Here is a 53,844-nt window from a genome sequence, read left to right as displayed (position 1 = left end):
GTACTTCACCCCGCTCTCGACCTTGCCCTTGGTCTGCGCCCGGTACGCCCGGCACAGCCGCGGCTCGAAGCCCCAGTAGTCGGCGAAGGCCTTGAAGGTGCGGTTCCACACCACCCGGCCGTCCTCGCCGGGCTGACAGACGGTGCGCGGCCGGTCGTAGAGGTGCTCGCGGGTGTGGCCGCCGAAGTGCGCGAAGGCCCGCTCGTGGGCCTCCAGGAACTGGCTCAGCTGCTCGTTGGGGAAGCCCCCGTAGTAGGCCCGGCGCGAGAACCCGAGCGTCAGCACGAACAGGTGCATCTTCACCGGCCCCGAGCGAAAGCGCACCCAGCTCTCGCCCCAGTCGATCTGGCTCTGCACCCCGGGTGGGGTCTCGAAGCGCGTCACGGTCCCGGCGGCGGTCTGCTCGGCCACCCGCAGCGGGCGCACGAAGCGGCGCACGGTGGCGTAGCTGCCGCGGAAGCCATGGTGGCGGGTGAGCTCCCGGTAGAGGATCTCGGCCGAGTAGCGCACCTCGGGGGCACGCGTGGTGAGGAACGCCGCGTGCTCGGCGAGCAGCGTGTCCTCCCGGGGCGCCCGCTGGTACGGTTGCCACTCGGGCCCCTGCAGGCAGCGGCGGATGGTCTTGCGGTCGAGCTCGAAGCGCCGGGCCAGCGCGCTCACCGAGAGTCCTTCGGTCGCGGCGGTCACGCGGATCGCCTCCCACAGCTCACGGCGGATCATGGCGGTCTCCCCAGGCGGCTGCACCTGGGTGCCGATGGTCTCACTGCTCCGTCTTGCGTCTACGGTCATCGTCTACCCTCCTCGGAAAGGAGGGTGGGGAAAATTCAGTGACCACGGGTGGGGATTATTGGATGACCGCTGACACGCTGCCCGCGCTCGGTGCAGTAAAGAGAAACCCCGGCGCGGTCGGCAGCACCGCACGCAGCGTTGCAGTGAGCAGGGCTGCGAGCATCACCCCGCGATCGATCGGCCCGACGAACGGAAAGTCCTTGAACGGAAACCAGAGCGCGTCGATGGCCGCGCGCAGTTGCTCGACGCTCGGGTGCAAGGGGATCGCGGGCTGCTCGGGCTCGTTCAGGATCAGCAGCAACCCGGTTTGTGGGTCATGACCGTCGCGATCGAGCACGCGGGCATCGAGGGTCAGGACCGGCGCGGTCAGCACCGCCCGCAGCTTGGGGAGCCCGTAGCTGCCGCGCATCGCTAGTACGCGCTTGGCCAGATCGAGCGGGCAGTCGACGGCGTACCAGTTGCGGGCGCGCTGGCTCAGCCGCTCGAAGTTGATCAGTGCACTCAGATGCACGGTCAGCCATTCGGCGGTCACCGGATAGACCGTGCCGCGCGGACTCACATGCACGAGCTCACCACCGCGGTCGAACGCGGTGCCGTCGAGCCGCATCAGGTCGAGTACGCTGCGCACCAACCGGTGCAACTCGCCGCCGACCAGGCGCAGCGTGCGTGCAGGGCGATGTAGGGTGTAGCGCGTGCCGCCGTGTGCGTGACTATAGATATAGGGGCGACCGGCATTGCGCAGGTTGATCCACGCGATGCGCGCATCGTGCTGGTAGTCGGGCTCCAGCGGATCGGCGCAGCGGCGGTTGTGATAGCGCTCCGGATCGTCGAGCATCGCGCCGACACTGACGCGCTCGCCGTCATCGAGCACCAGATCGAAGTCCCCCATCAGGCGCTTGTCGCGCACCGCGCGCAGCAGGAGCTTGCGACCGCTCTCTGCATCCGCTTGCGGATGGCGGCGCTGCCAACTCGTCAGACGTTCCTCGACCCAGGCTGCATGGGCAAGGCTCACTTCATGCTGAAGATCGGGCTCCAGTTCCAGTGCGCGCTTGAGCGCCGCGAGTTGGGCTCGCTCGGCCGCGCTGAGTTCGGCCAGGGTGGCGACCGTATCGATCGGCGGTGCATCATCGTTGACGATCACCGGATCACACAGGCGCTGCACCAGGGGCGGTTCGCACTGCGCACCGCCGCAGAAGTCCAGCCGCTCGGGTTGCCACACGGCTGCATCGACGACGGTGCGTTCGAGCAAGGCGCCCGAGCGCGAGACATCGAAGCGGCCGTGACCCGCGAGCCACAGTCGATCAACCAGCACTTGGCCTGCCCGGGGGATGTCGGTCGCGTCGGCGACGACGATGTAGAGGCGTTGCCCCGTGATCCCGTGCAGGACTTCGCCCGTCTCAGTGTTCTCGATGCACGACGAGGCCGACGGACGCCACAGGTGCGGGGCGTGTTGCAGTTGCGGCCACACGGCGTACAGGAGCTCGCGCCACGCCTGCGGGGCGAGTGCTTCGCATCCCGGGGCAGGGTCGTAATCGAGCATCATCAGGCCCGGGCCAGCAGGCCAGTCAAAGTGTTCGCGGGTGCGAGAGACGATCGGCTGCTCGCAAGGGCGATGGAGGAGATTCGGGTGATGGGCCTCGCGCTTGGGGACGATGCGAACGGTTGCGAATCGGGTGATGCCGAAAGCGGCGGCGTTGGCAGGGGTGAGTGCGGTCAGGACCGAGGCGAACTCGGCCAGGCTCGTCACCGCCACTTGCCGCGCCCGTCCGCTGACCAACACGCCACCCGGCTCACGGGTCAGCGTGCCGTCGGCGGCGAGGCGAAAGGCCTTCGAGAGTCGCCGCGGTTGCTGCGCGTGAAACACGGTGAAGCGGATCGGCTGTGCGCTCGGGACGGTCATGAGCACTCCTCGTCGGAGAGCCGCGCCTTGAACCAGTCGCCGGTAATCTGGATGCAGTAGTACTCGCGCCCCGGCCCGGAAGCGTTGCGATCGGGCACGATCCAGAGTTTCTCGACGGGGTCGTAGGTCCAGGCGCCGACGCCAAAGAGCGCATCCAGGAACCGCGGCATACCCCCGTTGGCCAGCGCGCGTTGTACCTCGCGCTTGAAGTACCGTACGCGACGACGAGAGGGGGAAGCGGGGCCGCTCACGAACGGGCTTCCTGACACGGCCGCGCGACGAGCCCTTGGGCTTCACACGCCTGGACGGCTTCGAGCGGATACAGCACGCGGCCGACGACGCGCAGGAAGTGCGGTCCAGTCCCCCGGCGGCGCCAGCGCTCCAAGGTCTTCTCGCTGATCTGCCAGCGGGCCGCGAGCTGTTGCGGGGTGAGATGCATTGCTGTCCTCCTGAGGGTGGTGATCACTGACCGACCGGCCCCTCGATGGGGCTCGGCGATCCGTCGTGATGCTCATGGAGTGACAGTATGGGAGATTGAAAATCGAGGAAAAGGTCGCGTATTCAATGGATTGCCGCTGATGGCCGACCTTCTCCCCTGACCTCCGCTAAAACACGTTATTTCTCGATCGGGCCCGAACTCGGCGCTTGCATGCGGAGCGCAAGCCCCTTTCGTGCTCGCCTTCCCAGCCCGGCTCAAGGGTGGGTTTGTAGGATTAGGGGGGTGTTTCCATCCTTACGCGAGCGATTTGGCAGATGGCATTTATATAGAGCAGGGGGAAGTAAACCCACTAAAGTCACCAAACCCCCCTTCTGTGCCGGAGGCAAGGATCTTCAGGTGCCCGAGCGCGGCGCCCGCCACCGCAGCCCATGCAAAAGGGGTCCTTCCCGCCCGAATCGCCATGCGGGGGGCGCGAGCGCAGAATTTCGCCACCGTCCGACTATAAAACAAGGTTTGCAGGGTTTGCGGTTCGCACCTGGCAGTGTGTGGGCAAGGGGGGCGAAAGCCCGGTCAGCGCGGGCCTGCGCGGGATGGCCGCAACGCGGAAGGTGCGAACCTTGGTGCGTACCCGGTTCGCAGGTTTGCACCCCGGCCAAGCGAAAAACGGCCAGGAAAGAAAACTCAATGCTGGCGCGGGTTTGCAGCCGATTCGCTGGCTGGGTTGCAGAAATCGGCCCACGAGCCTTTGCGCACCGTCTGACGCATCGGACACAGGTTGTCGTAACTTTCCGTGAGGCGCGCACACGCGCACGCGTATAGAGAGTTACGTGGAGCTGTGTCCGATGCGTCAGACACGCCGGGGTATCCGCAGGGCCTCAAGAAACTGGACACCCTTGGCGGCAGATCAAACCACCCTGTACACCCGTTCGCCGGATTCATTGTGCGCCAAGACCACGTTCAGGCCCAGCTTCTTGCGCAGCATCCCGGAGATGGCTCCGCGCACGGTGTGTTGTTGCCAGCCGGTGGCCAGCATCAGTTGGAGACTGGTCGCGCCTTGCGGGCGGCGTAGCGCCATCACCAGTGCGGCCAGCTTGGTGCCAGGGCGGATTGGGATGCCCTCCAGAACTTGGAAGTCGTCGGTGGCGTCCATCGGCTGGACGTCATCCGGCGGCATGGGCCGTTGCTGGCCGATGGCCGCGTAGCCCGCGTCGGTCATGACGTGGCCGCTGTCGGCAGGCTCGATCCACCCGCGCTGCAGCAGTGAGGTCAGCACCTTGACCCGTGCGCCGCCGCGCAGCGTGTCGGGCGGGATCACTCGCCCATCAGGACGGCGGGCGGCAGTGCGGAGCAGCAGGCTTTGGGCCGGGGAGAGTTTGAGCAGGGTCTCCATCATGGCCTCCGTCACTTGGCCTGGCCGTCGAAGATCGCCAGAAGGTCATCCAGCGCCTGATCCACCCGCCCGAGGTCCCCGACGTGGCCCCAGTGGATGGCGTCAGGGTCATGGCCGAAGTGGTCGCCGGCCAGTTGCTGTAGCCGGGCGAACTTGATGTAGATGGCTGCGGCGCGGGCGAGATAGGCGTCGATGGCGGTGGTCTGGGTGGTCATGGTGGGCTCCGGGTTGATGGATGACGCCACCATTCACGCGCTGAACGATCAAGAAGCCAAGCTGCTGTTCAATCAATCCCGATCAAAGTACAATATTTCTTGTGATTGCATTGAAAATCTTCTAATCTATGGCAATTTTGCTGGCTTGGCTAGGCAATGCTGACCTGCGCGCTGGGGAGGCCGGAGGCTCCGATGAGCAAGGGCCCATCTTGGGCGCGCTCCAGGCGTTCCCCTTTGATGCATTGCACCTGCTGTCCGATCACAGCATCCAGAAGACCCGTGCGTACGCCCAGTGGGTTGGACGGCAGTCGTCAGTGCCGGTGACGTCACATCAAGCCAAGCTCACCAGTCCAACCAGTTTTGAAGAGATCTTCCGTGCTGCCGTCGGCGTGATCGAGGAAGTCAAGCGTGCTTCACCTTTTGGCGACCTAGTGTTTCATCTGAGCCCAGGCACTCCGGCCATGGCAGCCATCTGGCTGCTGCTTGCCAAGACTCGGTACGCTGCAAAACTGATCGAGTCTTCGCGGGAGCACGGTGTCAAAGAGGTCAGCATTCCCTTTGAGTTGTCGGCCGAGTTTGTGCCTGTTGCTGACAAGCAGGCAGATGAGGCTCTGACTCGCCTGATGATGGGCGTGCCGCCCGAAAGTCCAGCTTTCACTGCAATCGTCCACCGCTGCGCTGCAATGAAACGCACCGTGGCGATGGCGCATCGCTTGGCGGTTCGCGATGTGCCCGTGCTCATCCAGGGCGAATCCGGAACCGGAAAAGAGTTGTTCGCGCGCGCTATCCATCAGGCCAGTCCACGCAACGCAAAGCCGTTCGTCGCAGTCAACTGTGGCGCTATCCCTCAAGAACTGGTTGATGCAGAACTGTTCGGCCATGAGAAGGGCGCATTCACCGGCGCTACCGCAGCTCGGGCTGGTTACTTCGAGTCGGCCGATGGCGGCACCCTGTTCCTCGATGAGATCGGCGAACTGCCGCTGGCATCTCAAGTCAGGCTGCTGCGGGTCTTGCAGGAGCGTGAAGTTACCCGTGTCGGCGCCACACGGGCCAAGCCCATCGATATCCGCGTTATCGCCGCCACGAATCGAGTCCTGCCCGATGAGATCAGGGAGGGTCGATTCCGGGAAGACCTTTTCCACCGCTTAGCCGTAGGGGTGCTGCTCCTGCCCCCTCTGCGCCAGCGTGAGGGTGATCTCAACATGCTGATCGACTCGATGCTGGCCTCCATCAATGCCGAGGCTGCGTCGCAGCCGGGTTACAAGCACAAGAAATTAGATGTTTCCGCAAGAAACCTTCTGATTCAGCACTCTTGGCCTGGTAACGTTCGGGAACTCCACAACACACTGCTGCGTGCCAGCATTTGGGCCGTGGGCGACAAGATCACCACGCAGGACGTGGCCGAGTCTTTGGCTGTAACGGTCGCTCCAAAGGCTGACACCATCCTCGGCCGCCCTCTGGATCAGGCGATTTCACTGCCGGACATCATTGGAGACGTCGCGCGCCACTACCTTGAGCGCGCCATGGCTCAGACGCACGGCAATAAGTCCGAGGCCGCCCGAATCCTTGGGATTGGCAGCTATCAGACCCTTAGTAACTGGCTTCAGAAATACGGAGTTGGCTAGTTGGCACGGCATGTGCTTATAGCCTGTCACTAACAAAAAAATTTGTAATCATGGAGTACTGACTTGAACGCCCAGAACAAAGAAACCGACGCACGCATCCTGATCGACGATCAGCTGCGCGCTGCCGGCTGGAATCCGGCAGACAAGTCCCAGGTGCTCACCGAGGTCAAAGTCGCAGGCGGTCATTTCGTGGCCGAGCTGGGGGCGCAACCCACTGTTTTCAGCACGTCGGATGGCGACGCCATTCCTACAGGCCGTGCCGACTATGTCTTGCTGGACGAGCGTGGTCGCCCGTTGGCCATCATTGAGGCCAAAAAGCAGGCCATTCAGCCCTACACCGCCAAGCAGCAAGCGCTGCCCTACGCCAAGCAAATCGGTGCGCCGTTCATTTTCCTCACCAACGGCGAACTGATCTATTTCTGGGACTACCAGAACGACGATGCCCGCATCGTCAACTCCTTCTTCTCCCGGCGCGACCTGGAGCGTTTGGTTCACATGCGTGCCGAACGCAAGCCACTGGCCACGGTGCCGATCCCGGACACCTACATGCGCCAGGGTGAGACGCGCTCCCTGCGCCCCTACCAGAAGGAGGCCATGCAGGCGCTTGACCGCACGGTTGAACTGGGCAAGCGTCGCTTCCTGATCGAGTTGCCCACTGGTTGCGGCAAGACCGATCTGATCGCGCTTTACCTCAAGCGCCTCGTGCAGGCTGGGCAGGCCGAGCGCGTCCTGTTCCTGGTCGACCGCGATCAGCTTGCCAAGCAGGCCATCGAGGCCATTCAGGATTTGCTCCCCGGCTATTCCAGCTATTGGCTCAAGCCCGGAATGGTCCGGCAGGAAAAGCAGGTTACCGTGTGCCTGCTGCAAACCATGATTGGCCGCTATCACGAGTTCACCAGCGGCTACTTTGATGTGGTCGTGATGGACGAATGCCACCGTTCCATCTACGGCGCGTGGCAGGCTGCGCTTTCGCACTTCGATGCACTGCACATCGGCCTCACCGCCACCCCGGCCATTTACATCGAGCGCAACACGTTCCAGTTCTATCACTGCAAGGACGACACGCCAGACTACTCCTACCCGATCCAGGAGGCCTTCAAGGAAGGCTTTCTCGTGCCCTACAAATTCGCCACCGGCATCACCACCTTGGTGTCCGAAGGCGCCAAGGTCGATGAGGAGCACTACGATCCAGCCGAGTTCGAGCGCAAGTGGACCAACGAGGCCAGCAACAGGCTGATGATGGAGGAGTTCGACCGACTGGCCTGGCAGAGCTACAAGGAGTTGGCGCCGGGACAAAAGAACGGTCCTGGTAAGTCGGTAGTGTTTGCGATCACCAAGCACCACGCGGCACGGCTGGCGCAATACCTGAATGACCTGCATCCCGAGCACAAGGGTCGCTACGCCGAGGTCATCACTTCTGACGTGGCCAATGCAGACGACCTGATCCGCCGCTTCAAACAGGAAGATCTGCCCATGGTCGCAGTCAGCGTGGGCATGCTCGACACGGGCTTTGATTGCCGCGAGGTGCTGCATCTTGTGATGTGCCGCCGAGTGCGTAGCCCCATCCTCTATCAACAGATGCGTGGGCGTGGCACACGTACAGCACCGCACATCGGCAAAGAGAAGTTCGTCATTTACGACTTCTTCCGCAACCACGAGTATTTCAACGACTCGGACACCGACATCTTCTCCGGCAGCAGTGGCGGTGGTTACGCACCCAAGCCCAAACAACCGGGTGGCAAGACGCCGCGGGAGCTGATTGAGCTTGGCCTAGAAGACGAATGGCTGGACGCAGTCCACTACATCGAGGTGGGTCCGGACGGCGAGCGCGTCGACAAGCGCGATTACGTGACAGATTGGGAAACCACCGTCCAGCAGGAGGCGGAGGCCGATCCCATCATCGCCAAGGTCAAAGCGGGCGATGCGCTGTCGGAAGAAGAAGAGGCTCAACTCGCCCAGCGCCTGAACCAACCGCAGCGTTACTTCAATGAAGACAACCTGCGCCGGGCCTACCGCAACCCGGGTGGCAACTTGGTGGACTTCATCCGCGCCGCGCTGGGCATGCTCAAGATCAAGAGCCGCGAGGAGCGCGTGGAGGATAACTTCCGCGCTTGGCTCGTGGCCAAGAACCTTACCCCCGAGCAGGCGCAATATCTTGCGCTGCTCAAGAACCGTGGCTTGGTGAAAGGCAAGGTTTCGCTCGACGACCTGTTCGCCCCGCCGCTGTCCATTCTCAACGCCGCCAACATCGGCATCGAACTGTTTGGCGAGCAGGGTCTGCGCAACGTGATGGACGAGATCAACCAATCCGTCCTGGTGGCGTAGCGCCGATCGAAATTAGGAAAAAGACATGAATCACCAATTACGCCGCAAGCTCGATCACATCACCGACATCCTCTGGGCAGGCGGTGTGACGAACCCGGTCACCTACATCGAACAGATCTCCTACCTCATCTTCCTGAAGCTGCTAGACGAAGAGGAGTCCGACCGCGAGCTGCGCGCTCGCCTTGGTGCCACCGGCGGCAACGCCGCGCTACTTTATCCCGCACAGTCCGAGCGCTACCGTTGGAGTAACTGGCGCTTTAAGAGCGGTACCGACCTGCGCGACTTCATCCGCGACGAAGTCTTCCCTTACATGGCTTCGCTGGCTAAAGACGAGCCCGAGGTGGCGGAATACTTCCGCGACGCGGTCTTGGAAATCGTCGACCCCAACGTGCTGAAGCAGGTGATCGACGAGTTGGACGGATTCGAATTCCGCAAGCTTGGCCCGGATGTGAAGGGTGACATCTTCGAATACCTGTTGGTGCACTTGGGCTCCAGTTCGCTCAACGGACAGTTCCGCACGCCGCGTCAGATCCGTGCATTTATGGTCGAGATGGTTGACCCGGACATCGGCGATTCGATGTTCGACCCTGCGATGGGCACTGCCGGTTTCCTGATCGATGCTGTGGACTACCTGCTGGCCAAATATTCTGATCACATCAGCGAATACCCCATCTATGGCGAGGACTGGCTAGAGAAGAAGGGTAAGTCGCTGGCTGAGCTGAAGGCTGAAATCCCACGCCTGCAAACCTACCGCAAGGGCGCGGGCGAAAAAATTCCGGATTGGAGCCTGCTCGAAGCATCGGTGTACGGCACCGATGTGTCGCGCCAGATGTTGCGCATCAGCATGATGAACCTCGTGCTGCACGGCATCCGCCACGCCAAGCTCAAGCGCGCCAACTCGCTCTCCGACATGGGCGGCCTGACCGAGGACGATCTGCGGCGCCGCTACAAAGTCATCTTGGCCAACCCGCCCTTCGCAGGCCAATTGCCCAAGGACTCCATCCGCGCCGACTTGCCCACCAACAGCAAGAAAAGCGAACTGCTGTTCATGTCACTGATGATGCAGCACCTTGCGCCCGGTGGCCGCTGTGCGGTGGTAGTGCCCGAAGGGCTGTTATTCGGCTCCACCGGGGCGCACGTGGAACTGCGTAAAAAGCTGGTTCACGACTTCGACCTGCTGGCCGTCGTCAGCCTGCCAGCTGGCGTCTTCAAGCCTTACGCCGGAGTAAAGACCGCCGTGCTGGTGTTCCGCAAACCAGCCTCCGAAGCCGCCAAGCGCCTGGACAAGGTCTGGTTTTACGAGGTGCGCAATGACGGTTACGACCCGGACAAGATTTCCGGTGGCGGCCGCGTGGAAACGCCTGAAAAGAATGATATTCCCGACCTGCTCGCGCAGTGGAAGGCTTACAAGGCCAGTGGCTACACCATCCCGCCGGGGCTGGAGGCCAACACCCTGCTGGCACACGGCAGTAAGGAGCCCACCTGCTGGTGGACCACCCGCGAGAAGCTGGCCGAGGGCGACTACAACCTGGGTGCCGGTCAATGGAAACCACGCGTCGCGGAAAAGACCAGCGATTTAGATCCTAGTGAGCTGGTTGCCGAGGTGCTGGGTGACTACCGCAAGGTGGTAGCAGGGTTGGAGAAGTTGCTGGAGGAGTTGCCACGATGACATGGCTTACCGCACCACTGCGTAAGGTCGCTCCGCCCGTCACAGCGCAAATCGCCTTCGCGCCTGACGACCAAGTGTGGCAACTCTCACTGGATCAGATCGAAAGCGAATCCGGTGAAATTGTCGAAAAGCGCTATGCCGCAGCCTCAGATGCTGGGACATCGACGTTCAACTTCGACACGGGTAATGTGCTCTATTCGAAGTTGCGGCCCTATTTGAACAAAGTGGCGGTTCCTGACGAAGCAGGAATTGCCACCACTGAGTTGATTCCATTGCGCCCGGACCCGAAAACGCTAAATCCTCGTTTTCTGGCGTATTACCTGCGCTCCCCCGGATTCGTAAATCAGGCGTCACACCACGTTGCTGGAGCCAAGATGCCGCGCGTGGTCATGGATTGGTTCTGGGCGCATGAGGCACCGATTCCGTCGCCAAGAGAGCAATCTCGCATTGTCGAACTTCTCGACGAAGCCAACCGTCTGCGCCGCCTGCGTCGCGAAGCCGACGCCAAGGCCGCCCGCATCCTGCCTGCACTGTTCCTCAAGATGTTCGGCGACCCTGCGACGAATCCGATGGGATGGCCAATGAAGCCGCTTGGCGATCTAGCCGATCAGCGGCCTGAGTACGGCGCAAATGCCAGTGCTTGTCCAAGAAAAGGTGTCATGCCTCGCTATGTGCGAATCACCGATATTCGGGACAATGGAACTCTCTCTGAAAAAGAGAGCGTTTCCCTCGATTCCGATGATTGGCGGCGATACCTGCTGCACGACGGCGATGTACTCTTTGCAAGAAGTGGTAATACCGTGGGCAAGACGTACATATATCGTCCGGATGATGGTCCATGCGCATTTGCAGGGTACCTGATTCGGTTCCAATTCCGATCTGGAGCAGTTGACCCGTGGTTCGTCTTTGGGGTGACTCGAACGGCTTATTACCGAGGCTGGGTTGAATCGCATAAACGTGTTGCAGGGCAGCCCAACATCAATGGCCAAGAGTATTCCGGCCTTTTGACTCCTGAGCCCCCTCAACCGTTGCAACAGAAGTTTGGCAAGCTGGCTAAGGAAATTGAGCAGGTGCTCACAAAAGCTGATAGCGCAGCAGAGCAGTTGGAAGCCACGTTTTCCACTTTGCTACTACACGCCTTTTCCGGCCAACTCACCGCCCAATGGCGGGAGGGCCATTTGCGGGAACTGTTGGCAGAGATGGCCCAACAGGCCCGCGCGCTGAATCTGCCAATGCCAAAGGAACTGGAGGCACTGCCATGACTCGCCGCCTTCAAGCCCTGCGCGTGGGCAACTTCAAGGCCTTTGCTGATACCCAGCGCATCCCACTCAAGCCGATCACGCTGATCTTCGGCCCCAACAGCGCCGGCAAGTCCAGCTTCATTCACAGCCTTGCGCTGGCGCACGAAGCACAGTTCGGTCGAGAAAAGCGCAGTCTGGCCCGTCTGGACGTCCACCACACGGACGTGGGCGGCAGCGCCATTGACCTTGGCGGCTTTCGTCAGTACGTGCACCGTGGGCAACTGAACAAGCGCGTGGAATGGGGTGCTGAAATCAAGGTGTCATCACTGGCCCAAGGCAAGGATCAGCGACTGGCACAACTGCTGGCCCCGGTCAGCAGCGTGGCCCTGAACATCGCCCTCGGCATTGAGTTGGACGATCAGGACCGCCCAAAGCCGGGTGCGGAGCCCCGGGTGGACTCCATCGAGATCACCGCCGACGGCGCTGAGTTGCTGCGCATGAGCCGCCGCCCAGCGACCTTGCGATCAGATGTCCACGCTGGTCACCTTCGTCTGGACCGCCTCGCCAGCGACCATGCCGTATTTCGCCAAGTACTGAAAGCCATCGTTGAGGCGCAAACCACGTCCGAAGAAATGCGCCCTGAAGATTTTGAAGGCGCCAATGAGGCCATCTCCTCACTGCTGCCGGAACTCGTGGTGCGCGTCGATCAGTTCCTCCCATCTAGTGTGGAACTGCCCAAGACCGACGGCGGCGATATCTCGCCAGTTAGTATGTTGTTCCCCGTCAGCAAGGGCAACCGTAAGGAAGACATCGCGCAAGCTGTCCGATTCGTCCTGCCCCGCACATTGAACGACTTAATTAAGGGACTGGCCGATGCGCTGGCCGACGATCTCAAGCAGCTGCAGTACCTTGGTCCGCTGCGCTCTTTCCCCCCACGCCATCTAGCCTTTGCCGAACATGAAGACGCCAATTGGTATGCCGGCGGCGGTTATGCCTGGGACGTCGTGCGTCGCGACGATGCTGTGCGGGAGGCCGTAAATGGCTGGCTGAGTTCCGATAAATTGAAGACGCCTTATCGGCTCGAAGTTGTCAAGCATTTCGCGCAGCCTGACGTGACTCAGTGGCTTGTCGATGCTGTGACAGAGCGCTACGTTGCATTGCACAACGAATCCAAGCGCCGCGATCCGACATATGCGCAACCAGGGCGCGGAGGTGGTACTGAGATCGACGAATGGTTGATGGAGGCGTTTGAAATAGGTTCCCGTAGGGAACTGGAGCCGGATGGCTCTGGCAGCGTCAGTGAGGAAGCCCTCGCTCAGCTTGCACTCACCCTGAGCGATGCATCAATTCTGAATGCACCCGAGCAAGAAGCGGAGTTTCTCGCAAATTCTCTCGCCCAACTTGCTACGGCGGCGAAATCTGGTGGGGTACTTGAAGAGTTGGTGCTGCGCGACGTCCGAAAAAACACAATCGTCACCCACCGCGATGTCGGTATTGGTATCTCTCAGGTCTTGCCAGTATTGGTGCTGGCCTATGGTTCGCGCGGGAAGCTATTGGCGATGGAACAGCCAGAAATCCACTTGCATCCGGCGCTCCAGGCCGAGCTGGGCGACGTTTTCATCGAGGCTGCGTTGCGCGAACGCAAGAACACATTCATCTTGGAGACCCACAGTGAGCATTTGATTTTGCGCCTGATGCGTCGAATCCGTGAAGGAAAGATAAGCCCCAATGACGTCGGAGTCGTCTTTGTTGAACCCTTGGCGCGCGGCAGCCGTTTCATTGAGCTGCGCATCGATGAAGAAGGCGACTTCATTGATGAATGGCCGGGCGGATTCTTCGAAGAGTCTTTCCATGAAAAATTCGGGGGGCGCTGAGAATGCTGGTGCCCTTCGTGATCGACGCTGACAGCCTTGCACCAGACCAGGCATGGACGCCTACACAGAAGCGTGCCTGTTACAACGGGCTACTCGATGTGTGGCAACGGACCGGATTGCTTGCGCACGATGGTGATTCCCTGCCTGCATCACGTTTGCACGAAGCTGTTCAGGCCTTACCGCAAAACGTCCGCCCACGCTGGCAAGAAGTGTTGGAGCGAGCTCCTCTACTAACCACGCCGCAGTGGAGTGGCAGTGTGTCGGCAGCAACACTTGGCGATTTCGCTAGTGTGGCGCAGTTGGCGTTGGTCGACGACACCCGTGCCGAGGTCGAGTTTGGGTTCGATGATGAGTGTGATGAGGCGCTGCGGCCGGGCAATGGCATTGATGTTTCAGTCTGCCGTCTTCTTGCCGTGGGACAAGCCAAGGCTTTTCAGGCTGCGACTACCTTGGCGGGCAAGCACATCGAAGCAGGAGATACGTTTCTGGCCACCTGGGATACGCGCTTCAAGGCCTTGGCAATCGCACCAATCAAACTTATAAGCGTCGTTGATCGGTATGCCATTGGTCAACACATGGCCTGCCCGCAGACCAGACTTTCGGGGCTTGAACGGTTCCTGCGGCTACTGGATACCGATGCCACCGGCCACCGGCACGTCACGATTTATTCCGCCTGGACTGCTGATCTGTCAGGAGAGAACAGGAAAACTATCGACGACATTGAGGCGGAACTGCGCGTGGTATTTGGCAAGTTACCGCGCAAAAATATCAAGCGAATAAAAGTTTTTATGGTTCCGAATACGGGCTTCCGCGATGACGGCCACGACCGGTTTGTTCGGTTTGGCGATTACGTCTGGGATATCGGGCTTGGCCTCGAGGTATTTGATGGCGCCTACTCTGCAAAACGATCATCCGCCGGATTCAAATCCGGTACGGCGATAGGTGGCTACAAAAGTGTCGAACAAGATCTCGCTGGAAATGGTGATACGAAGTCCAGGGAGATCAGATAAATGGCTGCTGAAGCGCTGACTAAACAGTTTCGAGAGTTGATCAACGACTGCACCCAGTCGCCCGTCGACGAACTGCTCATCAACCCCGACTGGGGAAAGATCAACTTCGAGAGCTGCCGTCCGGAGTTGGAACGCACGTACTCGATGCTGAACCAGTTCAAACTGCTGCCCTTGGATCTGCTGCCTGACGGACCAACGCAGCAAATCGTCAGTACGTTGCCGCCGATCAAGCAGAGCCTTGAGCAAATTCGGGCTTTCTCTATTGAGTCAGGCAACCCGACAGGAGCGCGCGATCAACTGGTTAACCAGGTCAAGAGCCAGGCCGACCAGTTCTTTACGGCGGCGCATTTGTACATTCCGTACCTCGCCTATCAGAAGGGTGATGTGCAGCGGAACATCAATGAGCTGACCCGCTCCGTTGAGGAGGCTGGGCAGTTGGTGGAGGGCACCAAAAAGGATATCGAGCAGCGGCGAGGGGAAATTGGTGACATCATCGTGGCTGCTCGTGAGGCGGCAGCCAGCGTTGGCGTCGCACATTTCACAGCGGACTTCAATGCCGAGGCGGATGCGCAGGACCTGAGCGCCGAGAAATGGCTCAAGACGACTGCAGGGTTGGCGGCAGTGACGATCCTGGCATCTCTGCTCATGGTCTTCGTTCCGGTCAAGCCAGATGCCACCACACCGCAAGTCATCCAGCTCTTTACTTCGAAGGTCGTGATTCTGGGCTTGCTTTTCACCGCAACGATCTGGTGTGGCCGTCTCTACAAGGCGGCACGGCACCAAAGCGCGATTAACAAGCATAGGGCAAATGCGCTGCGAACATTCCAGGCCTTCACCAAGGCGGCCAGCGACGATGCCGCTCGTAATGCGGTACTGATGGAAACCACCAAGTCGATTTTTGCCATCACGCCGTCCGGTTACTTGGAAAACGAATCGGCCCCTGATGGCGGGCTGAAGATCGTTGAGGTCGTGAAGCACGCCACCCAAGCCGTGGCGTCGGTGAAATAGGCAGGCCGCCTGTAGTCGTCTGCCCTCAGCAACCCGCACCAATGCTCATAAGCTCGGGAGGTCAGTCGGCACATGGTCAACCATCCGCCACCATCTACAAGGGCTCGGATGATCTCCGGGCCCTTTTTTTCGCCTGCGATCCCCGCACCACGCGGGGTTCCGGCCGTCTGTGCTGCGGGTGCGGGCTCGCCACGAAGCCCGGAATCGGCCACTTCCCGGGGCAGAGCCGTCTCTTTTCTCTGTTCGGCCTGCGGGTGGGCGCAGCGCCTGGCCTCGCAAAATCAACGACTTTCGCGCGGCGGTTCACCGTCAACCGTGGAGACCGGCCAACCATCGAACGGTACCGGCGGCATCCTCGTGCTCGCACAATAGGCACATTTACGTTACCATTTGCCTTGTGACCTACCAGATCAAAGAACTGCTGCTGGCCGATGGCGACAGCCCTTTCGGTGAGTGGTTCGGCTCGCTGGAAGCCGTGGCCGCTGCCAAGGTGCGAGTAGCCGTGAGCCGAATGGAGCAGGGCAACCTGTCCAACGTCGAGTGGTTCCGTGGCATCGGCGAATACAAGATCGACTGGGGTCCGGGGCTGCGCATCTACCTGGCCAAGGACGGCCTGAAGATCGTCATCCTGATCGGCGGCGGGACCAAGAAGCGTCAGCAGCAGGACATCGACCAGGCGGTGGCGCTGTGGGAGGACTACAAGCACCGCAAGGCATCAACCCACAAAGGAGCGAAGTGACATGGCACTGACCCGTGACTTCAAAGAGACCGTGGCCGCGCGCGTGCAGAGCGATCCGGCCTTCGCCGAAGCCCTGCTGGACGAGGCCATCACCCTGTTCGTCAACGGCGAGCCGGAGTCCGCCAAGCTGATCCTGCGCGACCTCGTCAACGCCACCGTGGGCTTCGAGGCGCTGGCCGATGAGATCCACAAGCCGGCCAAGAGCCTGCACCGGATGCTGTCGAAGTCGGGGAACCCGACCATGACCAACGTGTCCGCGATCTTCGCCGCCATCAAGCGCGCCCTGAAGGTCGAGGTGCGCGCCCAGGTCGTGATGGCCTGAATTGGGCTCAGGGCTAAGGTGCCCCGATGGAGGAAAAGAACGAGACATCGCCTGACCGGGTGCGCATCACATTGCGGATGACGCCCCAGCAGCGGGACCGACTCCGCCGCGCGGCGGATGCGGCGGCGCTGGGCGTGGCCACCGAGACGGCCGTGTTCAAGCACCTGTTCGCCCGCTGGTGCGCGCAGAACGTGCGCTTCTCGTACTGGCACGGCAAGCGCGAACACAAGGTCGATCTCGTCGCCGAAGTCGGTGGCGAACTGATCCCCTTCGCGGTGAAGTACCGCGTCCAGCACACCGGCGCGCGCGAGCTCAAGGGCCTGATCGAGTTGTGCCAAGCCAAGCGAATCGCGCGCGGCTATGTCGTCACAAAGTCGCTGGACGACTTCGGGCCGATGCCGGGTTTGCCGGTGTCTACCGCCGAATCGGCACCGGGCGCAACGACGTCGGCCACGCAGATCATGCGCATTCCCGCGCCACTGCTCTGCTATTGGATAGGCGCGACCGAACTTCCCGGGGATGCGGAATGAAGCTGGCCGCGCGACAATTTGCTTGCTAGCGTTCTTTTTTGCGTACCCAGCCGGGGTGGGGGATTCACAGGTGGGGGAAGTCTGCGCTGGCCATCCGGGCTCTGGCGCGCCCGTACGGACACGGTCAACAAAAGGACAGAAACGATGCTGAGCTCCATTCTCGCCATCAGCCTGGGCGCTTCCATGGGTGCCGTTACGCGCTGGTTGCTCGGCACTTCGCTGAACGCTGTCTTTCCCACCATCCCGCCCGGAACCGTGGCCGCCAATCTCCTGGGCGGCTACCTGATCGGCGTGGCGCTTGCCATTTTCGCCAACCATCCGGGCATCGCGCCTGAATGGAGACTGCTAATCATCACCGGGTTCCTGGGCGGCATGACAACCTTCTCGACCTTCTCGGCGGAAGTCACCACGCTCATCCAACAGGGCCGACTGATCTGGGCAATGACCGCAATCGGTATCCACGTCGTTGGCTCGCTCGTGATGACTTTGCTCGGGCTCTGGACTGTGGCCCTGCTGAAGCGCATTTGAGGAGACGAACGTGCAAGGCTATCAATTGACATTCTTCACGCAGCAGGATCGTCGTCACGGCAATCTTCCTCTGGGCGAGTGGCTGATCCACGAGGCACGCAAGCTCGGGGTGGCTGGCGCCACATTGATCGCTGCCACGGAGGGTTTCGGTCATGACCGCAAGTTGCACTCGGCGCACTTTTTCGACCTGGCAGAGCAGCCCATCGAGATCGTGATGGCCATCAGCCAGGAGGATGCGAGTCGCCTGTTCGAGAAACTGCGCGAAGAGAGTATCAACATCTTCTACATCAAGACTCCGATCGAGTTCGGCATGACCGGGGAGGTTTGATTCCAGAGCCGCCCGCGGCATGGGCGTCGACCACGGCATGGGCGTCGGCCGCGGCATGGGCGTCGGCCGCGGAATCCCTGCGAGCGCCCAAGCGGTCTGAGGCTGGGTGGTCCATCAGTCTCTGGCAAGATACTAATTCACGTTAATCGCATTCTCCCCCAGGTGCTATTCTTCTGGGCGGAAGGCCCGGGCACGAGGGGAAGTCCCGTACCCCCCCTCCCCTGCGGCCGAGCCCCTCCAGAGGTCCACACCAGGCGGGAGGAAACGATGGCCATCGACGTCAACCGACGGCAGTTCCTGAAGCTGACCGGCGCCGGACTCGGGAGCTCCAGCGCCGCCATGCTGGGGTTCGCACCGGGGCCAGCGCTCGCGCAAGTTCGCGCTTACAAGCTCACGCGGGCCACCGAGGTGAGGAACACCTGCCCCTACTGCTCCGTGGGATGCGGGTTGCTCATGTACTCGCTCGGCGACAGGGCGAAGAACGCCAAGCCCGAGATCATCCACATCGAAGGCGACCCGGACCACCCGGTGAACCGCGGCACGCTCTGCCCGAAAGGCGCGGCGCTGCTCGACTTCGTGCACAGCCCCAACCGGCTCAGGTACCCCGAGTACCGCGCCCCCGGCTCCAACCAGTGGCAGCGGATCTCGTGGGGCGACGCGTTCGCCCGGATCGCGCGGCTGATGAAGGACGACCGGGACAAGAACTTCACGACCCGGACCGCGGAGGGCCTGACGGTGAACCGCTGGCTCACCACGGGCCTGCTGGCGGCCTCGGCCTCCAGCAACGAGTCGGGCTACATCACGGGCAAATTCGTCCGCTCCCTGGGGCTGCTGGCGGTCGACAATCAGGCGCGCATCTGACACGGCCCGACGGTGGCAAGTCTTGCCCCGACGTTCGGCCGCGGCGCGATGACGAATCACTGGGTCGACATCAAGAACGCCAACGTCATCCTGATCATGGGCGGCAACGCCGCCGAGGCCCACCCCTGCGGGTTCAAGTGGGTCACGGAGGCGAAGGCGCACAACCAGGCGAAGCTCATCGTGGTCGACCCGCGCTTCACGAGAAGCGCGGCGGTCGCCGATCTCTACGTACCGATCCGGGCGGGCACCGACATCGCCTTCCTGGGCGGGGTCATCCACTACCTGCTCGCGAACGACAAGATCCAGCACGAGTACGTCAAGGCCTACACCGACGCGACGTTCCTCGTGCGCGAGGACTTCCGCTTCGAGGACGGGCTGTTCACCGGCTACGACGCCGGGAAGCGCGCCTACGACAAGGCGACCTGGAACTACCAGCTCGACGAGAACGGCCACGCGCGGGTCGACGAAACGCTGCAGGACCCGCGCTGCGTCTTCAACCTGATGAAGGCGCACTACGCGCGCTACACGCCGGAGAAGGTGAGCGAGATCACCGGCACGCCGAAGGACCAGTTCCTGAAGGTGTGCGAGTGGATCGGGTCGACCGCTCCGGCGAACCGGGTGCTCACGATCCTGTACGCACTCGGCTGGACCCAGCACACGGTCGGATCGCAGAACATCCGCACCATGGCGATGGTCCAGCTCCTGCTCGGCAACATCGGCATGGCGGGCGGCGGCGTCAACGCCCTGCGCGGGCACTCCAACATCCAGGGCCTCACCGACGTCGGCCTGCTCTCCAACTCGCTGCCCGGTTACCTGACGCTGCCGGGCGAGAAGGAGCAGACACTCGAGGCGTACCTCGCGGCCCGGGCGCTGAAGCCGATCCGGCCGAACCAGATGTCCTACTGGCAGAACTACCCGAAGTTCTTCGTCAGCCTGATGAAGTCCTGGTACGGCGACGCCGCGACGCGGGAGAACGAGTTCGGCTACGCCTGGCTGCCGAAGCTCGACAAGACCTACGACGCTCTGCTGTTCACCGAGATGATGCACCAGGGCAAGGTGAACGGGTGGATCTGCCAGGGCTTCAACCCGCTCGCCTCGCTGCCGGAGAAGGCGCGCGTCGCCGACGGGCTGGCGAAGCTGAAGTACCTGGTCGTGATCGATCCGCTCGCGACCGAGACCTCGACCTTCTGGGAGAACCACGGGGACCTGAACCCCGTCGACCCCCAGAAGATCCAGACCGAGGTCTTCCGCCTGCCCTCGACCTGCTTCGCCGAGGAGGACGGCTCGCTCGTGAACAGCAGCCGCTGGCTCCAGTGGCACTACAAGGGCGCGCCGGCGCCGGGCGAGGCCCGGCCCGATGCGGAGATCATCGCGGGGATGTTCCTCGCGCTCCGGGAGCTGTACCGCAAGGAAGGGGGCACCCTCCCCGACCCGATCCTGAACCTCGCCTGGAAGTACGCGGTCCCCGAGTCACCCGCGCCCGATGAGCTGGCGAAGGAGTTCAGCGGCAAGGCGCTCGCGGACCAGGCCGATGCCAGGGACCCCACGAAGGTCCTGCTGAAGGCGGGGCAACAGGTGGACGGCTTCGCCCAGCTCAAGGACGACGGCAGCACCGCCTGCGGCTGCTGGATCTGGACCGGGGCCTGGTCGGAGAAGGGAAACCTGATGGCGCGCCGGGACAACGCGGACCCGAGCGGGCTCGGCAACACGCTCGGCTGGGCCTTCTCCTGGCCAGCCAACCGCCGGGTGCTCTACAACCGCGCGTCCTGCGACCCCTCCGGAAAGCCGTGGGACCCGAAGCGCCGGCTGATCGCCTGGGACGGCGCCCGGTGGTCCGGGTTCGACGTCCCGGACTTCAAGGTCGACGCCGGTCCCGACAGCGGGATGAACCCCTTCATCATGCTGCCGGAGGGGGTGGCACGGTTCTTCGGCCGCGGCGCGATGGCCGAGGGCCCCTTCCCCGAGCACTACGAGCCGTTCGAGACGCCCATCGGGACGAACCCCATGCACCCGAAGGTCGTCAGCAACCCGGTGGCCCGCGTATTCCCGGAGGTCTGGAACACCTTCGGCAAGGCGGACCAGTTCCCCTACGTCGCCACCACCTACCGGCTCACCGAGCACTTCCACTTCTGGACCAAGCACGCGGTCATCGACGCCATCCTGCAACCGGAGATGTTCGTCGAGATCGGCGAGGAGCTCGCCCGCGAGAAGGGGGTGAAGAACGGTGACAAGGTGAAGGTGACCTCGAAACGGGGGTGGATCACGGCGGTCGCGGTGGTAACCCAACGAGTGCGCTCCCTCGACGTCGCAGGCAAGCGCGTGCACACGGTCGGCATCCCGCTGCACTGGGGCTTCAAAGGCGTGACCCGGCCGGGCTTCCTGGCCAACACGCTCACCCCTTACGTGGGCGACGCCAACGTCCAGACGCCGGAGTACAAGGCCTTCCTGGTCAACCTGGAAAAGGCCTGAGGAGGACACCCATGGCACTGCAATCACTCGACATCGAGCGACGCTCGGCCACCACGGTGCCACCTCCCGGCGTCCGTACGCCCGCGGAGGTGGCGAAACTCATCGACATCTCGAGGTGCATCGGCTGCAAGGCCTGCCAGGCGGCCTGCCTGGAGTGGAACGACCTCAGGGACGAGATCGGGGTCTGTCACGGCACCTACGACAACCCGACGGACCTGAGCGCGAAGTCCTGGACCGTAATGCGCTTCCACGAGGCGCAGACCGCAGACGGCCGTCTCGAGTGGCACATCCGCAAGGACGGCTGCATGCACTGCGCCGACCCGGGCTGCCTGAAGGCCTGTCCGTCGCCGGGCGCCATCGTCCAGTACGCGAACGGCATCGTGGACTTCCACTCCGAGCACTGCATCGGCTGCGGTTACTGCCTCATGGGCTGCCCGTTCCACATCCCGCGGCTCTCGCAGGAGGACAACCGGGCCTACAAGTGCACGCTCTGCTCGGACCGGGTCGCGGTGGGGCTCGAGCCCGCCTGCGTGAAGAGCTGCCCCACCGGCTGCATCGGCTTCGGCTCCAAGGAGGACATGGTCCACATCGCCGCCGGGCGGGTCGCCGAGCTGAAGGAGCGGGGCTTCGCCCACGCGGGGCTCTACGACCCGCAGGGGGTGGGCGGCACGCACGTGATGTACGTGCTGCCGCGTGCCGACCAGCCGGAGCTCTACAGCGGCCTGCCGAAGGACCCGACCATCAGCCCGTGGGTCCAGCTGTGGAAGGGCATCGCGAGGCCCATCGGTCTCGCGGCCCTCGGTCTCGCGGCCCTCGGCGGGTTCCTCTTCTACGTGAAGAGCGGGCCCGAGGAGGTCCATGAGGAGAGCGAGCCCGGCCCCGGCGGCCCGGGTGGCGTACAGCCGCCGACGGGCGGGAGGTGAGCCATGACGACACGCAACGACCGGATCGAACGGTACACGGGGAGTCAGCGCACCGCCCACTGGGTCACGGCCATCTCGTTCCTCGTGCTCACGCTCTCGGGACTCGCCCTCTTCCACCCGGCGATGTCCTGGCTCGCCAACCTGCTCGGCGGCGGCCAGTGGAACCGGATCCTGCACCCCTTCATCGGGGTGCTGTGGCTCCTGGTGTTCGCCCGCTTCGCCCTGCCGCTCATGGGCAGCAACGTGATCACCGGCGCTGACCTGAAGTGGCTCGCCCGCGTGCGCCGCGTGCTCGCTCACGACGCGTCGGGGATCCCGCCGGTGGGGAGATACAACGGCGGCCAGAAGGTGCTGTACTGGGTCCTGCTGCTGGGGATGCTCGTGCTCCTCGCCTCGGGCGTCGTGATCTGGGAGCCGTACTTCGCCGAACAGTTCACGGTGGAGCAGCGGCGGATCGCGGTGCTGGCCCACGCGCTCACGGCCTGGGTGCTCATCCTCTCCATCATCGTCCACGTGACCGCGTCCATCTGGACCGCGGGCTCGTTGACCGCGATGATCCGGGGGAAGGTCAGCCGCGCCTGGGCGAAGCACCACCACCCGGGGTGGTACCGGGAGGTGACCCACGAACGGTGAGGTGCTCCTCCCCGAGCGTACCGCCCTCTTCGCCCGGCGGGCGTCGCGCCTGCGCCATCTCGCGCAAGGTCACGCCCTGGGCGACTACCTGCGCTTCCTGGCCTCCCTCGCGGAGGCCCAGCAGGCGGCGCTGGACGCCTTTCCCGAGGTCCCCCTGCCGACGGAGCGGGACCTGGCGCTCGCCCGGGGGCACGGCCTGCCGCCACTCTCAGCCGCGAGCTGGCCGCGCGCGGAGGCCTGGCGCGACGCGTTACGGCAGATCCTCGCCCGGGCCCGGGAGCCGGCCGATCTGCCCGGGGCCGCCCGGCTCGCCATCGACCGCTTGGCGGCGCTGGGAGAGAATGCGATCGAAGAGGTCGCGGCCCATCTCCTCGCCGGCGACCTCGAGGCCGTCGAGCCCGCCTACGTGCCCCTCGTCGCCGCGGCCCTGCAGGTCTACTGGGTCCACCTGACCACCACCCTCGGGGCTGGCGCCTTCCCCCGCGTCGAGCCACCGAGCCTCTGCCCCGCCTGCGGGTCCCGGCCCCTCGCGAGTGTCGTGCTGAGCGGCGGGGAGACCCACAGCCTGCGCTATCTGGTGTGCCCCCTCTGCGCGAGCCAGTGGCACCTGGTCCGCGCCAAGTGCGTCGCCTGCGACTCGGCGAAGGACCTGGCGTACTACGCCCTGGAATCCGAGGCTCCCCACCCGGTCCCCCCGGTCCATCCGGTACCGGCGGCCGACGCGCGCTCCGAGCGACGCGAGGCCGCGCGCCGCCGTCCGGCGGTGCAGGCCGAGGCCTGCGAGGGGTGCCGCACCTACCTCAAGATCCTCCACGTGGAGCGAGACCCGGGCCTCGAGCCAGCCGCCGACGACCTGGCATCCGTCGCCCTGGACCTGCAGATGACCGAGGCGGGCTACACCCGATTCGGCGGGAATCCGCTGCTCACGCCCGGCCCCGGCTGAGACCCCGCCCGGGTCCGGGCGCCGCGCCCGGAGGCGCTCAGTCGAGGACGAGCGACTTCAGGGCCTTCGCGTCGTCCCGCACCTTCTTGCGAAGGTCGTCCGGCAGAGCGATCAGACCCTTGTCCGCGAGATAGCCTTCGGGGCCGAACGCCTTGTCACTCGTGAATTCCGCGACGAACTCGCGCACGCCCGGGATCACGTCCGCATGGACCTTCTTCACGTAGAAGTACATGGAGCGCGCGACCGGATACTTGCCGGAAGAGATCGAATCGTAGTCCGGGGCCACGCCGTCGATCCGCGCGCCCTGGATCTTGTCCCCGTTCTGGTCGAGAAAGCTGTAGCCGAAGACGCCGTACGCGTTGGGATTGGCCTCGAGCTTCTGCACGATCAGGTTGTCGTTCTCGCCTGCCTCGATGAAGGCACCGTCCTCACGGATGGCCTTGAACGCGGCCTCGAAGGCCTTCTTGTCGGTCTTCTCGAGCCCCGCGCAGACGGGCACCTTCTTGCAGCCGCCCTCCATCGCGAGCTCGACGAAGGCGTCGCGCGTGCCCGAGGTCGGCGGCGGCCCGAGGACCTCGATCTTCTTGTCGGGAAGCTCGGCGTTCACCTCTTTCCAGGTCCTGTAGGGGTTCTGGACCATCTGGTCGCCGCCCTTCGGATCGGGCACGACCTTGGCGAGGGCGAGATAGATGTCCTTCAGGCTCAACTGGATGGGTGCGCTCTTCTTCGAGTTCGCGAACACGATGCCGTCGTAGCCGATCTTCACCTCGGTGATGTCGGTGACGCCGTTCTTGGCACAGGTCTCCACCTCACCTTTCTTGATCCGGCGCGAAGAGTTCGTGACGTCGGGGTGCTGCACGCCGACGCCCTCGCAGAACAACTTGATGCCACCGCCCGAACCGGTCGATTCGACCTTCGGGGTCTTGAACTTCGATCCCTTGCCGAAGCGCTCCGCCACCGCGGTGGAGAATGGGAACACGGTCGAGGAACCGACGATGTAGATGTAGTCGCGAGAGATCTGGGCCTGGTTTACGGGCGCCCAGAGGACGGCGGCGATGGCCGTCGCGATGAGAGTGGTGTTCTTGCGCACGATGAAACCTCCCGATGTCCGTTCTGAAGTCGAGGATGCACCACCGCCTGGGGCGCCATCGGCAGCCGGGGCGGTGTCTGCTGCGGGGGATTATGACGTGCGGGATGTTACGGCTTCGTGTCAGGAGCGAGATCTTCACTCCTCCAGCCGAGGGAGCTCTTCCCGGGCGGTGTGTCGGATGTCCTTGCCCTTCACCAGGTACACCACGTACTCACAGACGTTCTTCGCGTGGTCTCCGATCCGCTCGAGGGCGCGCGCCGACCAGCACACGTTCAGGAACTGCCCGATGTATCGAGGGTCCTCCATCATGTAGGTGCTGAGCTCGCGCATCACCGCCTCGTACTCCCTGTCGACTTCCTCGTCGGAGCGCATCGTGACGAGCGCCGCGTCCACGTCCATGCGCGCGAACGCATCCAGGGCGTCGTGGACCATGGTGACCACCCGGTTCCCCAGGTGATCGATGGAGTGCATGATCTGGCAGGTCATCCCGCCCGTATCGGACACCTGTTGAGCCATCCGCCCGATCGCCTCGGCCTCGTCGCCGATCCGCTCCAGGTCCGTGATGGTCTTGATGACCGCCATGATCAGACGCAGGTCACTCGCTGCCGGCTGCCGTCGGACCAGGGTGAGGGTGCAGGACTCGTCGATCGCCACTTCCATGGCGTTCACCTTGTAGTCCTGCTGCGCCACGCGCGCGCCGGCCTCGGCGTTGCACGTGAGCAGCGCCTTGATCCCGTCCACGAGCTGGCGCTCCACCAGCCCGCCCATGGCCAGCACCCGGGTGCGGATGTCTTCCAGCTCCCGGTTGTACCGGCGCGAGATGTGGTGCGTGACGTCTGCAGGCGTGGTCATGAATCCCTCGCTGGTGCCGATGCTCGCGGCTCACCGATGGAGCCGGGCTCCAGGTCGCCGTCCGGCGGTTCCAAAACCCGCGCCGGCGGAAAGTCGCAGGTAAACGAGCTGCCCACCCCCGGCGCACTCTCGATCCGCAGATGGGCTCCGTGGTGGCTCAGGGCGTGCTTGACGATGGCCAGCCCGAGCCCGGTCCCGCCCCGCGCCCGGGAGCGCCCCGCGTCGACGCGGAAGAACCGCTCGGTCAGGCGCGAGATGTGCTGCGGCGCGATGCCGATGCCGGTGTCCCGCACCGTGAAGTGGGCGCCGGCCTCGTCCGGGTACCAACGCAGGCTGATCTGGCCGCCGTCGGGGGTGTACTGCAGGGCGTTCTCCAGCAGGTTGTTGAAGACGCCGCGCAGCTGTTGCGCGTCACCGGCGAGCCACAGACGGCCGTCGACGCTGGACTCGATCCGATGGCGCCCGGCGCTCCGGAGCCGCAGCTCCTCCTCCAGGCCCGAGAGGATCGCGGGGACGGCCACGGGCTCGTGTGGGCTCGCGGGATCGCCGTCCGACTCCAGGCGGGCGAGGAGCAGCAGGTCCTGCACCAGATGGGTCATGCGGTTCGCCTGCTCGGACATGGCCTGCACGGAGCGCTGCCAGACGGGCGGGAGCTCGTCCCCCTCGTCCTCCAGCGTCTCCAGGTAGCCGGTGATCACGGTGAGGGGCGTGCGCAGCTCGTGGGAGACGTTGGCCACGAAGTCGCGCCGCACCTGCTCGAGGCGCGCCAGGTGGGAGACGTCCCGCGCGAGTAGCAGGCGCTGGTCCGCGCCGTAGCGGATCAGGGTGATCGAGAGGACCAGGTGCTCGTCCTCCGGCGAAGGGATCTCGATCGCTCCCGGCTCCCCCCTGCCCTCCAGGAAATCCTGGAACAGGGGGTGGCGCACGAGGTTCGTCACGCGTTGCCCGAGGTCCTCGGGCATCTTCAGGCCGAGCAGCCGGCCGGCCCCCGCGTTGAACCACTCGATCCCGTCTTCGCCGTCCAGGATGACCGCGGCGTCCGGGAATGCCGCCACCGACTGGCGCAGGCGCTTGAGGGCGTTGGCGAGCTTGCGCTTGCGCTTGCGCGCCCGCAGGTGGAGCCGGTGGACCTGCTGGTAGAGCTCGCTCCAGATGCCTCGAGCGGGTGGCGGATGGGACTTCTTCCCCGCCCGGATCCAGCGCTCCAGACGGTGGAGTTGCAGCAGGAGCGAAGCGGCGTAGGCGAGCGCCGCCACCAGCAGGGCCTCCAGCGGGTGGCCGGCGAGCTGCCCCAGGACCAGGGCGCCCGCGAGCAAGGCCACGAAGCGGCCGATCTCGGCAGCCCAAGGGTTCCCGCCCACGGTCAAGCCGAAAAACGGTAGCCGGAGCCACGCACCGTCTGCAGCACGTGGTCGTGGCCCGAGGGCTCCAGGGCCTTGCGCAGACGGCGGATGTGCACGTCGACGGTACGCTCCTCGATGTACACGTTGCCGCCCCAGACCCGGTCGAGGATCTGGCTGCGGCTGTAGACCCGCTCGGGGTGAGTCATGAAGAAGTGCAGCAGCCTGAACTCCGTCGGCCCGAGGTGCAGCTCCGCGCCGCCGACGCTCACCCTGTGGCTCGCGTTGTCCAGGAGCAGGTCGCCGAGCTCGATGCGGTCCTCCTCGCCCCCCGGAGAGGCCCTCCGGAGCACGGCCCACATCCGCGCCACCAGCTCCCGCGGGGAGAAAGGCTTGGTGACGTAGTCGTCGACCCCGACCTCGAACCCCCTGACCTTGTCCTCCTCTTCGCCCCGGGCGGTGAGGAGGATGATCGGCACGGCACGGGTGCTCTCCGCCCGCCTGAGCCTGCGCGCGAGGTCGATGCCGCTCGTCCCCGGCAACATCCAGTCCAACAGGATCAGATCGGGTATGCGGTCCGCGATCAGGACCTCTGCCTGGTGGGCGTCCGCAGCCTCGCGCGGCTCGAATCCCGCGCGGGCAACGGCGAACCTCACCATCTCACGGATGGCTGTCTCGTCCTCGACGATCAGGATGTCCTTGCCCATGGGATTGAACGCCACGTTCGGCGCCCATTACACGGCCTTAATGTTACAGGCCAGTGACAGCACCGGCGAGCCGGTGCCAGGCGCCCTCGAGGGACGCCCTGAACGGATCCCTCGAGCCACGAGTGTCTTCGCGAGTACCTTCGCGAGCGTCTTCGCGGATGTCTTAAGGATAGACACCGGGTGTAGAGTGGGGCTCGGGGAGCTGCGCAGCGCGACGCGAAATCCACCGGTCTCCCCTCAGGAGGTCCCATGAGCAGATTTCCCCACTCGGCGCACCTCGGCGCGCTCGGGCTCGCCACGGCCCTGGTCCTCTCGCCCGTGCTGGTGCCCACACCCGCTCTGGCGGACGAACGCCTCGCCCAGCTCGACTCGATCGAGGCGAGGTACCAGCTGGAGCGCGCGGGCTGTCTCACGAAGTTCTCGCGCGAGAGCCGGGAGACGTGCCTCAAGGAGGCGGAAGGCGCCCGCGCCGAGGCGCGCCGGGGACAGCTCCAGAACCAGGAGGACCCGCGCACCCTGGAGGAGAACGCCCGCCGCCGCTGCCAGGGCTTGCCCGCCGAGCGGCGCGCCGACTGCGAGCGCATGGCACGGGACGACGCGAAGGTCTCGGGCTCGGTCAAGGGCGGCGGCGTGCTGAAGGAGATCACCACGCGCAGCGTCGAGACCGTGGAGACGCCCCCCGTGCCCATCGGCCCGACCCTGCCCTGACCCGCGCCTCGGGCGCGCGCCGCCCGAGCGACCCGCGCGCCCTCGAGCGGATCGGAGACCGCGCCAACCTCACGCCGCAGGGGCGTCGCCCCAGAGCGCGTCACGCAGGCCCGAGGCGCGCTCCACGCGTGCCCCCACGGCCGCCGCGACGGTGGCCTCCGGACCCCAGATCTCCACGCCGGCCCGCGCGCGGGTGACCGCGGTGTAGAGGAGCTCGCGCGTCAGCACCGGCGAAACGCGCTCCGGCAGCACCAGGAGCACCTCGTCGAACTCCGAGCCCTGGCTCTTGTGCACGGTCATGGCGTAGACCGTCTCGTGGGCCGGCAGACGTGCCGGCAGGAGCGCGCGCAGCCCACCCCCGGGGGCCGGGAAGAAGACGCGCAGGGCGCCCCCGGCGGCGGTGTCCGGCCAGAACACCCCCACGTCGCCGTTGAAGAGCCCGGTGGCGTAGTCGTTGCGGGTCACCATCACTGGGCGGCCGCGGTAGGCCTCCCGGTCCCGCGGCACGAGCCCGGCGCGCCGCAACGCCCGCTCCACCAGCTCGTTGAACGCGCCGACCCCCCAGGGGCCCTCGCGCAGGGCGCAGAGCACCCGGAAGGACCCGAGCGTCGCGAGGGCCTCGGCGGGCCCCGGGGCCTCGATCACCCCTCGCAACCTCGGCACCACGAGGCGCTCGACCTGCGCGGCCCGCTCGCCCTCCCCCACGGTCCGGTGACGGAGGCCGGGAGGCTCGCGCCCGTCCTGCGCCCGCACAGCCGAGAGGAGCGCGAGCACGCCCGCCGTGTCCCCCGCGTTGACCCGCGCTGCGAGGGCCCCGATGCCGCTCTCCGGACCGAAACGGTAACTCCGGCGCAGGAAGATCAGGGCGTCGGCGACCGGGCGCCCGGGAGCCGCTGACGAGGGCACCTGCCCGGCACCCACCCCCAGCACCTCCGCCAGGGTCTGCGCGAGCTCGGGGGAATAGCCGGGATGCCCACCCCGGCCGCAGACGTCCCCGAGCACCGCGCCCGCCTCGACCGAGGCGAGCTGGTCCCGATCGCCCAGGAGGACGAGGCGGGCCTCGCCGGGCAGCGCCGCGACGGTGCGGGCGAGGAGAGGCAGGTCCACCATGGACGCCTCGTCCACCACCAGCAGGTCCAGGTGCAGGGGGCTCCCCGCGTCGTGCCGGAAGCCGGTCCGGCCCGGGCGCGCGCCGAGGAGCCGGTGCAGGGTGGTCGCCTCCTCGGGCAGGGCGGCCCGCTCGGCCTCGGAGAGCGGCAGGTCCTGCTTGGCCCGGCGCACCGACTCGGCGAGCCGCGCCGCGGCCTTCCCGGTCGGGGCCGCGAGGGCCACCCGGGGCGGCCGCCCGGCCGCCTGACCCGCCGCGAGCGCCAGGATCGCCGCGACCGTCCGGGTCTTGCCGGTTCCGGGCCCCCCCGAGATGACGGTGAGGCGGCGCAGCACGGCCAACGCGGCGGCGACCGCCTGCCCATCGACCTGACCCTCGGCGCGCGCGGGAAAGAGCCGGCGCAGATCCGCCGCGAGGCGGGCGCGGTCGACGCCTGCGGCCCAGCCCGAGGCACGCTCGCGCAGCGCCGCAGCCAGGTCGTGCTCGAAGCGCCAGTAGCGGGCGAGGTAGAGCCGGTCCCGCCCGTCCAGCACCAGCGGCGTGCTCTCGCCGGACGCCCCCACCACCCCGCTCGCCCCCAGCGCCTCCCGCCACTCCCGGAGCTCCGGCGCCCGCAGGCCCGGGACCGAGTCGCCGAAGGGCGCCCGTCCGGCCGCCGCGCAGAGGTCGAGACAGACGTGCCCCTCCCCGGTCGTGCGGCTGACGAGCGCCGCCGCCAGGGCGAGCGCCGCGCGCCCCCCGCCGGCCAACGGCGAGGAGCGCGGGCGCGCGAGGCCCGCGGCCCCCTCCACGCGCTCGGCGAGCGCGAGGAGCTGCAGGGCGAAGTGCTGGTCGAGGGGCCGCAGCCGCCCTGCCCTCTCGGCCTCGTCGAGCCAGGCGAGGGTCATGGCCGGCGCCCCGGCGTGCCGGCGAAGAGGGCATCGAGGGCCCCGACGAGGGCGGGCGGCGGACGCGCGAAGTACACGCCCCGGCGAGGGCCCGTGGCGGGGTCGAGGCCGCGCAGGAAGAGGTAGTAGACCCCGCCGAAGTGGCGCTCGTAGTCGTAGTCCGGGATCCGCGTGCCGAGAAATCGGTGCAGGGCCACGGTGTAGACGAGGTACTGCAGGTCGTAGCGGTGCTCGCCCATCGCCGCGGCCAGGCGCCCGGGCGCGTAGTCCTCGGGACGGCCGCCGAGGAAGGTCGACTTGTAGTCTGCCAGGTAGTAGCGCCCCGCCCACTCGAAGACGAGGTCGAGGAACCCGTGCATCAGCCCGCGCACCGGGCTGAACGTGAACCGGGGGTCCTCGCGCCGGTACTCGGCGAAGCGCGCGATCGTGCCCTCGAGCGCCGCCGCGCTCACGCGCGCCAGCGGGTACCAGAACTCCAGCTCGTCCAGCCGGTGCGCGCGGTCGACACCCCGCAGGCGAAGCCCCTCCCCGTCGAGGGGCGTGTCCAGCACACCCTCGAGCGCCCCCGCGACGACCCCCTGCCACTCGGGTGCGAAACCGAAGCGAGCGAGCTGGTCCGCGACGGTCCGCGCCAGGCCCTCGCCCCGCGCGCTCGGGAAGTCGAGCGCCTCCAGGAGCGCGTGCAGGCAGGTGCCGGCGCGCGTGCCGCGGGGGAAGTCGAAGAAGGTGGGCGCACCCCGGTCGGCGACGGGACCGACACCCACCGCGGACACCCCCATGGCTGCGTCGTGGTCGGGGCGCTCGGACTCGCGCCCGCCGGCCAGACCGCTGAAGCTCGCGACCCGCCAGGAGCGGTCGATGCGCCCGGCGAAGGCCCGCGCCGCCAGGGCTTGCCCCGGGGGAGGCGCAGGCCGGCGGGCGAGCTCGCGCGGGGGCGCCAGCGCGCTCACCTCGATGGTCCCGGCAGCGTCGGCCGCGAGCGCGTCGAGCGCCGCGCGCACCTCCGTGTCCCCGAGACTGGCGAGTGCCGCCCGCTCGCCCACCGGACCGTGCAGCAGGTAGGCGAGCGCCGTGGCGTCGGCCCCGTTCACGGCCCCCCAGGTGAGGACGCAGCGGTAGCGCGCCCGAGTGAGCCCCACGTAGAGGAGGCGCAGCTCCTCCGCCAGGCGCTCGCGCTCCGCGATCGCCACGTGCCGCGGGTCCGGGGGGCTCGCGAGATCGGCCTGCAGGGCTCCGCTTGCGGGGTCGTGGAAACGCACCGGCAGCGACCCCGCCCCCTCCTTCGCGGACCAGGGGAAGGGCAGGAAGACCACGGGGTACTCGAGGCCCTTGCTGCGGTGCAGGGTGACGATCCGGACCAGCTTCTCGTCGCTCTCGAGCCGCAGCTGTTCCTCCTCGGCCCCGCCCTCGGCCCCCTCGCGAGCCGCGGTGAGCGTGCGCAGCACCGTCTCGAAGCCGGCCCAGGCCCCGGCCTCGCCCTGCAGCAGCTCGGCGAGCTGAAGCAGGTTGGTCAACCGGCGCTCGCCCCCGGGGGCGGCCAGGATCCGCCCCGCCGCGCCCGACTCCTCGAGCACCCGCTGGAGCATCGCCATCAGCCCGTGGGCCTGACCGTCGGCGGCCCAGGCCCGGAAGCGCTCACCGGTGGCCTCCCAGGCCTCCTCGTCGCCGGCGAGGGCCGCGATCTCCTCGGCCCCTCGCCCGAGCAGACGGGTGGCGAGCGCCGCGCGCATCAGACCCGCGTCCTCGGGCGCAGCCAGCGCCGCCAGCAACTGGGCCAGCTCCCCCGCCTCCTCGCTCGCGTAGACGCTCTCCCGGCTGTAGTGCACGCTCGCGACCCCGACCCGCGCGAGCGCCCGGCGCACCGCCTCGGCCTCGTAGCGGTCGCGCACGAGCACGGCGAGGTCCGCGGCCTCGAGCGCCCGCCCCTCGAGCCGCGCCCACCCTGCCTCGCCGAGGTCGAGCCACTCGGCGATGGCCTCGGCGCAGGCCGCCGCCGCACGCTCCTGGGCCACGCCCTTGCCGAGCACCCCGGGCGCCTTGCCCGGCGCGGGCTCCTCGCGCCCGAGGAACCCCAGGGAGAGCGCAGCCGGCGCCCGGAGCCCCCCCGCCGGCCCCTGGACCTCGAGCGGGGCCCGGTCGCCCTTGCCCGCCGCCACCGCCGGGTGGAACGGGATGTCCTCGAACAGGAACGGCCGCTCGACCCGCGCGAAGAGCGTGTTCACCGCCTGCACGAAGGGGGTGCTGGAGCGCCAGTTGTGGGTCAGGGTGAAGCGTCCGGACCGCGGGTCCACGTCGCGCCCGGCCCGCAGGTAGGTGAACACGTCCGCACCGCGAAACCCGTAGATGGCCTGCTTGGGGTCGCCGATGAGGAAGAGCGCGGTCTCCGGGGCGTCGGCGTACACCGCACGGAAGATCCGGTACTGGACGGCGTCGGTGTCCTGGAACTCGTCGATGAGCGCCGCCGGGTACTGCCGGCGCAGGCGCTCGACCAGCGCGCCCCCGGCCGGCCCGGAGAGCGCGCGGTCGAGGTGCAGGAGCAGGTCGTCGAAGAAGAGCACCCGGCGCTCGGACTTGCGCACCTCGAGGGTGCGGGCGAGGTAGGCCGCGGCCTCGCGCAGCAGCGCGACCCGGCGGGTGCGGACCGCCTCGGCGTCGGCCTCGAGCCAGGCCGCACAGGCGACAAAGAACGGGTGCTCCGGGACCGCCTGGCCTTTCTTCGTCCCCCTGGCGATCCGCTCCGGCGTCAGGAGCTCGAAGAGCGCCGCCTCGCGCACCTCCGGCGCGCCCCCCGGCGCCACCCCGGCGCCGAGCTCCGCCTCCGCCCGAGCCACCCCGGGGCCGAGCTCCGCCTCGGCCGCCGCGAGGACCCGGGCGACCTTCTCCGGCCTGTAGCTCGTGCGGTTGAGCACCCCCGACTCGAGGATCGCGCGCACCGTTTCCCGTCCCGCCAGCCACTCCCGCCGGGCCGCGGCGTGGGCCTGCACGCGCGCGCGCTCGGCCACCGCGGCGTCCACCGCCGGGAGCAGCTCGACCGGCTCCGGCCCCACCAGAGCGTCCACCTGCCGCAGCAGGAACCCCGGGTCCTTCCACTCCTCCAGCAGGCGGGCTGCCTCGGGCGCGGAGGCCCCGTAGAGGCGCCGGCGCCAGAAGTCCTCCATCACCTCCCGGCGCAGGTCACGCTCGTCCGCGCCCACCTCGGCGTCGAAGAGCGCCCCGCTCTCGAAGGCGTTCTCCTGCAGCACCCGCTGGCAGAAGCCGTGGATGGTGAAGACCGCGAGCTCGTCCATGCGGGCCAGCGCGTCCACGAGGCGCTGGCGTGGGTCCTCACCGGGCCCGGCCCGGGCGAGCAGCGCGGCGGCGAAGTCGTCGTCCGCCTTGCGGCCCTCGGCGACGGCGAGGGCATCGCGCACCCGCCCACGGATGCGCTCGCGAAGCTCCTCGGTCGCCGCCTGGGTGAAGGTGACCACCAGGATCTCCGGGACCTCGAGCCCCCGCTCGAGCAGCAGGCGCAGGTAGAGCGCCGCGATGGTCCAGGTCTTGCCGGTGCCGGCGCTCGCCTCGAGGAGGCGCACGCCCTCGAGCGGCACGCCGAGCGGGTCAAGGGGCTGCATCGCTCCCTCCCGTCACCTCGGGCTGCCCCGACGGCCCCGCCGCCTCGGCCGCGAGCAACGGCCCCGCCACGGCGCGGGCCGCGGCGACGAAGGCCGCGTCGGGTGGCTCCCAGTCGCGAAAGGCGACCGCAACCCAGACATCGAGGGCCTCGCCCCGGTCCTGGTACCCGTCGTGCCAGTGCTTGCGCGCCGCCCGCCAGCAGTCCCCCTCGGGAGTCCCGGTGCGCTCGGCACGCGCCCAGGCGAGCGAGGTCTCGGGGAAGAAGGGCAGCGGGGCCGCGAGGCCCTCGCGCCAGGCCCCGGCGAGGGCGCGGAGCTGCGCTCGAGCGTCGGCCACCGGACCGAGCGCGAGCTCTCCGTCCTCCCCGAAGTGCCGGCTCGCGAGTGAGACACCCGCCGGGGCCAGCGCGCAGAGGGCGAGGTGCCGGACCCAGAGCCGCAGGCAGTCCTTCGCGCCGACCTTCCCGACACGGTACGTGACGAGGCCCCCGGGGGTAACGCCGCTCAGCCACCCCCGGAGCCGGAAGCCGTCGAGGACGAGGTCCACCTCGAGGGCCGGCAGGGTGCGGGCCAGGGCCGGGCGCAGGACTGCGGCGAGGTCCGGGACCCCCGCGGTCCCGCGCGCGAAGTCGAGCGAGCCCACCGGCCCGAGGGGCAGGTCGCCCCGGGCCGCGGCGAGCGGAAGGACGGCCTCCTCCAGGCCCTGCCCCGCCAGCGCCGCGGAGAGGGCCTCGCCGCGCAGCCGGTAGGCCGCGAGCCGGTCCAGGCGAAAGCTCTCCGCGTCCTGCGGCGCAGCCTCCGCCGCCGCCAGTCGCACCCCGAGCCGCTCGCGCAGGAAGTGGCGCGCGGGGTTCTCGAGAAACCGCTCGAGCGCGCCGAGCTCGATCTCCCGCCCCGCCTCCTCCGGGAGCGGCAGGGCAGCGCGCACGAAGCTGCCCAGGGCGGGGGTGCCGGTGGGGATGGCGCGGGCGGTGGGCCCGGTCGAGGTCACTGCCCCCGCGCCGGCCGGCGCCCCGATCCGCTCGGGGAGCCACTCCCGGGCATAGCTGAAGAGCCGCGGGTCGCCGCCGTCGAAATAGCGCCGGCTGAAGGGCTGCAGGGGGTGCTCGGTGACGAGACCGGCGCCCCCAGGGGCCCCGCGGGGGGCCTCTGGCGGGAAGGCCTGCTGCACGTAGTCCAGGAGCTCGCTCACCACCACCGAGGGGACCATCGGGGCGTTGTCCCGGGCGCTGCGCCCCACGTAGCTCACCGCGAACACGTCGCGCGCCGCGAGCAGCGCGTCGAGGAAGCGCTGGCGGTCCTCGTCCCGGCGCGAGCGGTCGCCCCGCAGACGCTGGCGGGCCATCCGGTCGAAGCCGGGCGGGCGCTCCGTCCGGGGAAAGTCCGCGCCGTTCATGCCGAGGAGCCAGACGATCCGGGCGGGGACGCCCGGCAGCTGCCCGAGGCCGGCGAAGGTCACCCCACCCGCCAGGACCGGCGGAGCGCCCCGGTGTCCCGCGAGGGCGTCGATGAGCCGCTCCCGGAACACCTCCCGCGCGAATGTGCCCGTGTAGCCCGCCCCGAGGGCCGCGTCCGCCACCCCGAGCGCCGCCTCGCCCAGCTCCAGGAGCCGGGCCTCCTCCTCGTCGTCGGTCGGGACGAGGAAGTCGTCCACCAGCTCCCGCAGGAGCGCCGCCCAGCGCCCCGCCGGATAGCGCCCGGCGAGGCGTTGGCGCCACGTGCCCAGGCGCTCCACCAGCGCCGCGAGCGCGCCGAGCCAGGGGGCGGAGGACCCCTCCGGACCCGGGCAGGGCAGCACCCCCGCGAAGAGCCCCGCGTCCTCCGGCATGGCGTAGCCGAGAAAGAGCCGGCGCAGCCCGAACGCCCAGGTCGTCTCGTCGAGGGCCGGCAGGCCGGCCTCGGACCGTGCCTCGGCGTCGAGCCCCCAGCGGACCCCCGACTCCCGGACCCAACCGCGCAGGGCCTCCACCGCCGCCTCGTCGAGCGCGAGACGGCGAGCGACGGCCGCGACCTCGAGGAGCGAGAGCACCTCGCTCGCGGGCAGACGGCTCGCCGGCAGGTCCAGCAGTTGCAGCACGGCGGCCACCGCCGGGGCACCGGCCGCCGGGTCCCGGCGTGCGGCCGACCAGGGGATGTAGCGCTCGTCCCCGAGCGCCCCGAACACCGCCTCGACGTGCGGGGCGTAGACGTCCGGGTCGGGCGCGAGCACCAGCACGTCCCGGGGCTCGAGCCCAGGCAGGCGCTCGAAGAGATCGAGGAGCGCATCGTGCAGCACCTGCACCTCCCGCAGGGGCCCGTGGCAGGCGTGCACCTGCAGCGAGCGGTCTCCCTGCGGGATGGGAAGCAACGGCGCATCGGGCTCGCGGCCCCGGTTGCGCAGCTCGAGCACGTCCCGCTGCAGGAGCCGGAGCCGAGAGGGCGCGGCCGGCCACTCCGCCGGCTCCGCCGCGCTTGCCCCCAGCGGGCCTCCCGCCGAGCCCGCCGCCAGACCTGCCGCCAGACGCGCCGCCAGGTCCCCTACCGGGTCCTCCCAGAGGTCCTCCTCCTCGGCGTCGTACTCCAGCACCTGGTCGAGGAGCTCCCGGCCCATGCGCCCAAGCGACGCGAGCAGCGGGTGGCCGAGCGCGTAGTACCCGCTCGCGTCGGAGCGACCCTCGCGCCGCCAGCGGGCGCGCCGGCGCGCCGTCGCCCCGGGCGACTCGATGTCGGACCAGTACTCGCGCGAGGGGTCGAGGAGAAAGAGGTGGACGTCGAGGAGGCCGGCCAGGTGCGCGAGGAGCGCGAGGTAGCTCGGGGAGAGGGTCGGCAGGGCGAAGACGGCGACCCGCGAGGGCAGCGCAGAGCGGAGCGCCGGCGCCGAGAGAGGCGCCGAGAGAAAGGCGTCCTGGGCGTGCACCCAGTGGCCCCGGCCGCCCTCGGCCACCAGCCGGCGCCAGAACGGCGCCTGCCAGTCCTCGCCCCCGCCCCGCTCCCAGTCCCGGATCCAGTCCGGGCGGTACACGAGATACTGGTCCAGGGTCGCCGCGAGGCGCCCGGCGAGGCGCAGGCGTTTCAGCTCGTCGCTGCCCTCGAGGTAGTGACCGAGGGCCGCGAACCCGGGCTCCCCGCGCACCCGCTCGAGGAGTCCGAAGACCCGCCAGAGGAGCCGCTCGGGCTCGTAGGCGGAACCGGCGGGAAGGTCCGGCAGGACCGTGCGCAAGCAATCCCAGATGAACGCGGCCGGCTGGGGAAACCGGACGTTGGCGCAGACCCTGAGCCGGGCCGCGAGCCGGGCTGCGACCCAGCGTGCCGTCCCCGGCCCCTGCACCACCACCGTCTCGGGGGCGAGCGGCAGGCCGGCGGGGTCCGCGAGGACCTCCGCCAGCCGGTCGGCCAGACGCTCGAGTCGGTTCCCGCGGTAGAGGCGCAGCACGGCGCTCGCGCCGGCAGGGCCGGCGCGTCGCCCTCCTCTACTTCAGCTTGGCGAGCGTCGCCTTGGCCTCCTCGACGCCCACGAAGCGGGAGTCACCCGCGACCGCCTTCTGCAGATGCTCCTTCGCCCGGGCCGCATCACCCTTCGCGTGGTAGGCCATGCCGAGGTGGTAGTGCATGATCGCCGACCCGGGCTCCTTCTCGAGCGCCTTCTTCAGGTTCGCGAGCGCCGGGTCGAGCTCGCCCTTGCGGTACTGGACCCAGCCCAGGGTGTCGAGGAAAGCGGCGTTGTCGCTGCCCTCGAGCTTCGCCGCGAGCTCCCGCGCGCGGTTCAGGCTCGCCGCGTCGGTGCGGTAGCTCACCAGCAGCATCGCCAGGTTGTTGGCGACCGCGAGCGAGTCCGGGCTCGCCTTCAGCATCGCCTCGTGCTCGCCAATGGCCTCGTCGTAGCGCCCCAGCTGTTCGTAGAGGCTCGCCAGCTGGAAGCGCAGCGCGGCCTGGCCGCCGGTCGCGTCCACCCCCTCGCGGAAGGCCTGCACCGCGCCCTCGGCGTCTCCCGAGAGCAGGTCCGCAATGGCGAGATTCCGGTACGCGACCGCCGACTTCGGGGCAAGCTCCACGGCCTTCTTGAGCGCCGCCTCGGCCTCCGCGCTCTTCTTCTGGGAGAGCAGCACCTCGCCCTTCAGGTTCCAGGCGAGCGCGCTCTCGGGCTGCGCCGCGATGACCTTGTCGAGGCGCGCGAGCGCCTGGTCGGGCTTCTTCGCGATCAACAGCGTCTGGACGAGCGCGGTCAACGGCTCGACCGCCTTCGGGGCACGCTCCATCGCCTGCTCGAAGAGCGCGACGGCCGCGGCGTGGTCACCCTTGCCCTGCTGGGCGAGGCCTTCGAGGTACTGGCCGAGGGGGTGCTTCGGCGCGGCCTGTGCCACCGCCTTCGCCGTGGCCACGGCCCCGTCCCAGTCCCGACGGGCCAGCTGGATGCGCGCCTTCATCTCGAGCACGCTCGCGTTGCCCGGGGAGGCCTTCAACGCCGCCTCCACCTGCTCCATGGCGGTGTCGGCCTTGTTCGTCTGGACCAGGAAGCGGACCAGGGTCAACCGCGACGCGATGTTCGCGGGGTCCACGTCGACCGCGCGGCGCAGATTCTCCTCCGCCAGCTGGAGCTCGTTGTTCGCCAGGTGCGCCCGGGCGAGAAGCGTCAGGATGTTGGCCGAGCTCGGCTGGCCCTTCAACGCCGCGCGATAGTCGGCGATGGCCTTGGTGGGCTCGTTGCGCACCATGGCGAGGCTTCCGCGCAGCACCAGCGCGTCCTCGTCCTTGGGGTTCTGCTTCAGCACCTCCTCGAGCCGGCGAGCCGCCCCGTCAAGGTCGTTCTGGCGGGCGAGCAGGCGGGCGAGCTTGGTACGCCCCTCGAGGCCCTGGGGCTCGAGGCGTGCCCTGACGATGAGCTCCTCGTAGACCTTCTTCGCCTCTTCGAGCTGGCCCGCGGACTCGTGGAGCTTGGCAAGAGCGAAGCGCAGGGCGTAGGCCGCCGGATCCTTCTCGATCTGGGCCTTCAGCTCCGCCTCGGCCACGTCCCGCCCGCGCTGGGAGGCCAGGAACTCGGCGAGCGCGAGCCGCGCCTGCACGTCCGAGGGCTTGCGGGCGATCGCATCGCGCAGGACCTTCTCGCCCTCGTCCAGGCGCTTGAGGCCGGTGTAGAGCGCCGCGAGGCGGATCCGGTGGGTCAGGCTCTCGGGGTCCTGGTCCACCAGGTCCTGGAAGAGCTTCACCGCCCGGTCGGGCTCCTTCTTCTGGATGTAGACGCCGGCCAGCGCCATCCTCAGGTTGGCGTTCTTCGGGCTGCTCGCGACCGCCCGCTCGAGGAGCTCGGTCGCCTTCCCGGCATCCCCCTTGTTCGCGTAGGCCGAGGCCAGGAGCGAGAGCGCATGGGTGTTGGCGGGGTCAGACTTCAGCGCGGCGTCGCCGTCCGCGATCGCGCCGTCCACGTCGCCCCGGCGCATCTTCACCCCACCGCGCAGGGCGAGCGCATCGGCGCTCCCGGCGCTGAGGGCGAGCGCCTCACCGGCGAGCTTGTCCGCCTCGTCGAGCGCGTTGCCGAGCAGGAACAGCCGCCCGAGCTGCACCCGGGCCTGGAGGTTCTGCGGGTCGGCCTCGACCGCCGCCCGGTAGTGCCCCACGGCCTCGCGCCACTGCTCGAGCTTCTCCAGCGTCTGGGCAAGCCCCACCCGGGCCTTCACGTCCTTGGGGTCGATCTGCAGGACGTTCTTGTACTCGATCCGGGCCTTGTCGTAGTTGCCCTCCGCGAAGAGCGCGTCCCCGCGCTCCTGGTGCCGCGCCTTGCGGTCCTCCGCACCGCCGCAAGCGACGAGGGCGGCCGCGAGGACCGAGAGAATGGCGAGCCGAGCGAGGCGAGAACGTCCAGTCATGTGTGCGACTCCGGTGTCCCTGAGGGTGGAGGGATTATAGCAACCTCGGAAATGGGGACATTCTGGTTTTCAGGGCGAGGGCTCCGTTCGGCCCGTCTCATCGGCCTGAAAACCAGAATGTCCCCATTTCCAGGCGTAGGTGTCGGCGATCCCCTGCTCGAGCGGGATGCGGGCGCGCCAGCCAAGGGCGGTGATGCGCGAGACGTCGACCAGCTTGCGCGGGGTGCCGTCGGGGCGGGAGCGGTCGTAGACGATGGCGCCCGCGTAGCCGACGACCTTCGCGACCAGGGCCGCGAGCTCGGCGATGCTCACGTCTTCGCCGACGCCGACGTTCACGATCTCGGCGTCGTCGTAGGTCTGCATCAGGTGCAGGCAGGCCTCGGCGCAGTCGTCCACGTGGCAGAACTCGCGCCGCGGGGTGCCGCTGCCCCACACCACCACCTCGGGGGCCCCGGCGACCTTCGCCTCGTGGAACTTGCGCAGAAGCGCCGGGAGCACGTGCGAACTGGCGAGATCGAAGTTGTCGCCCGGGCCGTAGAGGTTGGTCGGCATGGCGGCGATGAAGTGCGCGCCGTACTGCCGCCGGTAGGCCTGACAGAGCTTGATGCCGGCGATCTTGGCGACCGCGTACCACTCGTTGGTGGGCTCGAGCGGCCCGGTCAGGAGGTACTCCTCGCGCAGCGGCTGGGGCGCGAGCTTCGGGTAGATGCAGGTGCTGCCGAGGAAGAGGAGCTTCTTCACCCCGGCCGCGTGGGCGCCGTGGATGACGTTCGCCTCGATCATCAGGTTGTCGTAGAGGAACTCGGCCGGGTAGGTGTCGTTCGCGAGGATCCCGCCGACCTTCGCCGCAGCGACGAACACGTACTCCGGCCGCTCTGCCGCGTAGAAGGCGCGCACCGCGGCCTGCTCGCGCAGGTCGAGCTCCGCGCTCGTGCGGGTCACGACCCGCTCGTAGCCGCGCGCCTGCAGCGCCCGGACGATGGCCGAGCCCACCAGGCCCCGGTGCCCTGCCACCCAGATCTTTGCTTCCCGTGGAATCAACGCGCAGTCCTCGTCGGTCGAAGGGGCGGGCCAACCCTCCCCCTGTCCCCCTTCACTCGTGGTGGTCGGGGGTCCAGTACCCCTCGCGCCGGCAGAGCGAGTCCCGCTCGGCGGCCTTCAGGTCCTCGCGCACCATCTCGCCGACCATCTCCTCGAGCGTGATCCGGGGCTCCCAGCCGAGCTTGCGCTTCGCCTTCGCCGGGTCGCCGAGGAGGGTCTCGACCTCGGTCGGGCGGAAGTAGCGCGGGTCGACCTCCACCCGCACCTTTCCAGTCTTCGCGTCGACCCCCTTCTCCTCGACCCCGCTACCCCGCCACTCGAGCTTGACGCCAATCTCGGCGAACGCCGCGTCGACGAAGTCCCGCACCGCCCACTGGCGCCCCGTGGCGATCACGTAGTCGTCCGGCTCGTCCTGCTGCAGGATGAGCCACTGGGCCAGCACGTAGTCTCGCGCGTGGCCCCAGTCGCGCCGCGCGTCCAGGTTCCCGAGGAAGAGCCGCTCCTGCAGCCCGAGCTTCACGCGGGCCACCGCGCGCGTGATCTTGCGGGTGACGAAGGTCTCGCCGCGGGTCGGGCCCTCGTGGTTGAAGAGGATCCCGTTCGAGGCGTGCATGCCGTACGCCTCGCGGTAGTTCACGGTGATCCAGTAGGCGTACACCTTGGCCGCGCCGTAAGGACTCCGGGGGTAGAACGGCGTGGTCTCGCTCTGGGGGACCTCGCGCACCTTGCCGAACATCTCGCTCGTGGAGGCCTGGTAGAAGCGGGTCTTGCCCTGCAGCCCCAGGATGCGGATGGCCTCGAGCAGGCGCAGCGTGCCGAGCGCATCGGCGTTGGCCGTGTACTCCGGGGTCTCGAACGACACCGCCACGTGGCTCTGCGCCGCGAGGTTGTAGATCTCGTCCGGCTGCACCTCCTGCACCACGCGGATGAGGTTCGTCGCGTCGGTGAGGTCCCCGTAGTGCAGGATGAAACGCCGCCCGCGCTCGTGCGGGTCCTGGTACAGGTGGTCGACGCGCTCGGTGTTGAAGGAAGACGCCCGGCGCTTGACGCCGTGCACCGTGTAGCCCTTCTCCAGCAGAAGCTCGGCGAGGTAGGCGCCGTCCTGCCCGGTGACGCCGGTGATCAGCGCGACGTTGCCGTTGTGGGTCATGGGGTGCTCTCGCGGCGCATGGAGGAAGTCGGGACATTCTGGCTCCCCGCGCTCCAGACCGCAAAGCACCGAAATGGGGACATTCTGGTTTTCATGTTTCCTCGAGGGCTACCCCGCGCCGCAGAGCGCCCGGCTCCATCGGCCTGAAAACCAGAATGTCCCCATTTCCTTGCGGATGAGCAATCATCAGGCCATACTCGTGGAGGTTGATGCGTAATCGACATACTAGCAGCCACACAAAAAACCGCAAGCTCACCCCCATGACCCCGTCCCTCGCCTTCGCTGCATGGCTCTTCGCGCCGGTCCACCCTCCCCGCCACCCGAGCGGAGCGCCGTCCCATCCCCGGTGGACCGCCCTGGAATGGAACCCCTGGCGCCCCAGAACGGGACACCCGGCGTCAAAAACCCGACGCGTCCCAGAACGGTACACCCCCGTCCCGCAGACGGGACACCCTGTGCGCACACCCGTCGCTCCGAAACTGCGCGGTAAAGATCCGCGCGCGCGATCCAGAACCTACCTCAGAGTAAGGGATCTAGAAAAACCTAGATCTCTAAAAACCACCACCACAGTTACCACCATACCCCCGCGCGCGCGTAGCGTACGCGCGCGAGGCCCCTCGTGGTGGTGGTGTTCAGCCTGCAAGACCCCGATACGCCATGACCCCCAGCGCGACGAGGGTGCCAAGGCTCACGGGGTTCCAACGCCGGGAGACCTCGTGCAGGAACAGCTCGCTCGCGTAGAGCAGGATGATCCCCTTCATGACGATCTCGGTCGCCGCCCCCTCCCCGAACAGGTCGTGGGGCAGAACGCCCAGCACCAGGAGCACGAAAACCATCAGGTAGTCCATGGGCGTGGTGCGGAAGGTGTCCTGGCGGGAACAGCGCACGGTCAACGCAACAGCGAGTGCAACCAGCACGAAGAACGCCACCTCCGGCGGCGACCAGTGGCCGAACGGGTCCGGCGAGTAATGCACGGAGAGATAGACCAGGAAAGTCAGGGTGGCGTAGACGGTCCCGCGCACCGTGATCGAGTTCACCGAGCGTCGCAACACCAGCTCGGTCGCAAGCACCACCAGAAGCACTGCCCCCATTACCCCGAAGTCCCGCGGCACCACCGAGACAACCAGCCCTTGACCCATCACGAACACCGGCAACGCCACCGCCAACACGTAGAGCGGCAGCCTGCGGCACCACTGGTTCGTCCGGGCAATGGCGAGCGCCTGCCCCAGAGGGGTCGGCTCGTCGGCCCGCACCTGCCACCCGCGCTTCTTCAGCCCCAGCAGCACCGCGAAGAGCGCCACGTTGTAGGCCATATAGACGGCGAGGATCAGCGCGTCGTCGGCGTAGCGCAGCACCACCCCCGTCAGCACGTAGAGCGCCTGCACCGAGTAGATGATGACCACCGCCTCGTAGTGGCTGAGCCCAAAGTCGAGGAGCCGGTGGTGGATGTGGTTCTTGGTCGCCTTGAACCAGTTCATGCCTCCGTGAATGCGCTGGGCCAGCACCGTGACGATGTCCACCACTGGCAAGCCCAGGATGAGCGCGACACTCGCCGGCGCGATCGCGGGATTCGCCTTCTGGGTCAGCAGGATGGCCAGGAAGGCGACGGTGAAGCCCAGGAACTGACTGCCCGAGTCGCCCATGAAGAGCCGGGCCGGGTGGGTGTTGTAGCGCAGGAACCCGAGCGTGCTGCCGATCGCCGCGAGGCCGATGACCACCGTCCGGTTGCCACCAGCAACGACGGCCAGCAGCACCATCGCCAGCAGGGTGAGCAGCGCCTCGCCCCCCGCCAGCCCGTCCAGCCCATCCGAGTGGTTGATGGCGTTGATGACGCCGACCATCGCCAGCGCCGTGAACGGGACGGCAACCTCCTGCGGCAGGCTGCCGAGCTCCATGAACGGCAGCTCCTCGACCACCAGCCCGCCGTAGGTCACCGCCGGCAGCACGGCGATGAACTGCCCGAGGAACTTCCAGTAGTGCCCGACCTCGCGGGAGTCGTCCCAGGTGCCGAAGGCGTGCAGCACCAGCACACCCCAGAGGTAGGTCTGGACGACGGGGTCCTCGAGCGAGAGCCCGACCATCACCGGCACCACGGCGCCCAGTACGATGCCCCAGCCCCCGACCCGCGCCATGGGCACGCTGTGCACCTTGCGCGCGCTCGGCCGGTCGACCAGCCCGAGCGCGGGCGCGACGCGCAGCATGACGGGGATGACCACCATGCTGATGGCGAGCGCCATCACGGGAATCAGGATGCTGTTCATGGGTGTCTAGTTCGGCACGAACGCCTCGAGCCGGGGCACCACCTCCCGCGCGAAGGCCGCCAGGCGCTCGTCCGCCTTCTCCGGCGCCTCGCCCGGGCGCACCTGGGTCGTCAGACGCACCATCGCCCCGTCGGTTCGCCTGCGGGTAACGGCGTCCCAGAGCAGGTACCACTTCACCAGGTACTCATTGGTCATCACCCGACCGCGCTGCTGGAACCAGTAGTACACCACCTGACGGAAGTCCCCCTTGGCGATCTCGACCCGGTTCACCACCAGGGGCTGGCCGTTCACCGACACCCCAGGAAGCTCCCGCTCCGAGAGGTCCGCGATGAGCCAGCCGCCGCCCGGGATGCAGGAGCGCGGCGAGTGGGCCGAAGCCTGGGCGCGCTGGGACTCGTAGTAGGCCGAGTAGAAGTCAACCCACTCTCCACTCGGGGTCTGGAAGTCGGCGATGACATAGTCCGTCGGCTCCAGCTCCGCCAGCACGTCCAGGTCGAGCGTCTCCCGCCGGCCCGTCCACTCCCCCAGCGCCACCGGGAAGTCCACGAACTCCGCCCGGGCCGGGATTGCCTCCGTACGGTTCGCGAGTCCGACCGAGAGCGCCGCCGCCACCGCCAGCACCGCCACCGAGGCGAGGAAGGTCGCCGGCAGCCGGCGCACCCGGGTCTCCGCCGGCTTCGGCAGCCGCTCCGGAAAGTCGATCCCGAACACCTCCCGGAAGGGCCGACGCTCCTTGCTGAAGAAGCGGTTCAGCAGCCACATCTCCGCCAGCAGGATGGCCACGCAGGCCATGAAGATGACCCAACCTTCGAAGTCGTGCAGGAAGCCCTCCGCGTGCTCGGTGCCGTAGTTCTCCACCAGCACCCCGGTGACCGCGATGCGGAAACTGTTCATGAGCACCGTGATCGGGATGGTGGAGAAGAACACCAGCAGCCGCTGCCACAGCGGGGCGTGGAAGAAGTAGGCCGCGAGGAAGCCGAAGCTCATCAGCGGGAACAGATACCGCAGGCCATTGCAGGCCTCGACCACCTGGAGCTTCATCGCCCCGAGGTCGATGATGTTCCCTTCCAGGTACACGCTCATGCCGAGGGCACGGATGATGACGACCCCGATCTCGGAGGAGATCAGCTGAAGCTTTCCGGAGAGCTGCTGATAGATAAAGTTCGGCAGCGGGATCATGAAGACCAAAACAAGGAGCGCCGGCCAGAGCAGCCCCAGCCCGCGCCAACCGAGCAGAGTCAACACGAGTCCCGTCAACACCACCAACAGGGAGTAGTGGACGACGACGAAGATGGTGCTCAGCGTGCCGAGGGCGTAGAGCAGGACACCCAGGACCAGCAGCACCAGGCCCCATCCAGAGCCTGCCAACGGCAGCTCCGCCAGCTCGTTCTTCTTCTGCCAGGCGAGGAAGAGGGCAATGAGCGGGATGAAGTAGCCGTGGCTGTACTCTTGAATCGTCTCCCAGCGAAAGAGCAGCTCTTCGAAGGCCGCCCAGTAGGCGACGGCCAACAGGAACACAGCAATCCCCATCGCAAGCCAACCCGCCAGGCCCACCCTCCATCCCCGGACCCTGACTTCTGTCATGGCTTGCGTGTCTGAATCTCTATGAGTCATCCCGCAGTCTCCCCAACCGGCTGCGCACCAAGTCGTTCAAGAGCATGCCGACAAAGGCCGGATTCGTGCTGAGATAACGGTGCCAGAGACGCCGGTCGTGAAGTGCTCGGTACATCCACTCCATCCCCAGTCGGCTCGCCCACGCCGGCGCGCGCGGTATCGTCCCCGAGTGAAAATCGAACGCGGCACCCACCCCAACCTGAACAGGCACCCGAACCCGGTGGAGATTCCTCGATATCCAGAACTCCTGCTTCGGTGCCCCCAGGCCAACCCACAGAAAGTCGGCCTGCGCTGCATTGATCCGCTCTACAATGCCAGACTCCTCTTCCACCGTCAGCGACCGAAAGGGCGGTGCCTCGCTTCCGACGATCAGAACGCCTGGACATAATGCTTCCGCTCTTTTCTGCAATGCGACCAATACCTCTGGGCGGCCACCGAGAAGGTAGTGTCGCCATCCAAATGCCCGCCCCTTGTCGAGGCAGCGCAGCATCAATTCGGGTCCGGCGACCGTCTCCCGCACCCCAGCTCGGTGCACCAAGTTCGCGTACCAGCGGATCGGCTGCCCATCCATGGTCAGCAACGCCGCCCGGCGAAAGACCTCCGAGAGTCTCTCATCCCGGAGCGCCGTGACAAAGGTGTGAACGTTCACGGTGCAGACCTGCCGGGGCGTTCGCACCCCGCGCAACCACTCCGAGAATACCGCCAGCACCGCATCATAATCGGTGTTCGGAAACGGAACTCCACGCAGCCGCACGACTGCTACAGAAGGCGGCACGTTCCCCTCGGGCCGTCTGAAGTCGCCCCGGCTCCTGTAACACTGCCCTTCCTTCTCCAATCCCGCCTCGGACCTCACACCTGCGCTCCTTCGGGCTTCCTCGCAAGCCAATGCACCGCCACGCTTGTGAGCGGCGGCCAGAGGTGATGCACACGCCTCTTCCCCTGCGAACACGGACAAGAGGCATCGTATCGATGATCAAGGCTCACCGCTCCTCCCTCTCTCGCCCGCCCTGCCTTTAGCCACGACAGCGCGCCGATAGATGCCTAGCAATCCCCTGAGATGCCTTTCTGGACTGAGGTAGACACGCGCCGATGCCACGGCTTCCTTCCCCATGGCCTCAGCACGCCCACGCTCGTTTACGAGCGTCGCGAGTGCTCCCGCCAGGCTCTCCGGATCACCCGGCTCGCAGATGACCCCCGTCACTCCGTTCTCGACCAGTTCCGGCAAGCCACCCATCCGAGTTGCGACAACTGCCGTACCGAGAGAGAGGGATTCCGCCGCGCTGAGCCCAAAGCTCTCGAAGCACTCTGAGGGCACCACGGTGCACAGCGCTTCCTGAATCAGACGTTCCTTCACTTCTCCCGCCACGATTCCCTCAAGCCGCACCTTAGCTTCGGGATGAGAAACCACCCACCGCCGAATCTCATCTTCCAGTGGCCCGGCGCCAGCAATCCGCAACTGCATGTCCGGGAGCCGCCCTGCCGCCTCAAGGAGGGTCATGACGCCTTTCTCGGGACTGAGGCGCCCCAAGTAGAGGACGTAGTCCCCCTTTCGCACAGGGCCTTCTGCGAATCGCTCGACGAAGTTTCCGAGGACCGTCACCCGGCTCGGTGGGAGCCCCCGGCCAACAAGCCTTTCCGCGCCGAATTGGCTCAGCGCGATGAAGCGGGTGACGGCGTTCCGCAAGAGGCCCCTCCTCCACGCCATCCATACCCCACCTGCGTAGGCGGCGCTCACCAGGAAGCTGCCGTGCAGGCATCGCCGCCGAACCGCCGAGAAGAGGCCTCTGGTCTGGCACTCCTCGCAGACTTGGCCGCTCCTGAAGAAGAGGCCGTTAGGGCAAAACAAACGGAAGTTGTGGACCGTCTGGACGACCGGGACGCCAAGCGCCGCCAGCACCGCATACACCGACGGCGAGATCAGCGGAAAGACGTTGTGGACGTGGGCCACATCCGGCCTGTCCCGCCTGACCACGCCCGCGAGGGCTCGGGCGGTAGCCCTGTTCCAGGGTGTCCGTGCAAGTCCTTCAAGTCTCCGCAGAGCGGATGAACCCTCGAGGTCTGCACTTCGCCTTCCAAACAACTCCACCGTGTGCCCGGCTCGCTGCAGAAGCGTCCGCTCAGTGTCCACGACCCGGCACTCGCCGCCCCGTATCCGGTATTGGTTGTGGACCTGAAGGATGCGCACTGGTCAGGTGGCGAGGCAGCGCATAATCCCATCCGCGAACCGATCCACCATCCCCTCAAGAGTGTATCGCCGGGCGCTCTCAAGGCACCCGCCCGCGAGCGCCGCCTGCTGGTCCGGGTCGCCGAAGTACGCCACAACGGCGTCGGCGTATGCCCGCGTATTGTTCGCCGTCATCACTCCGTTGATGCCCGCCTGAAGGTACGCGATCTCCGGCCCGTGGGTCGCCAGGTCCGTGGTAAACAGAGGAATGCCCAGCGCGAAGCAATCAAGTATGACCAGCCCTACAGGCCCAGGCATCATCATGAGTTTTCCGAGCTGGAGGTAAGGCACGCGATCACGCCCAAACCGGGCACCCACGTAATGCAGCCACGAGCGAGAAACGGACGCATCAACGATAAAGCTGGCCGAAGGGCCGTCCCCAACCACAACCAACTCGAAGTCACCCAGGTCCGACCGGATACGGTCCCCGGCCTCAATCAGAAAGTCCAGTCGCTTCCCCGGGTAGATCCCCCCACAGTACACGCCTACGCGCTCACTCCGAATCCCAAGCCCCGTCCGCAGCGCGTAGAGCTCCCTGTCCTGCAAAGAAACAGCGGCCTGCGACAACTCAGCCGTATCGATCGCGTTGTTAACGACTGTTATCCGCGCGGAAGGAACTCCCACCCCGCGCAGGTACTGCCTTGTGTGTTCCGTATAGGCAAACCACCAGTCAACATTCGCCACTGTAAGCCGCTTCCATGTCTCACGGAACCCGCCTCCAACAGCTCTCTGAAGGTTCCTACCGTGCCCCCAGAATGCCAACCGACCCAGCCCAACACTCCGCCGGGCAATCAGGAGGTAATTCAAAAGCAGCCGGTTCGCCTGTTCAACGACCACCAAGTCTGCGCCTGCCATCCACGACAGGCAGGGCTGCCAAGTTAAGTCCGTCTCTCCAACCCGAAGGTAGCGATTTACGATCCGGACACTCCAGGGCCGCTCATATACCTCGGAACGCGGTACCGTACCAGCGCGTTCCTGCCCATAGATAATCACGAGTTCGACCCCTAGAGAACGCCAGAGACGGTCATGCAACCCGTCTAGAAATGCGACCCGATAATGGGGGACAACACGCTGGACGATGACCACTCTAGACAACGTTCTCTTCGCCCCGACCGTCTAAAACAGGTCCACCTTTGTGCACACGCTCGACAACTCACGACACCAGAAATACAAGCACAAACCCGCGACGCCCTCTGCAGTCGCACCACATGTTCCGAAGATCTGAACGCGTCCCCAGCCGTGTCCAATGTTTAGACGGCCGACGCAACCCGAACCATTCTTCCGCAGCACTTCCATGCCTAGAACGACTTACCGCCCATGAATCGCTCGAACGATTCGGAGCGGAGCCTCCGAAACGGTAACCGACCGACTTCCAGGAGCTATCTTCCGTGCTTCGCCGAGTATCGTATCGAACCTTTCAGCCTTCCACTCAGCGGGCAACATGAACTCCTTCTCTCCCCTCTCAGTCCAGACAATCAATGCCTCCTCCACCCCTCTGGACAATTCGCACACCCACAGCCCCTCCGGTCTCCGCACGCACTCCGAAACAACCGCTCCCAACAGCCAGTCAACCGTCGTAGCGTAAGCCACGGCCCCTGGCTTCATGGTCTTTCGACCGGGTTCTATCAACCCCATGCTGTAATTGTCCCACGCGTACCAGTAGAAGCGGTCCAGGCCGGCCGCCCAACCCAGTATCAATGCCCGACCCACGTATGCTGCCGCCAGTTCCGGGTCGAGACGCCTCCAAGAGGGGTGGACGGCAACCTCTTCCGGAGTTCCGTCTGTATTCGCTATCCACCACCCGCTCTCTGTGTTCCACAGAGGCTTTTCCTGAAGCCCTCGCCTCTTCATCACTGCCTGCACGTCCCTGATCAGAGGCAACATCGCCTCTGGCTCCTTCTGTGGCGCGTAGAAGTGAAACCCAACCACGTCCGCATACTGCCCCCCCCCGCGCTCAAGGTAGGAATCCAGCCACTTCACGTGCTCTACTCCACCCGTCACGCTCGGAGACACAAGCCGGCTTCTTGGAGTGACCTCTCGTAGCGTCTCATGCGCCACACGTGCCAACAGAACAAGGTCATCTTGGCTTCCGCTAAAAAAGTTTCGCAGGTTCGGCTCATTCCAGATTTCGAACTCATTTATGCTCTGTCGGTATCGCTCCGCCACAACCCTGACGTACTGACGCCACTCGCCAAGATCCCGCGGCGGCGCGGCACTCCCGGCTCCATATGCTCCCTTCTCCCCAGGACTTCTAGACGCCCACGAGGGAGGAAACGCAAGCGGAAGTAGAAGCGAGACACCGTGTTGCTCCCCGAGCTGCACATACCGGTCAAGTGTCTTAAAGTCCCATTGACCGCGCTTTGGCTCCAAGTTGAACCAGTTTACGTATGCATCGAGGAGCCGCCAGCTCCCAAACGACACCGACGGCCAGGGCGTCACCGTGTGCACTCGATGCATGTGAAGCCCAAAGTAGTCAAGGGTCACCGCTTCTCCGGAGCGCCGAAGTGTCTCGGCAGAGAGCTCCGCGGAGCCCCCTACACCAGAGACAAAGCACATCAGCACCGCGACCCACGCGCGACAAGGCGCTCCTGCATTCCGCAAAGAGCCCCACAACTCTCGCAGACCAATGCAAGCGCCCCTGAAGACTATGCTATTCGCAACGCGCAGGCCCCTCCGAGGAGTCACACAAGATGCACGCACCCGAGCAGTTGTGCATGGCCGAAGGGTCACCGCTGGCGGAATTACGCTAATGGCCATAGCCTTCGTAGTAGCGGCCGCTCACGCTCGAAAGCTGACCGAGGTTCGCCGCCGCCTTCTGTAGGATCCGGACCCCTCTCGCCCTGCCGCCAAGCCAAGCGATCGGTAAGGCTGCCATGGCAACGCTGAGAAAGGCGACGCGCTGAAGCGCCCACGGCGCCTTTCTTGCGAGGCTCGTCCGCCCCATGAAGATCCTTCCGTACATCTGCCCGCCCCGAAAGGCGCGCCGCACAAGCCACCCCACTCGCATCCGCTCCGGCTCAACCTTCTCGTAGACACGGGCCGAATCGCACCACACCATGTGAGCCCCGCTTTGATGGGTCCTCCAGAAGAACTCCGTGTCTTCTCCGCCTGTGCGACCGAAGCCTTCGTTGAACTGGCTCACGGACAACGGCGCTGCCGAGAGGGACAAAAGCACGTTACCTGAACCTCCATGTGGGCGTTGAGTGCCGCTTGGGAACCTCGGACGGTCAAAAAACTCACCACGAATGATCCAGCGCGGAGTGCCTTCCGGATACACCGGGATGACCGGACCAAATACAACGTCTGCAGCATACCGTCGCGCCGCGCCGAGCAACTCGGCAAGCCACTCGGGATCGGCCTCCTCGTCGTCATCAATGAAGGCCGCGTAGGTCCCATCGGCCATGGAGAGCCCGCGGTTCCTGGCGCGGGAAATGTTGGCCTCGGGCTCCACCACATAGACCGCAGGCCACGGACAGTCCCCGGCGAACCGCTCCACCGTGGACATTCCCGATGCCAGCCTGTCATTGTCGACGACAATGATTCGAAGACTCACACCCTCGGGAAGCCGCTGTTTCAAAAGACTTTCAAGAAGCACCGCCAGTTGCGCCGGCCGCCGGAACGTCGCGATGCAGATATCAACCCGCATCGAATCTACGGACATGTGAGAAGGCTCTCCACAGAAGCAGGCCGAGGGCCAGTTCTCCGACCCCAAGAGCCGAGATGCCGCCCCCAACACCGTAGAAGTGAATGAGCCCTGGGGTCAGCACAACGACCAGGAGGGCCGTCCAGGCGTTGGCGACGGTAATCGCCCGGAACTGCCGGAAGACCTGAAGCAGCATGGACGAGTTCGCGCGAACCGCCTGGAGTAACACCACCGCCGCCCAGGTCAGAACGTATGGCCCAACACCAGCGTAATCTTCAGGAAGGACCCATCCGACCAGGGCGCGCTGCCCGCCCGCCACCGCCACCGTATAAAGGCCCGTAAGCAAGAGCAGCACGGCCAGCATACGGCGCGCAACCCGCTCGGCTCCCGGTCCGTCCCCCCTCGCCTTGCGCTTCACCGACTCCGGCATAACGGCGTTCATCAGGCCCGTACCGAGCATTGCCACCGGAGCAAAAAGGAGCCGTGCGGCGTTTGCCTCAGCGAGGCTTGCGGTTCCAAGCATGACTGCCAAAACGTAGGCGTACGCTTGGCTTTGAACCCAGGTCACAGTGACGCCAGCGAGGGCCCATCGCCCATCGGTCCAGGCCTCCAGAAGGTTCCTCCGCGACTGGCTCCATCCAGCAAAGGCAGGCAGCGCCCCGGTGCGCGCGACGAAAAGCGCGATCAGCCCGGCTGATGTGCCGTAGAAGACTATGGCCCACGTGTGCATCCGCTCGAGTCCCGAGACACCACCGACCGCGAGGGCGGAAAGGAATCCCAGGCCAAGAGCGAAATCCATGATCAGGACGTTCCGGGCGTTGCCTTTCAGGAAGAAGAAGCGACGAAAGAACTCATGGAGCAGAACACCAGCCCCCGCAAAGGCAATTGCCGTCCAGAAGAGCCCGTCGTCTAATTCCACGAGCCCCGTGAGCATCGCGACGCCTACGACCGTGCCGACGAGACCGGCGATGAGAAACGCCGCGAGTGCCTCCGACGCCAACAAGCTCTTGCAGTACGCGTCCTGCGCGCCGACCTCCAGTCTCGGCGCATTTACCGTCATGGGCGTCACCACGAGGGCGTTGCCGATACTGGTCACCAGGGTGATCAATCCGAACCCGAGAGCGTATAGCCCATAGCTCTCCTTTGGTGCGAGGTAAACCAGCAGCAGCGCCACACCAAAGTTGGTCGCGCTGACTACTCCTTGGTCTAGGACACTCAGCAGCAGGTTGCTCCTCAAACCCACACTGAGGTCCTCAGGGATGCTGGATTCTGGGAGACAGATGTCGCCTGGGGACCTCCTGGGCACGTGAGTCCCCCACATTCGGGACTGCGTGTCTCATCGCGGATACCTGGAAAGCCACCACACACGCCAGCAGCCATATTGGGTGAGGACTGCGAACAAGGGACCCTTCTGTAACGTTGTGCATCAGGACGGCAACCAAAGCTGCCGCGAAGGCCGTCGCGTCCGCGCGGCGTGTCCGCCGGACGAGCCAGAGATTCCGCGCCGTTGTCCAGAGGAAGGCCAGTGTCAACATGCCGGCCACAACTCCTCCTCGGACGAGCACATCGATGTAGCCGTTATGCAACTGACCCACCCCGAGCCTTTGGACGGTGGTCACACTAGCCAGGGAATCGAAACCCCATCCCTCAAGTGGACGCGCCAGGAATGCCTTCCATCCCGCTTCCCACAGCGCGAGTCTTCCGGTCAGGTTCTTCGTGCGACCGAGAGCCGCCATAAGCTTATCCCACGTCAACAACTCCGGCGCGGTTAACGTGAGCCACAGGAAGCCCATGAGCATCCCGAAAAGCGCAACGGCCCACATCAATCTTCGAGATCCGGTGGGGGAATGAGCAATCAGGAGCATCGGAAACAAAAACACCCAAAGCGCTCCGGAAAGTATGGCGGAGGTCACGCTGTTGCTGCCAAGAAGGCACACCGCAGCCAATAACGCGCTGCCACTTGCGATGAGAGTCCTCCAGACACTCCCGCCCTTGGTTATGAGAACA

41 protein-coding genes and 2 pseudogenes (1 of these 43 cut by a window edge) are annotated in these 53,844 nt (G+C 66.4%); 18 read left to right on the top strand and 25 right to left on the bottom strand.

What is annotated here, in order from left to right; all coding sequences use genetic code 11:
• The 6 genes from istA to KA217_03230 form a co-directional block, all read right to left on the bottom strand.
• The coding region (istA, locus tag KA217_03255) for an IS21 family transposase (GenBank protein MBP7711469.1) at positions 1–789 on the bottom strand (789 nt) is incomplete at its 3' end.
• A gap of 55 nt (positions 790–844) precedes the next feature.
• On the bottom strand, positions 845–2,689 hold the full coding sequence (locus KA217_03250; protein MBP7711468.1) for a hypothetical protein: 1,845 nt from the start codon (positions 2,687–2,689) through the stop codon (positions 845–847).
• Complete coding sequence (locus KA217_03245) at positions 2,686–2,940, bottom strand: hypothetical protein (GenBank protein ID MBP7711467.1); 255 nt, start codon at positions 2,938–2,940, stop codon at positions 2,686–2,688. The genes KA217_03250 and KA217_03245 overlap by 4 nt, the downstream gene beginning before the upstream one ends.
• Complete coding sequence (locus tag KA217_03240) at positions 2,937–3,128, bottom strand: helix-turn-helix domain-containing protein (protein ID MBP7711466.1); 192 nt, start codon at positions 3,126–3,128, stop codon at positions 2,937–2,939. The genes KA217_03245 and KA217_03240 overlap by 4 nt, the downstream gene beginning before the upstream one ends.
• A gap of 904 nt (positions 3,129–4,032) precedes the next feature.
• A complete protein-coding gene (locus KA217_03235) occupies positions 4,033–4,509 on the bottom strand; it encodes a DUF3489 domain-containing protein (protein MBP7711465.1) in 477 nt (158 codons plus the stop codon).
• A gap of 20 nt (positions 4,510–4,529) precedes the next feature.
• Positions 4,530–4,766: a hypothetical protein gene (locus KA217_03230; GenBank protein ID MBP7711464.1), complete on the bottom strand. Its 237-nt coding sequence runs from the start codon at positions 4,764–4,766 to the stop codon at positions 4,530–4,532.
• A gap of 95 nt (positions 4,767–4,861) precedes the next feature.
• Here KA217_03230 and KA217_03225 point away from each other — a divergent pair, with 95 nt between their 5' ends.
• The 17 genes and pseudogenes from KA217_03225 to fdhE all read left to right on the top strand — a co-directional run bounded on the left by KA217_03225 (position 4,862) and on the right by fdhE (position 23,761).
• Positions 4,862–6,358 carry a sigma 54-interacting transcriptional regulator gene (locus tag KA217_03225; protein ID MBP7711463.1) on the top strand — a complete coding sequence of 499 codons (1,497 nt, stop codon included), beginning with the start codon at positions 4,862–4,864 and terminating at the stop codon, positions 6,356–6,358.
• Positions 6,359–6,421: 63 nt separating this feature from the next.
• Entirely contained in the window at positions 6,422–8,683 is a 2,262-nt protein-coding gene (locus tag KA217_03220) for a DEAD/DEAH box helicase family protein (protein ID MBP7711462.1), read from the top strand.
• A 25-nt stretch (positions 8,684–8,708) separates the two neighbouring features.
• Positions 8,709–10,352 (top strand): SAM-dependent DNA methyltransferase, encoded by a 1,644-nt coding sequence (locus KA217_03215; GenBank protein MBP7711461.1) that lies wholly within the window; start codon positions 8,709–8,711, stop codon positions 10,350–10,352.
• The gene (locus tag KA217_03210; protein ID MBP7711460.1) at positions 10,349–11,614 is read left to right on the top strand and encodes a restriction endonuclease subunit S; all 1,266 of its coding nucleotides are present in this window, start codon (positions 10,349–10,351) and stop codon (positions 11,612–11,614) included. Before KA217_03215 ends, KA217_03210 begins: the two co-directional genes overlap by 4 nt.
• Positions 11,611–12,675 (top strand): annotated as a pseudogene (locus tag KA217_03205) (AAA family ATPase). Before KA217_03210 ends, KA217_03205 begins: the two are co-directional and overlap by 4 nt.
• Before the next feature lie 156 nt (positions 12,676–12,831).
• Complete coding sequence (locus KA217_03200) at positions 12,832–13,467, top strand: AAA family ATPase (GenBank protein ID MBP7711459.1); 636 nt, start codon at positions 12,832–12,834, stop codon at positions 13,465–13,467.
• 2 nt (positions 13,468–13,469) lie between these two features.
• Positions 13,470–14,477 (top strand): hypothetical protein, encoded by a 1,008-nt coding sequence (locus tag KA217_03195; protein ID MBP7711458.1) that lies wholly within the window; start codon positions 13,470–13,472, stop codon positions 14,475–14,477.
• Positions 14,478–15,485, top strand: a complete 1,008-nt coding sequence (locus tag KA217_03190; protein ID MBP7711457.1) for a hypothetical protein — start codon at positions 14,478–14,480, stop codon at positions 15,483–15,485.
• Positions 15,486–15,882: 397 nt separating this feature from the next.
• Positions 15,883–16,224: a type II toxin-antitoxin system RelE/ParE family toxin gene (locus KA217_03185; GenBank protein MBP7711456.1), complete on the top strand. Its 342-nt coding sequence runs from the start codon at positions 15,883–15,885 to the stop codon at positions 16,222–16,224.
• Position 16,225: 1 nt separating this feature from the next.
• Positions 16,226–16,546 (top strand): transcriptional regulator, encoded by a 321-nt coding sequence (locus KA217_03180; protein MBP7711455.1) that lies wholly within the window; start codon positions 16,226–16,228, stop codon positions 16,544–16,546.
• 122 nt (positions 16,547–16,668) lie between these two features.
• A pseudogene (locus KA217_03175) lies at positions 16,669–17,076 on the top strand (ATP-binding protein).
• A gap of 144 nt (positions 17,077–17,220) precedes the next feature.
• Positions 17,221–17,604 (top strand): fluoride efflux transporter CrcB, encoded by a 384-nt coding sequence (gene crcB / locus KA217_03170; protein MBP7711454.1) that lies wholly within the window; start codon positions 17,221–17,223, stop codon positions 17,602–17,604.
• 10 nt (positions 17,605–17,614) lie between these two features.
• On the top strand, positions 17,615–17,932 hold the full coding sequence (locus KA217_03165) for a DUF190 domain-containing protein (GenBank protein ID MBP7711453.1): 318 nt from the start codon (positions 17,615–17,617) through the stop codon (positions 17,930–17,932).
• 273 nt (positions 17,933–18,205) lie between these two features.
• Positions 18,206–21,262 carry a formate dehydrogenase-N subunit alpha gene (fdnG, locus tag KA217_03160; GenBank protein ID MBP7711452.1) on the top strand — a complete coding sequence of 1,019 codons (3,057 nt, stop codon included), beginning with the start codon at positions 18,206–18,208 and terminating at the stop codon, positions 21,260–21,262.
• Positions 21,263–21,273: 11 nt separating this feature from the next.
• Positions 21,274–22,185 carry a formate dehydrogenase subunit beta gene (fdxH, locus tag KA217_03155; GenBank protein MBP7711451.1) on the top strand — a complete coding sequence of 304 codons (912 nt, stop codon included), beginning with the start codon at positions 21,274–21,276 and terminating at the stop codon, positions 22,183–22,185.
• 3 nt (positions 22,186–22,188) lie between these two features.
• On the top strand, positions 22,189–22,818 hold the full coding sequence (locus tag KA217_03150; GenBank protein MBP7711450.1) for a formate dehydrogenase subunit gamma: 630 nt from the start codon (positions 22,189–22,191) through the stop codon (positions 22,816–22,818).
• Between the two features lies 1 nt (position 22,819).
• Positions 22,820–23,761, top strand: coding sequence for a formate dehydrogenase accessory protein FdhE (fdhE, locus tag KA217_03145; GenBank protein MBP7711449.1), 942 nt, complete (start codon positions 22,820–22,822; stop codon positions 23,759–23,761).
• A gap of 37 nt (positions 23,762–23,798) precedes the next feature.
• Here the strand turns inward: fdhE and KA217_03140 are convergent, their stop codons facing one another.
• From KA217_03140 to phoB, 4 genes are all read right to left on the bottom strand, one after another.
• Positions 23,799–24,851, bottom strand: a complete 1,053-nt coding sequence (locus KA217_03140) for a substrate-binding domain-containing protein (GenBank protein ID MBP7711448.1) — start codon at positions 24,849–24,851, stop codon at positions 23,799–23,801.
• Between the two features lie 135 nt (positions 24,852–24,986).
• Positions 24,987–25,703, bottom strand: coding sequence for a phosphate signaling complex protein PhoU (gene phoU / locus KA217_03135; protein ID MBP7711447.1), 717 nt, complete (start codon positions 25,701–25,703; stop codon positions 24,987–24,989).
• Complete coding sequence (phoR, locus tag KA217_03130) at positions 25,700–27,064, bottom strand: phosphate regulon sensor histidine kinase PhoR (protein ID MBP7711446.1); 1,365 nt, start codon at positions 27,062–27,064, stop codon at positions 25,700–25,702. Before phoR ends, phoU begins: the two co-directional genes overlap by 4 nt.
• A gap of 2 nt (positions 27,065–27,066) precedes the next feature.
• Positions 27,067–27,750: a phosphate regulon transcriptional regulator PhoB gene (gene phoB / locus KA217_03125; GenBank protein ID MBP7711445.1), complete on the bottom strand. Its 684-nt coding sequence runs from the start codon at positions 27,748–27,750 to the stop codon at positions 27,067–27,069.
• A 249-nt stretch (positions 27,751–27,999) separates the two neighbouring features.
• Between phoB and KA217_03120 the strand changes: the two genes are divergently transcribed.
• The gene (locus KA217_03120; protein ID MBP7711444.1) at positions 28,000–28,458 is read left to right on the top strand and encodes a hypothetical protein; all 459 of its coding nucleotides are present in this window, start codon (positions 28,000–28,002) and stop codon (positions 28,456–28,458) included.
• Positions 28,459–28,527: 69 nt separating this feature from the next.
• Here the strand turns inward: KA217_03120 and recD are convergent, their stop codons facing one another.
• The 15 genes from recD to KA217_03045 form a co-directional block, all read right to left on the bottom strand.
• Positions 28,528–30,453: an exodeoxyribonuclease V subunit alpha gene (gene recD, locus KA217_03115; GenBank protein MBP7711443.1), complete on the bottom strand. Its 1,926-nt coding sequence runs from the start codon at positions 30,451–30,453 to the stop codon at positions 28,528–28,530.
• Complete coding sequence (recB, locus tag KA217_03110; protein ID MBP7711442.1) at positions 30,450–34,064, bottom strand: exodeoxyribonuclease V subunit beta; 3,615 nt, start codon at positions 34,062–34,064, stop codon at positions 30,450–30,452. The genes recD and recB overlap by 4 nt, the downstream gene beginning before the upstream one ends.
• Positions 34,051–37,476, bottom strand: coding sequence for an exodeoxyribonuclease V subunit gamma (recC, locus tag KA217_03105; protein MBP7711441.1), 3,426 nt, complete (start codon positions 37,474–37,476; stop codon positions 34,051–34,053). The genes recB and recC overlap by 14 nt, the downstream gene beginning before the upstream one ends.
• Positions 37,477–37,513: 37 nt before the next feature.
• The gene (locus KA217_03100) at positions 37,514–39,904 is read right to left on the bottom strand and encodes a tetratricopeptide repeat protein (protein ID MBP7711440.1); all 2,391 of its coding nucleotides are present in this window, start codon (positions 39,902–39,904) and stop codon (positions 37,514–37,516) included.
• A gap of 69 nt (positions 39,905–39,973) precedes the next feature.
• Positions 39,974–40,942 (bottom strand): GDP-L-fucose synthase, encoded by a 969-nt coding sequence (locus tag KA217_03095; protein ID MBP7711439.1) that lies wholly within the window; start codon positions 40,940–40,942, stop codon positions 39,974–39,976.
• Positions 40,943–40,997: 55 nt separating this feature from the next.
• Positions 40,998–42,095: a GDP-mannose 4,6-dehydratase gene (gene gmd, locus KA217_03090; GenBank protein MBP7711438.1), complete on the bottom strand. Its 1,098-nt coding sequence runs from the start codon at positions 42,093–42,095 to the stop codon at positions 40,998–41,000.
• Positions 42,096–42,727: 632 nt separating this feature from the next.
• Positions 42,728–44,356: an undecaprenyl/decaprenyl-phosphate alpha-N-acetylglucosaminyl 1-phosphate transferase gene (locus KA217_03085; GenBank protein ID MBP7711437.1), complete on the bottom strand. Its 1,629-nt coding sequence runs from the start codon at positions 44,354–44,356 to the stop codon at positions 42,728–42,730.
• Positions 44,357–44,362: 6 nt separating this feature from the next.
• Positions 44,363–45,940 (bottom strand): VPLPA-CTERM-specific exosortase XrtD, encoded by a 1,578-nt coding sequence (gene xrtD / locus KA217_03080; protein ID MBP7711436.1) that lies wholly within the window; start codon positions 45,938–45,940, stop codon positions 44,363–44,365.
• A 19-nt stretch (positions 45,941–45,959) separates the two neighbouring features.
• Complete coding sequence (locus KA217_03075) at positions 45,960–46,745, bottom strand: WecB/TagA/CpsF family glycosyltransferase (GenBank protein ID MBP7711435.1); 786 nt, start codon at positions 46,743–46,745, stop codon at positions 45,960–45,962.
• Positions 46,746–46,943: 198 nt separating this feature from the next.
• Complete coding sequence (locus tag KA217_03070) at positions 46,944–48,098, bottom strand: glycosyltransferase family 4 protein (GenBank protein MBP7711434.1); 1,155 nt, start codon at positions 48,096–48,098, stop codon at positions 46,944–46,946.
• Positions 48,099–48,158: 60 nt separating this feature from the next.
• Positions 48,159–49,034, bottom strand: coding sequence for a glycosyltransferase family 4 protein (locus tag KA217_03065; GenBank protein ID MBP7711433.1), 876 nt, complete (start codon positions 49,032–49,034; stop codon positions 48,159–48,161).
• Positions 49,035–49,502: 468 nt separating this feature from the next.
• Positions 49,503–50,678 (bottom strand): beta-galactosidase, encoded by a 1,176-nt coding sequence (locus KA217_03060; protein ID MBP7711432.1) that lies wholly within the window; start codon positions 50,676–50,678, stop codon positions 49,503–49,505.
• 262 nt (positions 50,679–50,940) lie between these two features.
• Positions 50,941–51,855 carry a glycosyltransferase family 2 protein gene (locus tag KA217_03055; GenBank protein MBP7711431.1) on the bottom strand — a complete coding sequence of 305 codons (915 nt, stop codon included), beginning with the start codon at positions 51,853–51,855 and terminating at the stop codon, positions 50,941–50,943.
• Positions 51,830–53,011, bottom strand: a complete 1,182-nt coding sequence (locus KA217_03050) for a hypothetical protein (protein ID MBP7711430.1) — start codon at positions 53,009–53,011, stop codon at positions 51,830–51,832. The genes KA217_03055 and KA217_03050 overlap by 26 nt, the downstream gene beginning before the upstream one ends.
• Before the next feature lie 79 nt (positions 53,012–53,090).
• Positions 53,091–53,844, bottom strand: partial view of an O-antigen ligase family protein gene (locus KA217_03045; protein ID MBP7711429.1) — the 3' portion only. It continues 656 nt past the right edge of the window; only the last 754 of its 1,410 coding nucleotides appear in the window; the start codon falls outside the window, past its right edge; it ends in the stop codon at positions 53,091–53,093.

The organism is Gammaproteobacteria bacterium, from assembly GCA_017999615.1.
Taxonomy (GTDB): Bacteria; Pseudomonadota; Gammaproteobacteria; order JAABTG01; family JAABTG01; genus JAGNLM01.
The sequence above is the reverse complement of the archived record's forward strand: the minus strand, read 5'-3'. Positions and strand labels throughout refer to the sequence as shown.

Excerpts from the sequence above, each read along its gene's own strand:
- KA217_03100 (MBP7711440.1), bottom strand. The coding sequence starts at position 39,904 with ATGACTGGACGTTCTCGCCTCGCTCGGCTCGCCATTCTCTCGGTCCTC.
- KA217_03055 (MBP7711431.1), bottom strand. The coding sequence starts at position 51,855 with ATGTCCGTAGATTCGATGCGGGTTGATATCTGCATCGCGACGTTCCGG.
- KA217_03250 (MBP7711468.1), bottom strand. The coding sequence starts at position 2,689 with ATGACCGTCCCGAGCGCACAGCCGATCCGCTTCACCGTGTTTCACGCG.
- KA217_03215 (MBP7711461.1), top strand. The coding sequence starts at position 8,709 with ATGAATCACCAATTACGCCGCAAGCTCGATCACATCACCGACATCCTC.
- phoU (MBP7711447.1), bottom strand. The coding sequence starts at position 25,703 with ATGACCACGCCTGCAGACGTCACGCACCACATCTCGCGCCGGTACAAC.
- crcB (MBP7711454.1), top strand. The coding sequence starts at position 17,221 with ATGCTGAGCTCCATTCTCGCCATCAGCCTGGGCGCTTCCATGGGTGCC.
- KA217_03190 (MBP7711457.1), top strand. The coding sequence starts at position 14,478 with ATGGCTGCTGAAGCGCTGACTAAACAGTTTCGAGAGTTGATCAACGAC.
- xrtD (MBP7711436.1), bottom strand. The coding sequence starts at position 45,940 with ATGACAGAAGTCAGGGTCCGGGGATGGAGGGTGGGCCTGGCGGGTTGG.
- KA217_03085 (MBP7711437.1), bottom strand. The coding sequence starts at position 44,356 with ATGAACAGCATCCTGATTCCCGTGATGGCGCTCGCCATCAGCATGGTG.
- KA217_03120 (MBP7711444.1), top strand. The coding sequence starts at position 28,000 with ATGAGCAGATTTCCCCACTCGGCGCACCTCGGCGCGCTCGGGCTCGCC.
- phoB (MBP7711445.1), bottom strand. The coding sequence starts at position 27,750 with ATGGGCAAGGACATCCTGATCGTCGAGGACGAGACAGCCATCCGTGAG.
- KA217_03180 (MBP7711455.1), top strand. The coding sequence starts at position 16,226 with ATGGCACTGACCCGTGACTTCAAAGAGACCGTGGCCGCGCGCGTGCAG.
- KA217_03200 (MBP7711459.1), top strand. The coding sequence starts at position 12,832 with ATGGAGGCGTTTGAAATAGGTTCCCGTAGGGAACTGGAGCCGGATGGC.
- recD (MBP7711443.1), bottom strand. The coding sequence starts at position 30,453 with ATGACCCTCGCCTGGCTCGACGAGGCCGAGAGGGCAGGGCGGCTGCGG.
- KA217_03240 (MBP7711466.1), bottom strand. The coding sequence starts at position 3,128 with ATGCATCTCACCCCGCAACAGCTCGCGGCCCGCTGGCAGATCAGCGAG.
- recB (MBP7711442.1), bottom strand. The coding sequence starts at position 34,064 with ATGCAGCCCCTTGACCCGCTCGGCGTGCCGCTCGAGGGCGTGCGCCTC.
- KA217_03225 (MBP7711463.1), top strand. The coding sequence starts at position 4,862 with ATGGCAATTTTGCTGGCTTGGCTAGGCAATGCTGACCTGCGCGCTGGG.
- fdxH (MBP7711451.1), top strand. The coding sequence starts at position 21,274 with ATGGCACTGCAATCACTCGACATCGAGCGACGCTCGGCCACCACGGTG.
- KA217_03210 (MBP7711460.1), top strand. The coding sequence starts at position 10,349 with ATGACATGGCTTACCGCACCACTGCGTAAGGTCGCTCCGCCCGTCACA.
- KA217_03230 (MBP7711464.1), bottom strand. The coding sequence starts at position 4,766 with ATGGTGGCGTCATCCATCAACCCGGAGCCCACCATGACCACCCAGACC.
- KA217_03195 (MBP7711458.1), top strand. The coding sequence starts at position 13,470 with ATGCTGGTGCCCTTCGTGATCGACGCTGACAGCCTTGCACCAGACCAG.
- KA217_03150 (MBP7711450.1), top strand. The coding sequence starts at position 22,189 with ATGACGACACGCAACGACCGGATCGAACGGTACACGGGGAGTCAGCGC.
- gmd (MBP7711438.1), bottom strand. The coding sequence starts at position 42,095 with ATGACCCACAACGGCAACGTCGCGCTGATCACCGGCGTCACCGGGCAG.